The following is a 57,671-nucleotide window of genomic DNA, read 5'->3' on the forward strand; positions in this document are numbered from 1 at the left end:
TCAATCGCCTGAAAATAGGCATAATGATTTAGCTCCAAACTGTTGGTACAAAACGTTTGGGGAAGTCGTGGTTAGTGGGGCTTTGATAGAGCCTCGCTACCGCGCAACATCTTCCTTGATTTAAAGATTGCAGGTTCCGGCGGTTCTGTCAATGGTTCAGAATTTCTTATGTCGCGGTTCCCGATAGCTTCATTGTCTGGGAGTGCGATCGGGAATTCTGCGGGGATAAGGTGCGCTTATTCTTTTAAAATTCTCGCTACATCTTCGGTCGCAAGAAATTTATTTCTTTTGGTAATGAGTGCGTTAAGTTTTTTCGTGAGTTCGATCGGGTTGAGCGGTTCTGGATTTTTAGAATTTTGTTTCGGTCGGCTGGCAAGCTCAAATTCTAGCCGCTCAATTTGTTCGGCCGCCTCTGCGATTATTTCATCTTTGCCAGCGAGTCGGGAATTTAGCGCTGCGATTTCTTGATTCCTGCTGCGGATAATTGCATCACTTGCCTCAAGTTGCTGCTGCAAGGTTTCCTCTGCCTCTCGGCCGCTGGCAATGATAAAAGCTTGAGTGCTGATATCCGCCTGTGCGCTTGCCAGTTCCTCTTTAAGAGATTCGTTTTCTAGTTCTAGTCGTAAGTCCTGTAATCCAGTTTCGGCTGACCTGAGTGTTTCCGATATCGGTTGTTCACTCAGGTCCTCAATTTTCCCAGCCGTTCCTCAATGGTGGCAAACCTTGCCTCGATGTCGATCGTGTTCTCTGTCTTACTATGTCTTACGGTCTTATCAGACACTGGTAAGACAACAAATCCATCTGATAAAGCCTCAATGCCAGCCCGCACAATGTCGAGCAAAGTCTTGGTTCTGTCGCAGCCGTGTTTGGCGGTTTCAGAGGGGTAGCGTTCTTGTCCTAGCGCGTCGATCGCATCCAGCAATTCAGCAGGGCATCGAAAATTAAGCATTGTTTTTTCTGTCATTGTCTTACACTCTGTTTATCGTCTTACACCTATAGTAAGACACTATTGACAAAATGTAAGACATATAAAAACAAATCATCTTACAACACAGTCTTACGTTGTCTTACTTATTTGTCTTACGCTATTGAGACTCTTCTGATATGGGGTTATTTTTAGCTAGCGCTTCTAAATAATCATTCCGACTCATTCCCGCTTTCTCAGCCACAACAGCTAACCAATGCCAAGTATCATCCGTAAGATTGACTGACCGCACTTTACGGGGAACATCTGATTTAACCGCAAACTTGCCATCGGTGTTTCTAACTTTAGTCATTGCCGTTTCCATAAATAACGGTGATAAACAAAACTATCACCCTGTCACGGCGGAAGTACAGCGGTGTTAATTACGCGGTTTCAGCCGTCGCGGTATCTCAGATGGTACACAGAGTCTTGAAATCGGTCATAAAGCCTGACACTGCCTGCATTCCCTGCCTACCTATACAGCAGGATAGCTGCCAGATAGCTGCCAGATTGACCAATTTTGTGATCGGCGGCTAACTTAGAACGCTGCGTCATCCCATCGGATTTTCTTGGGCCATGCCAGCGCTTCTCTAAAGTTCCCGACTTCCTCTATCAGCATCCGGTATTGAGTGCCGTCTGTAACTGCTAGGAAGCTTGCCCGCACCCATTTACCCCAACGCGGTATCCATCCCATCTTACCTATGGGTATCGGCTGTAGTTCCGTCGGTTCCGTCGCGGGTTCTATGGGAGTTTCTATGGTAGAGGTTGTTGTCACACTAGGTGTTTTTACTATATCTATAGTCTGAGGTGTGACAAACTCGATTTTTGGAGCTAAATCGGGTGTTTTTTCGAGAGAAACCATATACTGTGCGGTTTTGAGGTGTACTGTGACATCAGCCTCAACCATTGCGACACCTTGCTGCTGGAATTCAAATAAAGCTAGCTCATCTCGTTTTTGCCAAGCTTCAAAAATCTCCGATCGCAATCCTTCGGGTTCTGCAATTTTGTTGCCAGCGCTATTGTAGATGCTCGCAGTTGCGACGCGGCCAAACTTATAAAATCTCACTCGCTCCTCACCGACACGTCGCTGTTCGCCACTCGCTGCTCTGCCAAGTTGAGAAACAAAAGCGCTGACAATCCCGATCGGATTCTCTAATGCTTTTTTGGGTGTAACTGTTATGCCAGTCAGAACTTTGATGTCGTCTTTGTATCTCAAGGCCTTAGCCGCGAACTCAAGAACCTCTGGCGACTTGTTGCTCCATTCTTTGTCAGGGTCGCAGAATTGCAAGGTGTTTAAAATCTCGTGAGCTTTGACCTTGCCAGAGAGTAAACGAATATCTTGCTGACAGATTTTTCCGTCCCCACGCTTGATGTGTCCGTCAATGTGTTTGCGGTCACGCATCATCAAGAAATCTTTATTATGAGTAAGCAGATATTCAAGATAAATTTTCCCGTGCCACCGATCCTGATCTAGCTGTCGCAGTTCTGGCGTAACTTCCGTTTTGTAAATTTCCTTCAGTCTGAATTTTTCTTCTTGATGCCGCTCGGTGTCGGTTTTTGTGCGCTGGTTTTCTAAAGCCTCAAATTCTTTGCGATCGATATCCTCAGCACTAGCTACTGCGACGGCTTCCTCAACTTGATTGAGAATTCTTAGCGCGCTAAGTTCCCCGGTAGTGCCAGCGTCATCATCACCGCAATCTTTGATGATGTGCCCTTCAGCCTCAAGCCCCTCGCGCACCGTTTCCCTAAAATCCCATATCGCCGCGTTAATCCGTGCTGCATATTTTGCCCAAAATCTCAGGACAACCGGATCGGACGCTGCATCAATATCAAAATCAAAATCTTTGAGTAGCCGTAAATTGTAGCGGACATCTTTCTCTGTCGAGTTCGCGACGGCTTTGTAGTTTGATTCACCATTGCCAACTTTTCCGACTGCAATTTGGCGGCACCAGATAAATCTCGGTACCGGTTCCCGTACCCTTGCCAGAGATTGACGAACCTCATTATCAGAGATTGCACCTTGGAAAATCCCGAAAACTGCGGTAAAGTGACCGCGTATCTCGACGCTAACTCCTGTTGCCAGCGACGGCGAACAAATCACAATATCGTAGTCCCCTAGTATTTTGTCGATTATTTCAGCGCACTGGAAAGCATCATGATCGGGATTGCTTACCGTCTCAGCATCAATTCTCAAGATTTTCTTACCAGGACAGCGCGATCGGAAATATTTCTCTAAATTCTTACTGCCATATTTGCTCTTAGCTTTTTGGGAGTCGGTGCTTACCCAGATTTTGCCGCCAATAGTCAACGTTGCGACTGCATCTTTGAGAAGGCCTGAAGGATTATCTTGAGTCTGAGCCTTGACGTATTGGGTGTCATAAAATTTGATTCTCCAAGGCTCAGACGGCTTGTAATGATTCACTGCAACCCACGGCTTGACATCGACACCGGAAAGTTCGCGAAAAAAATCAATGCTGTAATCACTTAGATCGGCATCTTGTAAAATCACCGTACCGCCCGTAGTCAAGACGGATTTTAATAAAATTTTCAGGGTGCTAAGGATTTGTTGACGATTCTCGCGACAAGTTGCAGAGTTTAGCCCGTGCCATACGATCTGTTCAGCCTCATCAAAAATAACTAGCGCGCCTTCCCATGCCAGAGGATCGAAGGCTGCTTGAGATGTTGGGTGCAAACTGTCGAGGCACAACCCAAAACCCATAGCTTTTCCTTCGAGTTTTCGATCGCCGTCGCTGTTCATTTCTTCAATCCACGGTATTTCGACCGCTTCACAAATTGCGCGCCCAAGTACGATCCGGTGAGTAAGTAACAAAACTTTTCGCCCGTCTGCGTGAGTTTTAGTGATCAGCTTTTTGAGCGCGTAGGTTTTTCCTGTGCCTTTTGGCGATTTGATGCAGATAAGGCCTGAGTCCGGGTACGGAATATCAAGATATCGCTGGTTGCACTCCCACGCGATCGGGTGAGTTAATGCCCAAGCTTTTTTCTTGTTTTCCTTGGCTAGCCACAAATAAAATTGCTTCTGAACTTCATCAATGATTCTAGCGGCACCAATAACCGCGTCAACATCACCGCCCGCGACGGCAAAATCATCAACGCCCTTATCGGGCCCCGGCAATAGTGCGATTTTGGCGATCGCTGTTTGCAAGCAATTTGCTGTAGCTCTGGCGGCTTTGAATTCTACAGACTGAAAATAATTGCCGGCGCGGTAGTCAAGAATAAAGGTGATGTCGCGTCCTGGCGTATCAAATTCTTGCAGGTCGTCATGTAGCTTATCGCCGATTCTTTTGCCGTCTGACTCGCGGTAAATTACCCGCCGGCCCATCCATATGCCATTTAGAGAAATCGCTGCATAACCGAGAAGCAGCAAACACCCTGCTTTTTTCTCACCCTCGGCATATTGAATAGGGATATTGTTGTCGCGTACCCATCCCCAAAATCCGATCGCGAGTTTGTATTGCCCAATTAAAACGGGATTCTCAGGGACGGCGACACCGTAGCGGTCGGCGATCGTCTGCCACATTTCCATTGTCGGCAATAGAAACGTCGGACGGCAAGCAATCTTGGTGTACCGTCCAGCCTTGTCGTAATACCCATTCGAGTTTAAATATTTACCCTTCTTGGCTAGCGGGCCACTGGTAGCTTTGACGCGACCGTGACACTCTAACGCCACGGACTCCATACAATCGTCAAGATTTGCGCGTACTTTCCCGGCTCTAACGCCCGTGCCACTTTGTGTCGCTGTGACTTTTGGGTTGAGAATCTCAAAAAGCACCTCACCCTTTACAGAGTGCCAGTTGCCCTTGAAGAAGGGGAGTTTAGTCTCAATGCTTATATGTGGCGGGCTAGAGGCAAGCAATTCTTGCAGGTGTTCGCTAATGAAAGCTTGATGCTCAGAAAAATTATTTGCCGTATCAAAGCTATTCATGATAGATTAAGACCAGATTATTCATGGTAGTGAGTAACTATCCGTCCTCTGGACGGGTTGTGGATTACAGAAAGCCGTTCTTTTAGGTCGCCAAACTTAAAAAGGGAACGGTTTTTTGCTGTCTGTACAGTTTTTCTGCACAGATTTAAATGTTTAAAGCCATTAAAGAATATAGGCGACAGGCTTCTGTCACCTAACCCCGGTCTGGATAAGGGTTGGCTAATACTTTAGGCAAACAGGGCTCCAAGACTCTCGACCACCTCTCTCCTGCTTTCCGTATGCACTCGCTCTACTTCCCTTTCTTTTGGCCGACAACTAAACAGGGGGTTTATTTTCAAACGAGTACGTGGTTCCATTCTAGAAGAAGTTGGGCAAAGTGGCGAGTCGGTAGCTTCCAAAAATAAATTACCAGAGGTGTTAGGTGCGATCTCGGAACACTTAAATGTTCCGCGACAACTTGTAACACCCGAAACACTTACCCAGAAACGCTTACAGGTGTACATGAGAGTTACCGATCATTTAAGTGGTCGATCACAACTTGTAACCCTCAAAATAGCCTCTAAAAACGACCAATAAAACTAATACGTTAACCCTCTCCGACTAAGCGTTTATACTCAGCCTCAGCAGCCTTGTATTTGTCTGAGCCACCCTTGGACACTCCCCAAATATCTAGGATAATTTTTGCCTTGCCGTACCCTTTGGCTTGCAGTTGCAGGATGCGCTCTCGGAGTTCGTCGTCTGCGTTCTCGACTAGCTGAACGTTCTCATTGTCGGCTTCTTCAGAATTCAGTGCTAGAGCGCGTTCTAGCAGTTCTCGGTTGCCATCGGATGCGATGAGTAGTTCTGCCTCGTTCCGTCGCTGCTGTTCGCTAACGTAAACCGATGTACTGATTTCGTCCACCAAGTCAGCGGCCACGGCGGCATCTTTCATAGCCTCGAATTCCTCAGCTTTGGCTAGTTTCAGGGCACAGCGTCGCGCTTCAAAACAGCAAGCGAAACCAGACACCAGGGCGATACCTTGCACAAAATTATGCAAAGGGATTTTTCGAGAAAAGATGAATGGCGGCGCTAACCAGAGGGTAAGCCCGGAGATAGACAGCACCGAAACCTTTAGGAGCGACATAGCATCACCCCCACACCAACTAAAGCCCCGATGGTGCTGGCAATCAGCCGGAAGCGCAACTGCAATAAGTTGATTTTGAGTATCGCCACAATGGCATCGTCTAGAATCCAAGCGCAGATGCTGATTATCAATTTGAGTGCAAATAATGCTTGCACAAATAGAAGTAGGGAAGAGTGAAGCGATGCCATCCAGCAAAGGAAACTGGAGGCAATCGCAGTCAGTAAAAAACTGTTACCTAGTGCGATCGCCTGGATCATTTGTCACCCCCGCCTAGCAGCTTGGACTTGATGGCTTCAATCCTTGCCGTAGCATTGCTTTCAGCCTTCTCAATCCCGAAACCTAGCCTGGCATAACCAGGGCGTAATCCGTGCAGGTGCTTAGCCAAACCCGCATCAGCACGTTTCTTTTTTAGCTCGAAATCGGCGACACCTTTCTCATATTTACGGTGTTCTTTATGGACTTTTGCGTCAGCCTCTTCAATCTTGACCATCGCGCCATAAGCTCGCTTGCTCTGCCGTGCACCATCTGTCTTTTCCTTCGCCAACTCCTTCATGGCGTCCGCTTCCTCAGATGTGAAGTAGCGTGGCGTGTCGCAGACTGGCATGGAACGGATGGAGTTGAACTTGCCGGGGTTTAGCGGCGTAATTACGCTGGCATCAGTTGGTGCAGAGAGTTTCTCATTTTTGCTGGTGATTGCTTCGGAAGCGCCGCCACCGAATAAGGTTGTCATTACTCCCATGATTATTTGGCTCCTATTTGAATGGTGATGCGGACGGGTCGGGGTATCAGATTGAGAGTTCTAGGCCACAAAGTCATCAGCAACACAAACAGTCCCACTGAAGCAAAAGTGAGTGTGACAAGTTGCCCAAAATCTACCCATTCAAAGAAGTCAATCTGATGAGGATTTTCCTGGGGAGCGGTCGCTACGATGTTGTCGGAGATTTCTGGTTTCGTTTCGTACTCTAGGTTGTGGGATTTTAAAAGTGATTCCCATGTAGAGGTTTTGGAGAGTTTTCCGAAGGTTCGAGCTTGGTCATTAGTGAGGTTGCAGGCATAGGCAAGCTCTTTCAAGCCCTCAATACGACGGCGACTGGCTAGGGGTTCACTCATGAATGAACCCCACAACCTTTAAGAATTGCGATCGACAAAGAAGTCAATCGCCTGAAAATAGGCATAATGATTTAGCTCCAAACTGTTGGTACAAAACGTTTGGGGAAGTCGTGGTTAGTGTGGTGTGCCAACACCGCTCTACCGCGCGTCGTCTTCCTTAGTTACTCACGATTGCAGGTTCACAGCCACTTGTCAATGGGTGCGACTGTAAAGTTTTGTTTCGGAAAAGTTGCCCGTAGAATCAACATACTAACAGCCTCACAGCGGACGCAGATGTTCCAAAATTTTGCCATCTAAATACTTAGAGTTAATCTCTTTCTCCGACGTATCACACCACCGCGCCACAACAGCGCACGGCACACCCTTAGCAACTTGTTCACTGATAAAAGTATCCCGACAAGAATACGGCGTAGTCCTTTTATAGTCCTGTTCTTGGTAGCGTATCCCGTCAGTAATCGGGTCAACCAACTTATCCCAAACTTGCTTACAGAAATTGTTGTAATTAATAGCACCCCCTTTAATAGGAGACGGAAACACCAGGCGACTGCTATCAGGCAAAGATTCAGGCTTGAGACTTGTCAGCAAACTGGTTAGCTCTTGATTGCAGAAAAACTTCCTTTGCTTATTGTTCTTGCTGCCCACAACCCTTGTCTCGACACCGCCCGGATGCTGAATGCTACCGTTGAACACAATGTGAGAAAAGTCTGAAGCAACATCACACCATCTCAACCCGATCGCCTCAGACGGGCGACACCCGGTTAAGAACCAAAAGTTAACTAACGGGTAGTAAAAACAAAGCTTTTGACCTGCGTATCCCCTACCATTCCAAGTTCCGCTATGACTCTTGAAAGCCTCTAATACTAGCTGTTTCTCTACCGCCGAAAAAGCATTAGGCTCTGGGTTTGTTTCCCAGTTGTGCTTAGGTAACTCAGTAGCCATCCCCTCAAACGGCGACATAGCAATGCCTTTGATAGCCTTAAACTTAATCCCCCATTTAACAGCAGCATTTAAATGGGTAATAATCCGTTTAGACATACTGCTAGTGGTGTTGTCTAGCAGCCACTGTCGCACCTGTAAAGCATTCTCTGCCGACACTGCCTGATAAGGGCAACGGTCAACGTAACTCTGAATACCCGTGACCAAGTAGTTAAAAGTTGTTTCCTTGACCGTGGGCTTTTTGTACTGCAAATATTTGACAAACAACTGGGAGAAAGTTATTTCCGGTTGGGGCTTGATGGTTTCGATGACAGTCAAGTGAGTTTGCGGTTTGTACTTGCTGAGTGTCGGGTCAAACCGCTCAAACTTGATATCGGATTCAATTAGCTGTGCTTTGGCCTCTGCCAGTTTCCAGTTTTCGGCAGTATCGGGCATCCCCAAAGATAAGTATTTTTGCTCTCCCCCATACAAATGTCTTGGCAGTTGCAGTCGCAGTCGGCCCTCGCGAGTCGCCACCACAACCGAACCGTGAGAAGCTTTGCCACCAGATTCAGGAATTTTAGCCATGTACTTTTACTCAAACTTGACCAACCAATTTTATCAGATTGACTACGGAATGACTACGGTAACACCAAAGCTAAAAGCGAATGTTTTTAGAATCTTTGCTGTGTAAAGCTTTGCCGTGATTCTGTTCGCAGCCTTCCAAGCTAACTATGCGGGTTCGATTCCCGCTGCCCGCTCTTTAAGTAAATTACCTCAAACCTACGATAAATCAACGGTTTGAGGTTTTTTATTGGCGGAAATACGGGAGTCAAGGGGTTGGATTGAGTATCAATTGAGTACAAATTGACTATCAAATGACCAAATTGACTAGAAATTGACAGAAATATTCAACCTCTAGTCATGTTGATCCCTTTTAGTTTCATTGATTGAATTAAAGAAACATCCTTAAATTAAGATTTGGACGTGGGATATGCCAGATCGCCTACCTTGCTGGTTCCTAGACCCAGACCCACTAATGCTTCCACAAATTTGACTGCTGCACTGACCCCATCAATAACTGGAATTCCTAATTCCTGACTCAATTGCATCGGTAAATCAGCCATACCACCACAGCCCAGCACGATCGCGCCACAATGGTCTTGTTCCAGCGCCAAACGGCATTCTTGCAAAATTGCAGTTTTCGCATGAGAGGTTTCTAAACTCAATACGCGTAAGTCGATCGCCCGAACCTTGCGACAAAACCGCGTCATCCCGTAATTATCAACCAGATGTTGAGCGATCGTCCTTGTCCGTCCCAGAGTTGTGACAACGGAAAATCCGGTTGAGACAAAACAGGCAGCGTGCATGGAGGCTTCGGCAATTCCCAACACAGGCCCTTTTGCCAACTCCCGTGCTGCCAGCAGTCCCGGATCGCCAAAGCAAGCAATCACATATCCATCCATGCCTTCTGCCTCTCCTTTGCGAATTTCATCCAGTACCCCAGCCACACTCAAGGCTTCCTCGTAATGTCCCTCGATCGCGGCAGGCCCAGACTTCGGATTGCAGGCAATAATCTCAGTTCTAGGACTGGCAACCGATCGGGCGACAGCACCGATTTTTTCAGTCATACTGGCTGTTGTGTTTGGGTTGATGACCTTGATTTTCATAGAACTAAAATTTCTTATACTGTTAATGGGCTTGAATTTTTACACCAGTTTTTGTATGTAAATATAGTAGACGATTTTTGTATACAACTCAAGATGATTGTACCATAAAAAAATTACCAGCCAGCTCTAAAAATCTGTCTCGTTACGGACGGGCTTGAACAGGCAGTCGCCTGGGATTTAATCAGCCAATGGCAGCCGTCTGATTTCAAAATAGGGTAGTCCTGCACAAGCGCAGGTTTTCCGCACGATTAATCCTTATACAGAAAGGGTTTCATCGAATTACACCATTAGTCTTGCAGGACTACCCAAAATAGATTTCACTTGATATGAAGCCCTTTGTTGAAGCAGGAAACAAACCGTTCTGAATTCTGGTTGAACGGTGAAACTTGAATAAGTTTAGCCAAGTTTTGTAGAGCAGAGTGAGGGAATTCTAGTGTTTAAGAGTTCGACCAGACTGTTTGGTTTTCTGAGTGACACGCGGGCATTTAAGGCTGCCTCAATTCCATCGAGATGGCGCATCGCAGCGGCAACGGCAGCTTCCTCATTACCCGATGCAATGTAGTCTAAAAGTTCACTGTGTTCATCTTTGGTGCAGATAGGCATACTTTTAACTTCATAAAAAAACGCCAATGAAGTTTGTGGCACTAACTCTTTCATAAACCGGGCGAGGAATTTATTCCGACACAGATCGGCAAGCTGCATATGGAACTGAGCCGATAACCGCGTTAACCGGGGAATATCTTGTGCTTCGCAAGCTTGCCGCTCTTCTGCAACCAGTTTTTTCAAAACGGCAATCTGTTTGCGGGTAATGGTCTTGGTGACATCCCGGACGATCTCTGCTTCTGTTAGCCGCCACGCTTGATAAATTTGTTTCGCCTCTTCCAATGACAGACTCGAAACAAATGCCCCCCGGTTGGGTTCCAACTTGACGAGGCGATCGTGCGCTAACCGTTGCAGCACCTGTCGCACGATCGTGCGACTCACACCATAGTGCTCTGCCAAAAGATTTTCGCCCAGTTTCGCTTCCGGTGGCAGCCGACGCTCCAGAATTGAATTGTAAAGCTCCGTGTAGATCAAGTCTTCGCTCGGTTTTGACTTGGATTGAGTGGGCGGCTGTGCAGCGGACATAGATAAATTGACCTTGGGCAGGAAATTTTTACAATCGCCGGATTAATTGGAGGGATACCTTTAGCCCCCCTAGATATATTAGACGCCAAAATTGACCACTTGTAATCTTCTCATTCTTATTCAACCGATACAAATCATTAAATATCTCCAATAACTCTTGTGGTGCAGGCATCCTGCCGACCCAAAACTTGCTTTTCTGAAAATATATGTTGAATTGTATCTGAATACACTTTTTTGAAATTGAATTTAGATTAGAAAAGTTGTATACAATTTTGGCAGACAATCTAAGATTTGTCTACTCTATCACAAATCCCAGTTCTAGGGGTTCTTTGAAGTGAATTCACCCTAACGAAAAACCGCCCAAAAGCATGGTGACAAGTACGTAGCAATTCTTAGTGAGGCACTTCACAGCAGAATCTACCAGTTTTCATGAAATCCATCCTTTTTCTATAGGAGCAACCATGACAATTGACACCGGAAGAAAAACGCTTGGAGTCAGCAGAACAGACTCATCTTCTGTCACCGATATTCAGCAGGCCTTGGCCGGGGCGGCTGCTGGGGTATCTCTGCGATCGATCTCCAAAAAATACGGTTCCGTGACAGCCGTTGAAAACATTACACTCGATATTCCCGCAGGCAAATACTGTTGTCTTTTGGGGCCGAGCGGTTGCGGTAAAACAACCGTTCTCAGAATGATCGCCGGACACGAAGACATTACCAGCGGCGATGTTCTGATCGGTGACCAGCGCGTCAATGATTTGCCAGCCGCTAAACGCAACACTTCCATGATGTTTCAGAGCTATGCTCTGTTTCCCCACAAAACCATTTGGGAAAATATTGAATTTGGTTTGAAAATGCGGAACGTGCCAGAGGCAGAACGTCGTGCCCGTGTGGGAGAACTCCTGGAAATTATCGGTCTGAGCCACACCGCCGATCGCAAACCAACCCAACTCAGCGGCGGACAGCAGCAGCGGATTGCCTTAGCGCGGGCGCTCGTCACCCGTCCCCAAGTGTTGATGCTAGACGAACCCCTCAGCGCATTGGATGAAAACCTGCGGGTGCGGATGCGAACGGAACTGCGCAAGATTCAAAAGCAGTTTGGCTTAACATTTATTCAAGTTACGCACCACGTAGAAGAAGCCTTTTCCCTTTCAGACATGGTGGTTGTCATGAGTCACGGTCGGCTGGATCAAGTTGCGACTCCCGATGAATTGTACGATCGTCCCGGCTCTCAGTTTGTTGCCAAGTTCATGGGCGACAACAACATCTTCAGCGGCAAAGTCAAAAATGTCATGAATGACGGTGAACTGGATGTGATTCAGCTAGAGATAGAGAATTTGGGAATCTTTTACTGCCGAGGCTATGCCAGCCCCGTTGGGACAGAAGCAGCTTGTTCAGTTCGTCCTGACTTGCTTCATGTAGAGCTTTACAACCCAGATATTCCAGTCAAATCAACGTTGGCAGGCAACCAGGTTGTCGCTCGAATCACTGCTGTAGAAATGACCGGATATGTGACACGAGTTTCGTTAATGGGTGAGGCAACTGGACAAGAACTGCTCTATAAAGCTCGCACAAATGACTGGAAGCGTAATTCCCTGAGCGAAGGGCAGTTGGTTGTCCTCAGTTGGTCAAAAGATGATTGCGTTTTTCTTCCTCATTAGAAATGCCTTCTGTAGATTCATTATTGCACCAGATAGTTAATCCTCTTCGCGGGTTGTTTTACAGACATTTTGTACATTTATTGTATTTTGTGAGCAGTAATCCCAATGTCAAAAATCGGTCGCCGTCAAGTAATTAGAACCGGACTCGCTGCTGGAGCAATGGTTGCAGCCGCAAGTTGCAGTCCCAAAAAAGAAGCCTCGACCGTCGCGGCACCCGGGGTCATTACCAATTCCTTTAAAGATGTCACCCTGCGGTTTATTGGCACTGGAGCAGCTCAAAGTAAAGAGATGAAAGCCCAAGCGGAAAAGGATTTGGGCTTCAAGATTCAACTGCGGGCATTGGGCACAGAAGAAAATAATCAGATCGCAATTACTCAGCCCAAACAGTACGACATTTTTGATGGGGAATATTTCAGTTTGCCCTTGGTGTTTCCATCAGGAAATCTGCAACCGATCGAGGTGAAGAAAATCAAAAACTGGGACAAAATCGTTCCCTACTTTACGACGGGTAAGTTCGCCGAAGGGGCAAAGGTGAACAGTTCCCAGGGGACGGCTCCCTTTAAGGTGATGTATGTCAAAGACAAAGATTCCAAGGAGTTTTCACCCACGCCTACGGATTGGGCGACTTTGATTCCGTTCCAATACAATGCTGATACCTTGGGCTACCGTCCCGATCTAACTGGCAAGAAAATTGAATCTTGGGCAGAATTGCTCGATCCGAAATATAAAGGCAAAACTGCACTGCTGGATATTCCGTCGATCGGGATTATGGATGCTGCGATGGTTTTAGAAGCAGCAGGCAGGATGAAATTTGGTGACAAGGGCAACATGACCAAAGAAGAACTCGACAAAGTAACCGAAATGCTGATCGATCTCAAGAAAAGCGGACAGTTTCGGGCATTTTGGAAAAACTTTGACGAGTCGGTCAACTTGATGTCATCGGGGGAAGTGGTGCTGCAATCGATGTGGTCGCCTGCGGTGACAGCGGTGAAATCGCGAGGGATTAAGTGCGTCTATGCTCCTCTCAAGGAAGGCTATCGCGGTTGGGGCGGTGGTATTGGGATTTCCAGAAATTTACAAGGTATTGCTCTCGATGCAGCCTACGAGTATCTCAACTGGATGCTGGATGGATGGATGGGCGGATTTTTAGGGCGTCAGGGCTATTACAGCGCGGCACCAGAAACTGCCCGCAAGTTTATGAAGCCGGAGGAGTGGGATTTCTGGTACGAAGGCAAACCAGCGGCGATCGACATTTTAGATCCCTTTGGCAAAAAGATTGAATCGAAGGGCGCACTCCGGGATGGCGGTTCTTTTCAGGAGCGTTTTGCCAACATTGCTTGCTGGAACTCGGTGATGCAGGAACAGACGTACTTGGTTCAGAAGTGGAACGAGTTTGTCGCGGCTTAAACCGCGAACAGTTGACAATTGACAATTGACAATTGACAGCGAAATAATGATAGTGAAAACTGTCGGTTGTCAACTTTCAACTATAAAAACTGTCCCAGCTCAGTTGACAATTGATAATTAGCAGGTGACATTTGACAGCGAAATAAAGATAGTGACAACTGTCGGCTGTCAACTGTAAGCTATAAAAAATGTCCCAGAGCAAGTGTCAATTGTCAACTATAAAAAACCTTTCTGCTTGGGCTAATTATGCCCGGTATTTGAGAATTATTTCACCATAGTTGAACGGCATGACAACCACTAAGAACCAGTCGGCTTCTTCACAACCAGTTCGCCCCAGTCGAGCTAAACCTTTCAACTGGAAAGCAATTGTGCCCTACCTGCTGGTATCGCCGCAAACCCTAGTTCTGCTCTTGTTTTTAGTATTGCCGATCGCAGCAATTATTATCGTCAGCTTTTGGAACTTCAACGGCTACTCAATGGTTCCCGGTTTTACACTGGCGAATTACATCACAGTCTTCACATCCAAAGTCACCCTCGCCACTTATCTCAATACCTTTAAGTTTGCAGCCGTTGTTTGGTTGATTTGTTTGCTGATCAGTTATCCGGTTGCCTATTTTCTGTCGTTTCACGTTAAAAGTTCCAAGTGGCAAACAATTCTGTTTCTGATTTGTACTGTGCCATTTCTGACATCGAATATTATTAGGATGATTTCGTGGATTCCATTCTTGGGAAGGGAAGGGTTGCTGAACCAAGCTTTGATGGGATTGCACCTCACAGATAAGCCGATTGAAATGTTTCTATTCTCCGACTTTTCGGTGATTTTGGCGATGGTGCATCTCTATAGCCTGTTTATGGTGGCACCGATTTTTAACAGCATGATGCGGATCGATCGCGCTCTGGTGTCTGCGGCTGAAGATGCCGGTGCTTCACCGTTTCAAATTCAGAAAGAAATTATTGTGCCGCTGTCGGCTTCGGGAATTGCGATCGGCACCATTTTTATCGTCACGCTAGTGATGGGAGAGTTTGCTACCGTGCGGCTGATGGGCGGCGGACAAGTCGCTTCAATGGGAAACTTGATTAAAAACCAGATTGGGAGTTTGCAATATCCCCTGGCTGCTGCAAATTCAGTGATTCTGCTGATTGTGACACTAATTATGGTGTTTGCTATTTTGCGCGTCGTCGATATTCGCAAGGAACTGTAGAGGAATCATGGAAAATAAAAAGCGCCCACTATCCTATTATCTCCTAGCCGGATTCTTTGGATTGTTTGTTTTGTTTCTGTACGGGCCAATGTCCGCAGTTTTTCTGCTGTCATTACAAGGCCCAGAAGGCAGTTTAACCTTTCCGATGAAAGGGTTTAGCTTGATGTGGATGCGATCGGTGTTTGAAGAACAACGAGTAGGCAATTTTACCGATGCCTTCTGGCGATCGCTCTCGTTAGGATTGATTGTCATGGTGTTGACAGTCATTTGCAGCATGATGGCAGGGATGGCATTTCGCCAGCGCTTCAAAGGATCGAATCTAATTTTTTACCTCACCATTTCTAGCTTGATCGTCCCCAGCATTTTGATTTCCCTAGGTATCGCAGTAGTATTTAACTTACTAGGCTGGGGAAACGCCTGGTATACTTCGGCATTAGGAGCACATCTAACTTGGACTATACCGTTTGCGTTCTTAATCATGCTGGGAATTTTTGGGCGGTTTAATCCAGCCTATGAGGAAGCCTCCCGCGATTTGGGCGCTAATGATGTCACGACATTCTGGCAGATTGTATTTCCCTTGATTGCTTCGAGTGTAGTTGGGGTGGCGTTGCTGAGTTTTACCTTATCCTACGATGAATTTACGCGCACTTCTCTGGCATCGGGCGACACCAATACCCTACCTCTAGAAATCTTTGGTATGACTACCAACGTCACATCCCCAGCGCTTTATGCTTTGGGTACGCTGACAACGATTTTCTCGTTTGCTTTGATTGCTTTGACTGTATTTGCAATTACTTACCTGTCAAATCGTCAGAACAAGCCAAAGCGGGAGTAGTTGTGCCATATTAGACCTGATTGCACTCATTCGCAAGCTATCTTGAAATTATCTGCGTTTATCTGTGTTTATCTGCCTGTTATCTGCGGTTGACGCCTCTACATCTGGGCTGGCGGTGGGCTGGGTGCAAGAATAATTGGTTAACATAGAGTGCCCTGATTTGGCAAGATTGGCGATCGCACTCAGCTTGAGTTATGACTGACTCGGAGTCGCATTACTCAAAAGGAGAACCCGTGAAATATTTTTCAGTAGTAATGTATTTGCTGCGAGAACGGCAACAGTTTCTCGAAGAAATTCGCGACGGTGTTAAGCTCAAATCTAAAATTTTTGGTTTGTTAATTTCTAGTACCATATTTTTTGGCATTTACGGAGCGATATTAGGTGCATCTAGTACGTGGTGGATGCAATGTCTGGTTTCAGCAATCAAGTTGCCAGCACTTTACTTGCTGACACTGATTATCTGCTTTCCCACACTGTACTTTTTTAATGTCATGTTTGGTTCAAAACGTACTTTTGAACAGTATTTGACATTGTTGATGACATCAATGGCGATGATTAGCGTTTTGCTGTTTGGATTTGCACCTGTCAGCCTATTTTTTCTGATCAGCAGTACCAATTACAATTTTTATTTGCTGTTGAATGTTGCAATCATGGCAATCACAGGATTTTTGGGGGTAAACTTCATTTATCAAGGAATGCACTTTCTGTCCGAACAAGATGCCGAAGGCAAAGACATCAGGCTCAATATTTTGCGCTTCTGGTTGGGACTGTATGCGTTTGTGGGCAGTCAGTTGGGATGGACGCTGAGACCGTTTTTTGGCGCACCGGGACAAGCTTTTCAACTGTTCCGAGGCCGAGACAGCAATTTTTATATGAGTCTGTGGGATTCAATTAGGTCTCTGGCAGGATTTTAATTCATGCCAATTTAAGGAGATTTGCAAGAGTGATACAAGCGGATTTGGATGAGTTGAGAATTCCTGAAAAGGAGTTGGAAGATTTGAGCGGAATAGCTTTGAGCGACGGTTTTTTAGGTAATTTTTATCGACCTGATACACTCCGGAACGGCAAAAAGCTTTTTGCTTTTTTGTTCCATGAGTTGCTAATATTTTGCGTGACGCTTGTTGTCTCGCTCCCTGTTGCTTTGCTGGTCAACAAACATGAAGTTAGTTCCGTTAGCGATGCTGAGATATTGCTTCGAGTTTTACAAATAACTTTAGGTTTATCGCTAGCGATTACTGTTGCTTGGAATGTCTATCAATGGGTGAAGGCAAAGCCTCTGGCAACGCTGGCGGGTCTGCTGGATGAAGTTGAGAAGTATCATGAGGTGATTCAGGCTTTAGATATTATCGATCGCCTAACGGCTGCTGGCAACTTACAAGCCAATTTAATTAATCGACAAGATGCAATTGCAGCATTGCAAATCACTAGAGAAAGTTTGGTTTGTGCTTTAAAAACAGAGAGGATTCTCCGGGAAAATCAGCAATTTATCGGCCGCCGTTACGAGTTATTTGCTAATATTGAAAGTAATTTGGCGGCTTTGATGGCGCTGGATGTGAGCGATCGGGCTAGTGAATACGGGCGGCTGCTAAATGAGGCTTTGGAGATTGGGATGAGCGTGCACAAAGAGGTAAGAAAGTTGCAAAATGGCAAATGATACGATTTTAGATTTTAGATGGGGAATGGCTGATGAATTAAAGGACGCACCGTGACCTCAGAAACCCGGTTTCTTCGTGTATTTCTCGTTCGCGTGCGAAAACTTTTCGTAGAAACCGGGTTTCTAGCCCCATCCGTAGACCTCAGAAACCCGGTTTCTTCGTGTATTTCTCGTTCGCGTGCGAAAACTTTTCGTAGAAACCGGGTTTCTAGCCCCATGCGTAAGTCCTGAATTTGACAATTTTAATCGTCAAAGATATCTAACTGTTGGCCCTCCGACTCTTGTTTACCCTCTTTTTTAACACCTTTCCGCAGCCCGATCGCAATTTTGCTATGTTTCTCAATCTGCTTCATCACCTGTCTCGCCCTGTCAATCACCGACGGCGGTAAACCAGCCAACCTCCCGGCTTCAATTCCGTAGGACTTGTCAGCACCTCCGGGGTGAACTTCGTGCAAAAATACAATTTGATCCGGCAATTCCTTCACCGTTACCTGATAGTTTGCCACATTATCCAAAATCGAAGCTAACTCATTCAACTCGTGATAGTGAGTCGCAAAAATCGTGCGCGCCCGAATCTCGCTGGCTAAATATTCTGCCACAGACCAAGCAATCGAAAGCCCGTCAAACGTCGCCGTTCCCCTACCAATTTCATCCAACAACACCAATGATTTCGGCGTGGCGTGATTGAGAATATTTGCAGTTTCGTTCATTTCCACCATAAACGTAGACTGACCGGTTGCTAAATCATCCACAGCGCCGACGCGGGTAAAAATGCGATCGCAAATTCCCAAAGTTGCAGCCTTCGCCGGGACAAAACTGCCCATCTGCGCCATTAACTGAATCAAACCCACCTGTCGCAAATAACAACTCTTCCCGCTAGCATTCGGCCCGGTTAAAATAATTAAATCTGGGCGACTTAGCGCTGCTTCCCGACCCAAAAAAGCCGAATTCGGGACAAAAAATCCCGGCGGTAAAGACTTTTCCACCACCGGATGACAACCTTCAATAATTTTAATTTCCCGGCTTTCAACCATAGTCGGGCGACAGTAATCTTGATAAACCGCTACTTCAGCCAAACCGCACAAAACATCCGCCGCAGCCACCGCGCGGGAAACGTTGCGAATAATTTCCGCGTGCTCTCCTACCTCCGATCGCAATTTCGCAAAAATATCGTACTCCAACTGATTCAAATCTTCGCGCGCCGTCAGAATTCGCACTTCCCTTTCTTTTAATTCTTCAGTGCTGTAGCGTTCTTCATTTGTAAGAGTTTGCTTGCGCGTGTAGTCGTTAGGCACTTGGTCAACTTTGGATTTGGTAATGCTGATGTAATAGCCGAAAGCTTTATTGTAGCCGACTTTTAAATTAGCAATTCCGGTGCGTTTCCGTTCGTTAGCTTCTAAATTTGCAATCCATTCTTGGTCTCCTGATGCAGTTTGGCGCATCTCATCAAGCATCGCATTGATGCCGGATCGAATCAAGCCTCCTTCTTTTAAATGAATCGGCGGTTCGTCAACTAAATAAGCGTGAATTTGAGTTGCTAATTCTTCTAAAATGGGCGGGACATTTTGCAGCGCTTTTAAATAGGGCGAAATCCCTTCACTGGCGATCGCCGCCAATTGAGGTAATTTTGACAGAGAATCGGCTAAAGCGACCAAATCTCGGGCGCTAGCGGTTCCAGAACCGGCGCGCCCTGTGAGTCTTTCGATGTCGTAAATTTGGCGCAGCAACTGCTGTAAATCTTGACGCAGCGGATTATTTTCTACTAATTCTTGAATCGTGTCGTGGCGGGCGCAAATGCCTTTAATGTTGAGCAAAGGTTGCAGCACCCAGCGGCGCAAAGCGCGGCCTCCCATGGCGGTGCTGGTTTTGTCTATCGCCCACAGCAGCGAACCGTGAAACACGCCATCTCTGACGGTTTGAGTAATTTCGAGATTGCGGCGGGTTTGGTAGTCGAGTGTCAGAAAATCGGTGAGAGTGTAAGTGTGCAATCTTTGCAAAGCAACTGATTTTTCTTTTTGAGTTTCTTCGAGATATTGCAGCAAACCGCCGGCGGCGCGCACTGCAAAGGAAAGGTGTCCGCATCCCATGCCTTCGAGCGATCGCACTTTGAATTTTTGCAGGATTCGCTGTTTTGCTTCGGACAAAGTAAACGGGATTTGCGATCGCAAAGAATAGCAAAACGAATTCGGCAAACAATCGGGTAAATGCTCAGATTTCTCTCCGGGCCTCAACATCGTCACCAAATCCGGCGCATTAGTCGGAATCAAGACTTCTGAAGGTTGCAATCGCAGCAATTCTAAGGTTAATTGTTCTAAACTTTCGGCTTGGGTAGTGACGAATTCTCCCGTCGAAATATCAGTATAAGCCAATCCCCAATGTTCCCCAGCGATTACGACTGCTGCTAAAAAGTTATTTTGTCGGGGCTTGAGCATTCCGTCATCTGTCAAGGTTCCGGGAGTGAGAATGCGGGTAATTTCGCGCTTGACTTGGCGGCCTTCGCGGGCGGCGATCGAGGCATCTTCAACTTGGTCGCAAACTACTACAGCATAGCCTTTTTCTACTAATTGAGAAGTATAGCGATCGAGGGCGTGGTGCGGCACTCCTGTCATCGGCACTCGACCGATTTCTTTGCCGCTTTCTTTGCTAGTGCAAACCAGTTCTAATTCCCGGGAAATAGTCACGGCATCTTGAAAAAAACACTCGAAAAAATCTCCGACTCGAAATAATAAAAGTGCGTGGGGATACTGTTCTTTCACTTCCACATACCGCTGCATCATCGGCGTCAGCTTGGTGAATTCTAGTAGGCGGTGGTCGGCATTGGGTATGTTGGCTTGACTGGGGTCTGTTGGGGTAGATGCAGTGTAAGGCATAAAAGGCGATCGATAAATTTTGATCTTTAACAACTTTAGCGCAAGCTCGGCTTTTAGCTATAACTAATGATACAATTTTTGACGATTAATCCTCCTCCAGCAGGGTGCGCGATTCTCAAGATGCGATCCCAGTTATATGGTTCGTAGTGCGGACTTCAGTCCGCAGTATAAGAGCGGACTGAAGTCCGCACTACGAGCCGCGCGTGCGGTTAATCGAGCTGACACGATATGACAGAGCAGCGACTGGCGATCGGCAAAAACAACCTCAGCCATCCCGCCGTTAGCTGTTAAGTGTTAAAAAAATAACGCGAAAGCTTCTGCAATTTAGTCTGACAATCTCTACTTCTTTGTAATTTAAAACAGCCGAAAGATAGATTTGTAAATTATACCTCGGATAGAGAGCTGCTAGATTTTTTATGCTTAAAATTAAAACATCCTGCCAATTGATTTAGCTGCGGAGTAAATTTAAGATTTAGAATCAAAAATCTGCTAGTAGTTAACTAGAGGAAAACGAAATAATGAAAGCTCTTTGCTGGCACGGAGCAAATGATGTGCGAGTTGATAATGTACCAGACCCAACAATTATCAATCCGCGCGATGCGATAGTGAAAATCACGTCTACAGCAATCTGCGGCTCAGATTTGCACCTCTACAACGGCTTCATCCCGACAATGCAATCGGGCGACATCATGGGCCACGAATTCATGGGGGAAGTAGTCGAACTCGGCAGCGAAGTCAAGAACTTAAAAAAAGGCGATCGCGTTGTCATTCCTTTTACTATTTCTTGCGGTAGTTGCTTTTTTTGCAATAAGGATTTGTGGTCTCTGTGCGATAACTCTAACCCGAATGCTGGGCTGGCTGAAAAAATGTTCGGTCATTCACCGGCGGGACTTTTTGGCTACTCGCATTTAACGGGCGGCTATGCAGGCGGTCAAGCCGAATACGTGCGGGTTCCGTTTGCAGATGTCGGCCCTTTGAAAATTCCTGACGGACTTTCTGACGAGCAAGTATTGTTCCTCACTGATATTTTTCCGACTGGTTATATGGCTGCCGAAAACTGCGACATTAAACCGGGGGATACTGTTGCTGTTTGGGGATGCGGGCCTGTCGGACAGTTTGCGATCAGAAGCGCGTTTATGTTGGGAGCCGATCGAGTAATTGCGATCGACAGGGTACCGGAACGCTTGCAAATGGCTGCCGCAGCTAAGGCTGAAATCATCAATTACGAAGAAATGGACGCCGGGGAAGCTGTCACCGAAATGACCGGCGGACGCGGGCCAGACGCCTGTATTGACGCGGTGGGAATGGAAGCCCACGGTACCGGTCTCGATGCTTTGTATGACAAAGCTAAGCAAGCTGTGCGCCTGGAGAGCGATCGGCCTACGGCCCTGCGACAAGTCATCCTCGCCTGTCGCAAAGGCGGTACGGTGTCAATTCCCGGCGTTTACGGCGGTTTTGTTGACAAAGTGCCTTTGGGTGCAGCTTTCAACAAAGGCTTGACCATGAAAATGGGACAGACGCACGTTCACCGCTATTTGCAGCCTTTGCTCGATCGCGTTCAAAAAGGCGAAATTGACCCATCATTCGTGATTACCCACCGCATGAAATTGGATGAAGCGCCCGAGGCTTACGAGATTTTCAAGAACAAAAAAGACAACTGCATCAAAGTTGTCCTCAAACCCTAACTCACGATTAATTCACAAGGAGAAACTATGCTTTTACAAGAAAAAGAATCCGGCGACTTGATAGAAATCATTGATATCGAGACTTTAGTCAGCCCAACAAAAACAGAGGTTGCGGGCAAAAGTCAAGCAGGTCAAGAGGAGCAAGAGCCGGCTACTTTTGAAAAGGATAAATTGGTGTTTCCGTCTGGGGAAGTTCTGCCCCGTTGCTGGACTGAGGAAAATTATAAAACTCAAGGTTCGTAGTAAGGACTTCAGTCCTTGATTGACTCATTCACTAATTCAGGACTGAAGTTTTTTCTACAAACTTAAGAACGGACTAAAGTCCTTACTACAAACCTCAGGTTCGTAGTGTGGACTTTAGTCCATGATTTTATAATTAATAAGTTAAGGACTGAAGTCCGAACGATCAAACCAAACTGAAAGACTAACGATTATATTTGCGGTAAAAATAAAAATGGCGATTAATTGTTAACTATTCGATCGACTTGATGCGCTTCTGTGATATCTGGAATATCTAGGCGATCGGCTAATTTGCGAATCACGGCTTCTGGTACGGGTGCGTTGCGGGAACTGTTGCGCCGCAATACTTCCTCCAAAGGAACTTCCAGGTAAACAATCCGAATTCGCGCTTGATAACCGGCAAAAAAATTAATTAATTGCTGGCGCATTTGTTTAGTAGTATTGGTAGCATTCCAGATAAAAGAACGCCCCACTCTCATATATTCCCGCGCTCTATTTTTGGCTTCCATTATTACATTGCCGGGAGTTTCATCGGGACGAACGTTCATCTCTTTTCGCAGCGCGTCCAGCGAAATTACCGGGCGATGGGGCAGATTTTCTTTAATCCAATAATCTTTACCGCTACCAGGCAATCCAGACATCAAAACTACTTCGCATCTAGTATCGTCAAATGCTTCGTAATCGGGATTTCCGTTATCTTTGCGGAAGTAGATAAATCGGCTGTGTGCTGAGGGGAATTGTCGCGGAGAATTCAAGCAGTTATTTTCTTGACAAAACTCCCGAAATAGTTGTATTTTATCCAGGATTTCTTGTCTGTCGCCGCACTCTCGCCCGCGCACGTCTGCTTCTGCTAACAGTGCGAGAAAATCGCAGCGCACAACTTGACTGGCTTTAATGACAGACTGCTGCGGGTTGGGTTTGTCCAGCAGCCAGATGGGTAAACTGCCGAATTGGACGATCGCCCCAACAGTCTCCCGAATGCTAAACTGCACAGGCGGCTCGAATTGAGACAAAATTTGTCTCACCATCCTCGCACCTTGACGGGCGTGACCTTTCGAGCTAATTCTGCCATTTTCTTCTATCTTGGTAAAAGCCGGTTTTGCGACATCGTGCAGCAAAGCCGCAGCAAAAAGCATCGAACGTTCTTGCACAGGAAGCTGTCGCCAATTCTGGGAAGAGATTAAGGCTTCGCAGACCATTTTGGTGTGAATTAACACATCTCCTTCAGCATGATAAATCGGGTCTTGCTGACATCCTTCTAAGTTTTGAATCCAATCGAAATGATTTTGAATGCTTTCCCAATCCAGGAACCAATCGGGCGGTTCGGGACAAAAGGGAAAAGTCCAAGTTGCGGATTGTGACAATAAAGTAGTCATGGTTTTACCTGTTTGTTAATAACGTATTTTCTTAGTCCGCGGAGGCGGACATCGTTTGTGTAGCAGCGGTTTCAACCGCCGAGTCTGATTTGTTAACATCCTCTATTCTTGAGTCCGCGGAGGCGGACATTGTTTGTATAGTCGCGGTTTCAACCGCCGACTCTCAACGGACTATTAGCAATTTTAACTAAAATTAAATAAATCAGCACCCGGACGCAAAACATTAGGTACAATCGGGCGATTCAGCCAATGTCCCTCCGCATTTTTAATAGCAGTTAAAAAGCTAGCGCGCACGTATTTGTAACGCGCCTTAACAATTCCATCTTCTTCGACTTTAATATACAAACCCTCCATAACATCGCTTTGATCGGTCTCTTTCAAACATCGCTCTTCATCTAATCCCACTTCCCGGCAGTACAAACGCAACCGATTCAAATGTCCGGGTTGAATAAAATTAGATTTATCCATCAACTGCATCATTTGTTTGGGCGATTTCAGCACTCCAGAAAACAGCACTTGAACTGACAATAACGGCAATCCTGAAAGCAGTTTTTTTCGAGATTCTGTACTCAAAAATTGACTTGTTTCTAAGTCCAGCACGTCGTATTCCATAAAATAGTGCGGCAAAAAATCATAAAAAACCGTGTGTTTGGCATACAGCCATTCGCCGTACAAAATATAACGATTTCCCAGCACTTCTCCCAGCACGCCGCTGAGACTGAAAGCCCACTGTTTGAATAAGTTAAAATGTTTTTCTCTCGGCCCGCCGGTGAGATAGTGGCCGCGGCTTTGCAGCAGCATTTGCCCGTCTGGGGCGAAGCTGATGCCCGTATTTGCGCCGTCTACCTTTTCTTCGATGATTAAAGGGCGATCGGCAATAGCGCTAAACGGCACGCTGTCGAGGTCTTCATCACCCGGCTGGAAACGCGAACCTTCGATGTGATAAGTTCTAGGATATTTCACAATTTCCACCATCAGCTTACCCATCCATTTAAAATTTTAAATTTTAGATTTTAGAGGCGATTCAATCCATTTAACCATTATAATTGAATTATCACAAAGGAGCATATATTTTGAAATCTCAAAATTTCCAGAACATATCATCAGCAATCGCTGGAATTCTATTAGTAGTCGCGCTACTCCTCGGCTTCAACTCTTTTGTTGTCATCAATCCGGGTGAAGCAGGGGTGGTCAGCGTTTTAGGAAAAGCCACAGATGGAGCATTGCTAGAGGGATTTCACTTCAGGCCCCCGCTGATATCCAAGGTAGATATATACGATGTAACAGTGCAAAAATTTGAAGTTCCAGCCCAGAGTGCTACTAAAGACCTTCAGGATTTAAATGCTAGTTTTGCCATCAATTTTCGCCTCGATCCTGCGAGAATAGTTGATGTCAGAAGAACTCAAGGAACATTGGAGAATATAGTTTCAAAGATTATTGCTCCTCAGACGCAAGAAGCGTTTAAAACAGCGGCTGCACTGAGAACGGCTGAACAATCTATCACTCAAAGAAGTGAACTGAAACGAGATTTTGATAGTGCACTTAAGGAAAGGTTATCAAAGTATGATGTAATCGTGCTTGATACAAGCGTTGTCAACATTCGATTCTCCACAGATTTTGCGAAAGCGGTGGAAGAGAAACAAGTTGCTGAACAGCGGGCGCAAAGGGCTGTTTATGTTGCTCAGGAAGCAGAACAACAGGCTCAAGCTGACATTAACCGCGCTCAAGGTAGGGCAGAAGCTCAAAGACTTTTGGCAGAAACTCTGAAGGCTCAAGGCGGCGATTTGGTGTTGCAAAAAGAGGCGATCGAAGCTTGGAGAAGCGGCGGCGCTCAGATGCCAAAAGTGCTGGTTATGGGCAGCGGTTCGAGTCGGGTTCCTTTCATTTTTAATATGAATGATATGCAGGAAGAACCCGATCGCAAAACAGTGACCAACAATTAAAATAGCAGTGAGGCCAAGCAACCCGGTTTCTCCGAAAATATTGACTTTGTAACGATAAATTTCGCCCGAAACCGGGTTTGCTCAGAAAGCCTGCACAAGTCCTATGAGAGTTGGCGGAGTATGCTACACTTCGGAAAGCCAAAATATAGCGACAGCTTAAAACCTGTCGCTATCAAAGCGAAGTCCGCAATTAACACGCAGACAGCACACTCATTTTAGAAAGCCAGGAGAAATTATGACCCGCGCTATTATGGAAACCAACAAAGGCACGATCAATTTGGAACTGTTCGATGCGGATGCGCCGAATACAGTGAAGAATTTTGTTGACTTGGCAGAAAAAGGTTTTTACGACGGACTATCGTTTCACCGAGTCATTCCTAACTTTATGGTTCAAGGTGGCTGTCCCCAAGGCACTGGAACAGGCGGCCCTGGATACAAAATTAAGTGTGAAATCAACTCGAACAAACATTTGGCAGGAACTTTATCGATGGCTCACGCAGGCCGCGATACAGGTGGTAGCCAATTCTTTATTTGCCATTCTCCGCAGTCTCATTTAGACGGAGTTCACACAACTTTTGGCAAAACTGAAGATATGTCTGTTGTCAATGCTATTAGCAAAGGCGACAAGATTATTTCGCTCAAGATTGAGCATTAATTTCCCGTAATTAGCCGCGTTTGTAGTAAGGACTTTAGTCCTTATTGCAAACAATAATTGTAATAATTAATAATTTTAAAATCACCAATTTATGACGGAAATCAATGATGCTGCTGTGGTGGCACAGTTAACTGAATTGTACTTAAAATATGAAAAAGCTCTTTGTACCAATGATATTGAAACTCTCGATAACTTGTTCTGGGATGCGCCGGAAGTGGTGCGGTTTGGGGTGACGGAGAATTTGTACGGGGGCGATGAGGTGAGGGCTTTTCGTCAAGGGCGTGAGGTTGTAAATCTCGATCGACAAATGTACAATCTAAAAGTCGTGACTTTCGGTGCAGACACAGCGGCTGTGACGCTGGAATTTCGGCGTGCGATGGATGGAGTCGTGCGGCTGGGGCGGCAAAGTCAGATGTGGCGGAAGTTTCCTCAAGGGTGGAAGATTGTTTCCGCTCACGTTTCTTTGTTGCCGGTGTAGGTGTGAAAGGTAAGGAAACAATAATTGTCTAAAGCAAGCGAACTTTTTTACTGAATCATTCATCTTCTACTGAAATGTCTAATAGTTCAATTTCCAGACTTTCTTCCTCATCTTCATAATTAAATTCCAATCTGCTCTGCTTAATAATTTCGCTCAATATATTGCTTAAATATCCTTGGGCAACAGCTTGTTCAAATCTTTCTATCAGAATAGGAACACTGATTATTTCTTCTATACATTCCATGTACTGCGACACTATAGCATTGATTGAATACTGCTTGCGAGCTTGTGCTTCAATCTTTGATTTAATTTCAATATCTGAATCTAAAGATTTAACTACAAATGTTATCGGATACCTTTCAATTTTATCAATGTCTAGGAAATATTTATTCACATCTACAGTTTCTGTCACTTGAAAAAAACGTCCGAGGGGTTTCATTACAAAGTCAATTCCCCCATCATTAGCATTTGTCCTACCTGTTTTAAACAGCTTTAAATTTTCTGGCTGGAGTCTGTCTAGTTCATAGCCCCAATAAATAACTAGGTCATTGTAGTAGTATTTTAAAATACTGTAGCTGACTATCTCAAATATTCTAGCATCTACAGTTGGCGCTACCATTTGTTTGATAAATTCTCTAACTTGATCCTCTGTCAATCTTTGAGCATCTTTACAAAGTTGAATAAACTTTTCAAAGCTATCTCTCTTAGCTTCAACGTAAGCATCAATTATGTGGATTACTGTTTCTGCTATATTGTGTTCATTCTCATTAATTTTAACTTTTAATAAATTTTCGTTAAACCAATACCTGTTATTTTTCGGATTTCTCAAAATTGGGATGAACCCACAAGTGGGAAAATATTTTTTAAATTCTTCATTCATCCTATGGTTCAACCCATGATTTTGAAGCTTTTGCCCGAATGGTAATTCACGCTGTCTCTTAAAAATATTTGTATAAACTGCACCTTCATAATTTGAATACATCCCTGTTAGATAAAAGTTTTTTACAAAATAGTCTTCAACTAAAACATAGATAGCGTATAAATTAGCAAAACTTCCTCTTGATTTTGAGCCTTTATTTGCAGATTTAGTCTTTATATTCAAATATAAAATTAGGTGGCTTTCAGTAAATATTTGCTCGCCCACCTCGCCAAATTTATCCTCTAAAATTTTCTTAATTATTTTTGTAAATTCATGTTCCATTTTAATCACACTTGTAAGTTTAGTGTTAGCTGCTTTGGCGAAAGTTCACCGGAGTTGAATTCAGACATCACATCCTCTTCACTATCATCCGGGGTAATTCCTAACCTCCGCAATCCTATTTGTAGATACTTTTCTTGTAATTCTATACCAATTGACTTTCTTTTAAGCTGCTTGGCAACAAATGATGTTGTAAAACTTCCCGAAAATATATCTAGTACAATGTCACCCTCATTACTACTTGCTTTGATAATTCTTTCTAACAACGATGTTGGTTTTTGGGTAGGATGCTCCTCATACTCAGGCATACGATATCTGACTCTCGGAAACTCCCAGACATTACCGGGAACTTTTTCAGAATTATATACTGATGGTGTAGACTTGCGGTAGTCAATTAGTTTTCTAACAGCTCCGGTTTTGGCTTCTACAAGGATATCTGAGGAATTAAATGTATAATTTCGTTTGTCTTTGACGCAATATAAAATTGGTTCGTACAGAGAACCGTAATATTTTTTTGCTTGTACGCCCGAACTGTCATAATACCACACTATTCGAGAAAGAACTGTTAGGCGATCGCGCAAATATAAATCAAAGTAGGGCATACTTTGAGTTGATGCCATCAGATACAAGCTGCCGTTATGCTTAAGCTTATTAACACATAAGTTCAACCAATTATAACTCCATTCTAAATAATCGCTTTCAAATTCCCACTTGTCTTGAAAACCATTGAAGTCTTTGCCAATATTATAGGGAGGATCGGCAAAAATTAGATCTATTGAGTTGTCTTTTATTTCACTAGAAAGCACTTCTAAGACATCTCCTAAAAAGAGCTTGTGTCCGTCAAGTTCAAAGATTTTCATTCAGCCTAACCTCTTCTCATTAATGTTGGCTTTTACGAAGTGTACTAAAATATGTTATCTAAATATTCAATACAATTCATACTTGAGCAAAGTACACGGAATCGACCCATTAAAAACCGGAATTCGTTTCGATGTTCTGAGTCCTACCTTTTTCGCTAACTCCTTATTTCCAGTCAAAATAAACGCATTCCAACCTTTAAAACGCTGTTTGAAAATATCGCCCAACATCTGGTACAAATCTCCCAATTCGCTAGCATCTCCCAGCCGCTCTCCGTAGGGAGGATTGCAAATCAGCACGCCTCTATCTGCTGGTGCTTCTAACTCGGATAACTCGGTACGAGCAAACTGAATCTTACCTGCAAGGCCTGCTTGCTGGGCGTTGGTGCGAGCTTGATCTAACATATCGGAATCGCGATCGCACCCGGCGATCATTTCTGGAAGCTCAGGCAATTCGCCGTTTTCAGCTTCCGCCCACAATGTATCCCACAAAGGCTCGTCAAAATCGCGCCAAGTCATAAATCCAAACTTTTCTCGAAACAGTCCCGGTGCAATATTCAAGGCTTTTAAACTCGCTTCCAAAGGCAAAGTTCCCGAACCGCACATCGGGTCTAAAAAAGGTAAATCCGGTGTCCATTCTGCCATGTCTAACAAGGCCGCAGCTAGGGTTTCTTTGAGCGGAGCCAGCCCCATTGCCGGTCGATATCCCCGCCTGTGCAAACTGCCGCCGGAACTGTCTAAACTCAAAATAGCGCGGTCTCGATGGATGTGAAGGTTAATTAGTAAATCGGGATTTTCGACATCAACACTCGAACGCTTGTTAAATTGGTGGCGCTGTTGGTCGGCGATCGCATTTTTGACCTGCAAAGCTGTAAAGTGGGTGTGATTTAACTTGTCGTTGCCACCGGTGCAGTTGACTGCTAATGTATTGTCAGCGTCTAAGTATTCGTCCCAAGGGATTTTCTGGACTTCGCGGTAGAGCTTATCTGAGTCGTAACACCGGAATTCGGCGATCGGCATTAGCACTCGAAAAATTGTTCTCGACCAAAGATTGACGCGGTACAATAAAGCGCGATCGCCCGCAAAGTAAACTCCTGTAAAATCGGGCTTGACATCCTGCGCCCCTAAACGTTCTAATTCTTGGGCGGCAATAGCTTCTAAACCGCGCGCAACTGTAGCAAAATATTGATTCATTGATAATTGGGAATTGGGAATTGGGGATTGGGAATTGGTTTTTCTCGATCGCCCTTAATCAGATAGTAGCTCGTTTTAATCCTAACTCTCACAAACAATACTCTACCTTAAGGTAGATGCCTCTGTTCAAAAAGACTGATACTTTTCAGATCAGTTTATCAATAAGCGATCGCCCGCTGACCGCTGTAGTTAAAAGGTCGATCGGTCTAAACCGCACTCGCTAAACCTCCAGAATCAAGCAGCGGAAGGGATTCACCCTTAATCCTCAACTAGGTTGGCAACTGCTGCGAAGTACGCTTGCAGCCCGCTTATTGAAAAGTATTATTAATTACTTGTGCAGTTTATTGACTTCATGTTAGGCTTCTAGTGAAAGTTGAGAATTCAAGCCCTAACGTCACAGTCAGGGAATATTTCAGCTAAATGGGTGTACTACAACAATTGGAGGCAATTATGTCAAAGGAAATCAACGGATCGGCTCTCAAACTGTCCCGCGCTAGCAAAATCCAAGTAGAAGTCAAGGAAATTGCCAAGCACGCCACAGCTAAAAACATCTCTTCTGTGCTCAATGTTGATGCCGATGGTAGCGATGTTACCAACGAGTAATTGCAGATTTTTCCGTTAGACTTCGCATCCCCCAAGCAAGAAGTAATAAATTTTACCCTTGTATGTCGGGAAGTGTGGAGTAATTGAGGGCAAGCGCAAAGCATTGTCCTCAATTATTCAATTGTTCAAAACTTATTGAGAAAGTTTATCGTTTATTTTTGTAATTTATGCGATCGCTCGCCAATCTACTCAAACCATACAACCTCAAAGATTTTCTAGATAACAACTGGACAAACAAAGCAGTTGTGATTAAGAGCGAAGGAAAAAAAGACTTTGCACACCTATTTTCCTGGGAAAAACTCAACTACCTGCTCAACTTTCACGAATTAAAATATCCCGAAATTCGCTTAGCAGTAGAAGGAAAAGTTCTCGACGAAAGCGAAAATGCTAATCTCATCAAATTATGCCAATCGGGAGCAACTTTAATAGTCAATCAAGTTCACAAACTAATCCCAGAAATAGCTGAATTTGCGGCTGAAGTAAAAGCAGATTTAGGCTATCCAAACCAAGTAAACGCCTACTGTTCCTGGCCGGAGAAACAGGGGTTTTCCTCCCACTACGACACCCACGAAGTTTTTATATTGCAAACAGACGGCATCAAGCAGTGGTATGTATTTGCCGACACAATTAAATACCCGCTGATCGACCAAAAATCCTCCACTTTTCCACCACCAGAAACCCCGCCGTATTTAACCTGCACTTTGCACCCCGGAGATGTCCTTTACATACCGCGCGGACATTGGCATTATGCAGTTGCTTCAGATGAACCGTCGCTGCATTTAACATTAGGAATTCATGGCAAAACAGGAATTGACCTTTTAGAATGGTTGGTTGGCGAATTGCGGCAGCAAGAAGAGTGGCGTAAAAGTTTACCGCTGCGAATAAATCCAGATTCGATAGATACAAGTGTAAATAATTTAATTGCTGAATTGCACCGCTACGCAAACAGTAAAAATCTTGGAGAAGAGTACAGCAGCTACCTAGATAGTTTAGCCAAACCTGTGGCGAAATACTCTCTCCCTTATCAAGCAGGCTTCAACATTTTTCCTTGTGGCATTCAAACTAAGTTTAGAATTCCCCAGTTTCAGCGGGTGAGGATTCGCGAATTGCCTGACGGGTGCGGATACAAAATCGTTGTTGGAAGCAAAGAAGTATCTCTCAAAGGAGTAACTGGTAAATTTATGGACAATTTATTCATTACAGAATTTTTTACAGGAGAGGATGTCATGGATTGGTTGCCGGATTATGATTGGGAAATAGATATAGTGCCGCTTTTGTCGAGGCTAGTGCTTGACGGAATTATTTTTGTTGGTTAAAACTAGAGAAAATGACTAGCTGTGATGAATGAGTCGTTAACAGAGCAGTTTATGATTACACATAATGAGGTAGAAAATGACAGATACTTTTTTTTGCGCTGATGCTTCTAAATGCGTTCAAGAGGATATTATTGGTAGCGCTACTAATTACCAAACCTATGTATTAATTGAATGCTGTTTGCCTTGGGAATCAGAAGCTTTTAATTCCAAACAAGTGTCCCAGAATCTCAGGGATTTGGTAGAGGAAGTAGAGTATTCAAAGCAAAAAATCAGATTTCTATTGATAAATAGTGACCAAACTAAATGTGCTGACAAGCGCAAAGTTTTGATTTATGACAACAAAAGTCAAGAACTTTTTGGCGGTTACGAAAAGTACGAATTTAATGCGAATAACATTGAAGAAGTAGCGGGAATTGTTAAAAGCTATTTGGCTGGAGGAACCCCGGATTGCGAAGTTGAAGATAACCCAAGTAGAGATATTTTGGTTTGTACTCACGGGAGTCATGATAGATGTTGCGCCAGATATGGCAATCCTTTTTATGCCCAAGCAACGGCTTTGATTTCGGAGTTAGAATTGAGTGATGTTCGTGTTTGGAAATCTAGTCACTTTGGCGGACATCGCCTTGCACCGACTGCGATTGATTTGCCTGACGGCAGATATTACGGAAATCTCGATCGCACTTCGTTCAAATCTATTCTAACGCGCACTGGCGATATTGAATGTTTGAATAAGGTTTATCGGGGTTGGGGGATTTTGCCGAACCAAATTCAGGTTTTGGAACGAGAATTTATTATCCGCTACGGGTGGGATTGGTTCAATTACAAAGTTGCAGGGCGCATTGTTGAGCAACATCCCGAAAATGATGGTTTCGTTGCTGAATTAACTTTTGAAAAAGTAGATGGCACATATACCTATCGGGCTGATTTAGTCAAAGATGAAACTAAAACAGTTCGGCTGAAAGGTTCCTGTGGTGCGAAGCAAGAGTCAGAGTTTGTCAAGTATCTTGTCAAGGATTCTTACTTTTACTCGAAAAAAGAGGAGTCAAAGTTTGTCATTTATCCGGGAATTCCGCAGCCGATATTGGTCGAGATAATGTGAGATTGCATCTAATGCTCACATAAGACGGCGGTTGAAACCGCGTCTACACAAACAATGTCCGCTTTCCCGCCGACTAAGAGAGACGGCGGTTGAAACCGCGTCTATACAAACGATGTCCGCTTTCCCGCCGACTAAAGAAAATAACGTAATTTCAACTGCCGTCTTCAACCCGCGGAGGTGGGTTTTGTCTGTATAGACGCGGTTTCAACCGCCGTCTTCAACTCCATGAATATGTGCGGGATTCCCAAGTGATTAAAGGGATTGTCTTGTTCGACAAATCCGAGGTTTTTGTAAAATTTAACGGCGTTAATGCGAGACATCAGTCTCAGTGTTGTAAAATTATTTTCCTTAGCTTGTGCGATCAATTTTTCCATCAGTTTAGTGCCGATTCCCTGGTTTTGAAATTCAGGAAGTACGGCAATATAAGAGATGCTGCCTAATTTTGGCGATAATTCTCGGAGTCTGCCCGATCCGATGATTGTGCGATCGCCCGTTGCTGCTATGATATGACAAGCACCGTTCTCGTGATTGTCTCTTTCGCTGCCTCTTTCCATGCCCAGGGGCGATCGCAAAACCAGCCACCGCTGATCAAACATATCTTCTAATTCTTGTTCGTTTTGAACTGGACGTATATCTATAATTGGCATTTTTGGAGTGAATTAATGTTTTATTTATAAAAGCAAGGGGTAGGGCGGGTTTACAAGTTAATTAGTTTTAGGTCAAGATGGTTGGTAAAACCCGCCCCTACAATTGGTGGTAAATGTGCCAGTTACAAGCTGTCAGTAATACTCGTGAAATTAAAAGCTTTCACGCGCACTCCGGGTACGACACTGCTACCGTAACGTTTTACCTCGGCAACTGCATCCACATCGCGCAACATATCAGGTAAAACTTGATTGAAACGGAAGTTTTTAATCGGGTAAACAATCTTACCATTCTCAATCCAGAAAGTACCGTCGCGAGTCATGCCCGTTACTTCCGATGTTTTCGGATTCACGTAGTTGACATACCAAGATCGACTGACGAAAATTCCGCGTTCAGTTTGAGCGATTAAATCTGCTATACTTTGATCGGAACCTGTCATCACCATCGGGTAATAAGCACCTTTCGCTTCTTTGCCTTTTTGTGCAGCCCAGTAGCGCGAATAAGATAAACTTTGAGGAATGCCATTTTTGATGATTTCCAAATAGTTATTGCTCAATCCGTCGCCGAAGAAATTATTCGATCGCAACAAAGGATGAGCCGGATCGCGCTGCACCTGCACTAACGGGCTGAAAAGTTGTTCCCCCGCGCGGTTTCCAGCGGGTTTTCCCTCCGCATCGGCGATCGACATAAACGATCGCCCCTCATCCGCCGCCCGCGCATCCATACCCCAAATTATCCACGGTAGCAAATCTGCAAACGCAGCACCATCAAAGATTACAGGATACACGCCGGGAGTGATTTCGCGGGGGTTGCGGGAGGCTTTCGCGCGATCGACAACTTGTGCTGCTAATTGAGATACTTGTAGTTGATTGATACCCCAAGCCGTGCTTTCCGTCCAGCTAGAACCGTCTCCAATGCGGGCTGTAAAGCCGAAATTCGCCTCTGTAGATTGGTTGTAGGCGCGGAGTCCGGTTGACGAGGCGATCGCGTATAGCGAAGCCTCAGCGCTCAATGTACCGGAAGCTTCCGCGCCTTCGCCAGATGCGATCGCACAGGCTTGTCGCACCATTTCCGCGCGCGCTAGAGGCGATACAGCGGCTGTTGCTTCATCAAACGCGGGCCCGGGTAGATCGTAGGTTTGAGGGGGCAGCAAGGGCATCCATTCGGGGTCTGCGGGGGCAATTCGGGCGAGTTCTTGCGATCGCTTGATGGTTTGGGCGATCGCATCTTCATCAAATTCTGTAACAGCAGCGGAGGCGCTTTTGTTGCCGAAATAGCTAGTAATGTTGAGGCTAAATACAGTCTTGCTAATATTTTGGCTGATTTGATTTTCCGAGAATCTCGAAAGAGATTCTTCGCCAGTAGAGAGACTGACAAATACTGCTTCTGCTGCCGATTGTTTAACTACATTTTCTAGTAAAGATAAGGCTTGGTCTTCACTTAAAATTGCGGGCGACGTTGTTAAAGTCATGATGGGAATTGGGAATTGGGAATTGGGAATTGGGAATTGGGAATTGGGCATTGGGAATTGGGAATTGGGAATTGGGCATTGGGCATGGGGCATGGGCATGAGCAATAGAGAATGCTTACTATCTCTAACAACAACCAACAAATAACAAATAACAACTAACAACTAACTAATGCCCTATGCCCTATGCCCCATGCCCCATGCCCTATTACCCAATTTGAATATCCCTGACGCGCACCGGCACGCAAGCGTGAGTCATCTGAGCAACCTGCATCGGTTCACCTTTTCCGCACATATTAGTACCGCACTGAACCCGTTCGGAAGCAGGCCCGATCGCATCTACTTGATTCCAGAAATCAGTGCTCATTGAATGATAGGTTACGTCCTTCAACATACCGACAACTTTACCTTTTTCCACCTTCCAAAAAGCATTACCACCGAATTGAAAATTGCGCCGCTGTTGGTCAATTGAAAAACTGCCAATACCATCAATTAAAATGCCATCTTCGGTATCAGCAATCATCTCATCCAAAGTAGCAGTATGACTGCCGCCATCCGGGCCTGGTTCCAATCCCAAATTAGGAATTCTCACCATCGGTACGCTCGACCAACTGTCAGCGCAAGCAGAACCGTTGCTGCTACCGCGTCCGAGGCGATAAGCTGTCTCTCTGTCAGTGAGATAATCAACTAAAATTCCATCCTTGACAACGTACCAATCTTGTGATTTTACACCCTCATCGTCGTAACCCATTGTACCGCGACCGTGGGGTTGAGTGCGATCGCACTTGAAGTTTACCCAAGGTGCAGCGTATTGCAGCTTATTTAACTTATCGGTAGTAGCAAAACTCGTGCCAGCAAAATTCGATTCGTAGCCGTAAACCCGGTCTAATTCTGTTGGGTGTCCGACGGATTCGTGGATTGTCAGAAATAAATTTGTCGGCTTGAGAATCAGGGATTTGCAAATACCAGCCGGGACTTTCGGCGCAGCGACTTTTTCAATTGCTTCGGCGGCTACTCTGGCGACTTGACTCAACAAATCGTCTGGATTAATATGTTCGTAACCGATGTTTAGGGGCGGGCGTTCGTAACTGCGACTTTGGGCATCGCCGCCCGCAATTGCCGTACAGCCAAAACCCGGATAGCTGCGGTAGATTGTTTGTTCGATTAGCGAGCCTTCTGTGGATGCAAAAACCTTGTCTTCGCGGTTGAATGTCAAAAAAGAATAAGCTTTTTTGATGCCTTGTGATTCGTGTGCTAGCAGGCGCTCGTTGATGGTTAATAAAAGTTCGGCTTTGTCAGCAACGGGGACAGAAAACGGGTCAATTGCGATCGCACTAATGTAGGTATCGACATATTTTTCGACGGGAACTAAGCGCACCGGTTCTTTTTGAGTCAAGCGGCTGCCTTTAGCGATTTCCACAGCCAAAGCGACGATTCTGGCAACCTCTGCGGGTGTTTTGTTGTGACTGGCGGCAAAGCCCCAAGCGCCGTCTAGCAGGACTCGCACGCCAAAACCGGAACTTACATTATCGGAGATATTGCTTAAAGATCGATCGCGCGCATACAAACTTTGCCTCCGGTAAGTGCAAAAACGGACATCACCGTATTCGCACCCAGATTTCCGAATCAAATCTACAGCCAAATTTGCCAACTCGTTAGCAGAAACTTTTGCGGTTAACAGTACCATAGTTATTCGTCGTTCGTCGTTGGTTATCAATCATTATAGCGCTACTGTCGAAATATTTTCCTAATCAACACGGCGATACCCAGCATTAACAAGCCAAATACTAAGCCAAATAGGAGACTCCAGAGAATTGCCTCAGCAGAGGGATGCAACGGGAGGGAAAAATCCGGTTGCCATTGAATCCGTGTCTCCTTGATCGGAGGATAGGCTGCGGAGAAGATTTGTCCGCCACCGATCGCAGTTCCGACAAAAAAGATGATATTCTCAAGTTGGCGATCGCGCTTTTTCTCCTCTTCTTCCTTTTGCCTGTACAATTGTATTTGTTCGCGATCGCGCTGACGTTCTCTTTCTTCCTTTTCGCGATCGAATTCCACCTGTTCGATTTCCACCATCCCGCGCACAGTCGATATCGACTGCTGGAACAAATCTTGACTAGCAATCAGATAATTCAAATCAATTTCAATTTGCCGCTGATACTTACCCTCAGCTAAATCTAGAAACCTCTGCCAAAAATCCAGATTATCACCTTCGATAGACAAACTTCTAATTCTTGTCAACATCTCAGCATAATTTTCAGCATTAATATCGATTGTATTTCTATCTTCCTGCAAATACCGTACTTGCTGAGCACAAGCCAACATTTTAGTCCGAATTTCAGCCAAAAAATCCTTCAATTTCTGCAATTTAACTTGTCTATCTTGTTCAGTTTCAATTTCACCAAATTCAGCAAGCTTCTTCTCTAACTCGCCGACAATTTGCTGTGCTTGGCGATACTTTTTTCGAGCTTCGCGATACACAAATACAATTTTAGCACGAGAACATAATAGATTTATCAAATAAGAATTAAATGTTGTGGTTGCGAATTGCAAAGTTTGGGAATTATCTTGCAACCATATTAGAATGTGACACCGTTTAGCTGCATCATCTTCTCGGCTGTCATACTCAAAAATCGGACTCCCGAATAATATCCCTTCCCCGCGAAACTCCGGTGAAGCTTGCTGTTGATTGTGGACAAAAGCTGTAACGCATTCATCAGCTAGCTTGCGGTAAGTATCATAAACTGCTGGTGCGGCGTACAACAATAAAGTTTGTCCGAGGGATGGTTTAATTGCGTTGGGCAACAAACAACCTTGGGGATTTAATTGATTTAAATCCACTACTTTCATTGTGACATTCTTATAATAAAATGTCAAATCTGCGGTGTAAGTATCATAAATTCGCAGAGGATAGATTGAACCAAAAAGTTTGGGCAAATCTGGCTGAGTAATTGGTTGTAAATCCAGAGTTTTGCCATCGAAAATCAGCAATTTGCCATTATTTGGATTTTCCTGTTCGCCCTTGGGATAATACTGTTTGTCTTTGTAACAAATTAGTTTATCTCTGAGGGATTTTAGTTGGTTGCTGTTAAATTGTGTGCCGACATTATCTGCTAAATTTTCCCACAGAGATTGAGCATTTTTGGCTACTACGTCATAGCCTTCATCGCCATCATTCCGCAGGTGGAAAGGATAGAGGGTAATGCTGGGATTTTTAATTTGCGGTGGTTCCTGCATAATCGAATTTGTAATATGTTTTTGCGAGAATCCAGAAACCGGGTTTTTTTACGAGAATATCGTATCACCACCGAAAAACCCTGAAAAACCCGGTTTCTTTGATGGTAATACATGGCCAGAAACTTCTTTAATCTTGGGTGGCCAGAAACCGGGTTTTTTCGATAATAATTGGTCACAGCCCGTGCTCTGGGAAAAAACCCGGTTTCCTTAATCTTGGGTATTTTTATGTCGATTCCGTGCCCAAAGTATCCGTCTCAACCACCACAGAATCCCCAGACAAACCCAATCGAATCTTATTTTCCTTCAACGTCTCATAAAACTCCCTCACGACTTCCTCCGGCGCATCACTATCAGTCCCGCCCGCACCCATTTGATAAATTTCATTCTCCAAATTCTCTTCAATTTGAGGCTTAGTTTCGCACCAATCCTTGATTCTTTCAGCTATAACATTCACATTATCCATCGCACCAATATCAATCGCTGCTAATTCTGCCACAAATTGCGGTTCCGATATTTTCAATAACTTACTAAAAGCCGCCACAATTTGTTCAGGTTTCGCATCATCGGGAAGTGACATTTTGAGACTCCTTAAATCTATTTTTTCAGTTGACAGCGGTAAAGTTTCGGTTTCGCCAATTAAGGTGAATGCAGCCCAAGCTATGGGACTCGGAAATCGAGCTTTTGTGGTTAGCATAGCACACCGCAAGGCCGCTGCTCGATTGTCGCCCCGTGCTAAATTTTGGTAGAATTCAGTCATTAGCAACTTGGCTGAAATCACTCCCATATTCCACAGGGAAACGATGATGCTGGGGACTCCGGCGAGGATGAAGCAGCGCGACAATCCGATGACTCCATCTCCGGTAATTTTACCGCGCCCGGTGCTGCACGCGCTCAATACTACAAGTTCCGAATCGAGTTTTAATTGCAGGATATCCACGGCATGAATTGCGCCGTCGTCATCTCCTGATGGTGCTAAAATTATCGCGCCCGGAATGCCGGAACCTTGGAAATCGTCGAGGAGTCCGTGGGCGGATAAATGGACGATGCGGGTGTTTAGCATTCTGTCTAAAATGGCTACTTTGGTGGCATTTTCGCCGCTAATTGCTTGGGTTCCTAATGTTGCGGCGATGGCTTCAGCGGCTTCTTTTGCCCTGGGAATTTGGCGGAGTTTGTAGGGCTTTTCTTTGAATTTGGCGGCGATGGTTGGATCGCCGACAATTAGGGCGGCTTGTCTCAATCCTCGCACTCGGTTTTGATGTTCGCGGGTGATTTCTAATACTTGGATGGATGGGCTGGTGAGGATGGTATGATTTTCGATTAAGTAGCGGTTGTTGCTATCTTGCAAGGCGGCGAATGGTACTAAAAATAAGTCGTAGTGGGGGATAAAGATGATGGGGGAATTGGCATCGGTGGGGAGTAAGTCGATGATGGGCTCGATCAGGATTTGATGGAGGAGTTGCAGTAGGGGAAAGCAGCCTGTTTCGTCTCGGTTGTACTGGGATTCTAGCTGAATTTTGTTGCCTGCGTCGTCGGTTTCTTCGGTGCCGATGGAGACGCGGGTTTTGAGGATGATTTGTTTGAGGGTTTGGTTTTGTTGGTTGAGGGGTTCGAGGTTGGCGGCGCGATGGGTGATGTTGCCGTTTGGTTGGATTACCCAAATGTAAATTTCTGGATTGACAATGGAATATTCAACTATTATGCAGTTTCTATCGCAGGCGATTTGTTGGATTTTGGCAATTGATAATCTATTTGTTTGGTCGTTGGCTGGGACATCATTTGTTAATAGGGTTTGTTGTAATAATTCGACGAAGGCGCGGGTGCGGGACATCTCGGATATTTCTAAGGCTTCAGCAAATTTAGATCGGACGACTAGGACTTCTTGTAGCAGGAGATAGCTCTTTTCTTGGGTTTCAAAGATTGAAGCTTTATGGTCGTTATTTACTAACTCGGAACGCAGAGTTTCACAATTTTGGACTGAAGCATAGAGTGCTGTTTCAGCTTCAACAAGTTGGTTGTCATTGAATAGACTGTTGCCCAATCCGTGGAGGGCACTAACTTCTCCTTTTCGATTTCCGATTTCCCGATGAATCTCTAAAGACTGTTGGTAAAATTCGATCGCCCTGTCGTATTGCCCTAGGAGTTGGTACGGAATGCCCAAATTGCCGAGGGAATTAGCTTCTCCTTCACGATCGCCGATTTCCCGTTTAATCTCTAAAGACTGTTGATGACATTCGATCGCCCTGTCATATTGCCCTAAGAATGCGTAAACATTACCTAAATTGGCAATAGAATGAGCTTCTCCTCTGCGATTTCCGATTTCCCGTTCAATCTCTAAAGACTGTTGCTGAAATTTTATCGCCTTAGATAACTGCCCTAGGGATTCGTAGTCAGCGCCCAAACTGCCGTGGGAAAAAGCTTCTCCTTGGCGATATCCAATTTCCCGTGAAATCTCTAAAGATTGTTGGTGAAATTCGATCGCCCTGTCGAATTGCCCTAGCGAATAGCAAGAATTGCCCAAATTGCCGAGGGAATGAACTTCTGTCACACGATCTCCGATATCCCGTGAGATATCTAAAGACTGTTGGTGAAATTTTATCGCCCTGTCATATTGTCCTAGGGAATTGTAAGCAATGCCTAAATTGCAAATGGTAAGAGCTTCTCCATCGCGATCTCGGATTTCGCATGAAATCTCTAAAGACTGTTCGAGAAAATAGATCGCCCTGTGGTATTGCCCTAAATAATTGTAAGCAATGCCCAAATTGCAAAGGGCAGCAGATTCTCCATTGCTATATCCAATTTCGCGTGAAATCTCTAAATACTGTTTGTGAAAATAGATAGCCGTGTGGAATCGCTGTAGGGATTGGAAAGCATCGCCCAAACCGTGGAGGCATAACGCTTCTCCATCGCGAAATCCGATTTTTTTATAGATAATTAATGCCCCTTCATAAGACTGCAAAGCTTCTCGAAATTGACTAATTTGATACTGGCCATTTCCTTGTTTTAACAGTCTGTCTGCCTCTAATACAGGTAAAAATTTCCGCAGTGCCCCGGCCATTTTTTTTAGCTGCTTAGCATTATTTAATTTCCCTTTTTTTCTGAAATGATTTGCCTTTTTCTGTACTTCCGCCAGCAAGCCATCATCCGCCAATTCCCAGTGAGTAGCTAATATCTCCGCTTCTTTGCCCTTGGGACAGTTTAGGATTTTATTTATCAGGTTGAGATAGGCTTGTTGGCGTTGTGAGCTCATCGCGATTTGGGATTTGGGATTGTTTGATCTATGCTGTGTCTGGTAACGCAGATCCGGAGGCTCTTTCTCTGAGATTTTGGGTGTGGCGAGAAACCGGGTTTTTTCGAGAATAGTTGATTACAGTCGGAGATTTGGGCAAAAACCCGGTTTCTGAGATTTTGGGTGTGGCGAGAAACCGGGTTTTTTCCAGAATAGTTGGTTAAAGTCAGAGATTTGGGCAAAAACCCGGTTTCTGAGATTTTGGGTGTGGCGAGAAACCGGGTTTTTTCGAGAATAGTTGATTACAGTCGATGATTTGGGCAAAAACCCGGTTTCTGAGATTTTGGGTGTGGCGAGAAACCGGGTTTTTTCCAGAATAGTTGATTACAGTCGGAGATTTGGGCAAAAACCCGGTTTCTGAGATTTTAGTTTAATCTCACTCCAATCCCTGCAAAACCGTAGTTAATATTTCCAAAAGAATGTCAATATGTTCCTTCTCAATAATCAACGGAGGCGACAAAGCAATAATATCACCAGTAGTCCGAACCAGCAACCCTTTTTCAAAGCACTGCAAGAAACAATCAAAAGCCCGTTTCCCCGGCTTCCCAGGGATAGATTCCAACTCAATCCCCGCCACAAGTCCCAAATTGCGAACATCAATTACATGGCGCACACCTTTTAAAGAATGAACGGCATTTTCCCAATAATCAGCCAACTTATCAGCCCGTTCAAACAGCCTTTCTTCCTCATAAATATCTAGCGTCGCCAAAGCAGCCGCACAGGCCACAGGATGCCCAGAATAAGTATAACCGTGAAAAAGCTCGATCGCATTTTCGGGAGCATTCATAAAAGTATCATAAATTCCCTCCTTCACAAACACCGCCCCCATCGGCACAGTACCGTTAGTTATCCCCTTCGCCGTCGCCACAATATCGGGAATTACCCCAAAATATTCCGTAGCAAAACTAGAACCCAGCCTGCCGAATCCAGTAATTACCTCATCAAAAATCAGCAGAATCCCGTACTTGTCACAAATCTCCCGCAGCCGCTGCAAATAACCTTGCGGCGGAATCAAAACCCCCGTAGAACCCGCCACAGGTTCGACAATTACCGCCGCAATATTAGACGCATCATGCAAAGCCACAATCCGTTCCAATTCATCCGCCAAATGCGCGCCCCATTTCGGTTGTTTGCGACTGAAAGCATTGTGTTCTAAATTATGAGTGTGAGGTAAATGATCAACTCCTGTCAACAAACTGCCAAACATTTTACGGTTTGTACCGATACCGCCGACAGAAATGCCACCAAAACCAACACCATGATAACCACGTTCCCTACCAATCAATCTTTGGCGAGTTCCTTCACCTCTAACTCGGTGATAAGCAATCGCAATTTTTAAGGCAGTTTCTACAGATTCAGAACCCGAATTAGTGAAGAAAACGCGATCGAAATTACCCGGAATCATCTTCACCAAACGTTCCGCTAATTCAAAAGCGCCGGGGTGTCCCATCTGAAAAGGTGGGGCATAATCTAGAGTCGATACTTGCTTGTGAATTGCCTCAATAATTTTCGGGCGGCAGTGTCCTGCATTCACGCACCAAAGCCCCGCAATTCCATCTAAAATTGAGCGGTTATCATCGGTTGTAAAGTGCATATCTTTTGCCGAAACCAAGATGCGCGGATTGGCCTTAAACTGTCGGTTCGACGTGAAAGGCATCCAATAAGCGTCCATATTTGTCATGTTTTTTTATCCTTTTATATTTATAGAAGACTTGGCGGTTGAAACCGCGTCTATACAAACGATGTCCGCCTCCGCGGACGGTCGAAAATAAGGTAATTTTAACCATACGGTGTTGAACCCGCGGAGGCGGGTTTTGTCTGTGTGGACGCGGTTTCAACCGCCGTCTCATCTTCAACCCGCGGAGGCGGGTTTTGTCTGTGTAGACGCGGTTTCAACCGCCGTCTCATCTTAATTCACGTTCGCATCTTAATTCACGATCGCATTTTAATTCACAATCGCATCTTAATTGACGATCGCGCTTTAATTGACTTAATTCTCGATCGCACCAACCGACTCATGCTGCAACAAACCAGTCAGCATCTTCACAGGCCTCTCCCCGTAGGGCCACGCGAAAGCATGACGGAAAGCCGCATCTTGACACGCTTGCAACTGCCGAAAATCAATGATATCCAAAGTTAACAAATTCTCGTACTCAAAAGGCAGCCGCACGTTATGCAATCCCGCGTTGTCGGTGCAAATAGCAATATCGACACCAGCCTCAAAACATCGATCGAATACAACCTTCAATTCCCGCATATCCTGCAACGTCCCCGTTTTGAGATAGGTAGTCGGGCAAACCTCCAAGCATTGACCCCTGCGCGCGACTTCTGGCAGCAGTTCGGGATATTTTAACGGAATTTGAATCCCGTGACCGATCCGCATCAGATAGGGCAGAAGTTCGGGATAACAGCCAGAGGTAGTTTCGTAGAGATGGCCGGTCGTCTTAATGCCGATCGACCTTGCGTACTGATATAATCCGACAAACTCATCCAGGCGATCGCCAATAGCAGCATCGCCGCCCGCAAGATCGATCGCACAAACATATTCTCCCATCTGCGCCGCCAAATCCACGATCGCCCGATTCACCTCATAGGGTAAGCGCGAGTGCATACACAAAATTTGGCTAGTAACAATCGGACAATCGCTAATTTGACTTGCCTTACCCACAACTTGTACAATTTCTGCCATCAAATCAATGCGTTTTGACTGATCCAAATGCTCTGGAGTCCGCAAATAAGGCGTATAGCGCAACTCCAAATAAGCCAGATTTTCAAACACATAAGCGCCCCGCATCAACCGATAGATGAAATAAGGCAAAGTCTCAACAGTTTGAACACTTTCTACCAGCGTGTGCAATTCCAGATACTCATCGAGAGTATTGCGCGGACGAGTGTAAAAATCCTCAAAAGCAGAGTATTGTTGAAATCTCTCTACCATTTCAGCATTGTGGCGATCGAAATAGCGCCACAGAATCCGAGGAACCACAGAACCGCCCAGATGGCGGTGCAACTCAGCGTGTAAAGTCATCTTGATGCCTCCAAGTAGATACCCGCCATAGCTTTACTCAGCTTGACAGTTTTAAATTCTGCCTTCTACATCTCTATCTCTAGCTTTCGGAAGTCCCCCGATCGTGCTGGGAGTCTTTGATTGAGAGCAATACAGCCTCAACGCTCTTAATTGTAACAAAAATATATTTGACATCCGAGACGGATTAGTACATAATCAGAGTTTGTGTCAACCTGAGCTGAACGCGAGAAACCCTTGGCTAACGTAGTTGTGATCGGCGCCCAGTGGGGCGATGAAGGAAAAGGAAAAATTACCGATTTGCTCAGCAAATCCGCAGATATCGTTGTCCGCTACCAAGGGGGCGTCAACGCCGGTCACACGGTAGTAGTCAACGGTCAGACTTTCAAGCTGCACTTGATTCCGTCCGGGATTCTCTACCCTGATAAAGAGTGTATCATCGGCTGCGGCACGGTCATTGACCCTAAAGTTTTAATTGAAGAATTAGATCAGCTAGAGGCACTGAATATTTCGACGGCCTCGCTGATGATTTCCCAGACTGCTCATGTGACGATGCCCTATCACCGATTAATTGATGTAGCATCGGAAGAGCAGCGGGGAAATTATAAAATCGGGACAACGGGACGCGGCATCGGCCCTACTTACGCCGACAAGTCGGAACGTACAGGCATTCGGATGCTCGACATGATGGACTTGGAAAGCTTCCGAGAACAACTAGAATGGACGATTCATCATAAGAATGTCATTCTCGAAAAACTCTATAATTTGCCGCCTCTGAATCCGCAAGATGTTTTTGATGAATATCAAGTTTATGCGGAACGTTTGCGGCCGCACGTAGTAGACAGTTCGCTCAAAATTTATGAGGGACTTCACACGCGGAAAAATATTCTGTTTGAAGGCGCGCAAGGCACTTTATTAGACTTAGATCACGGCACGTATCCTTATGTTACTTCCAGCAATCCCATCGCGGGCGGCGCTTGTGTGGGAACGGGAGTTGGGCCAACAGCGATCGATCGAGTCATTGGCGTCGCAAAAGCCTATACAACCCGCGTCGGAGAAGGCCCTTTCCCTACCGAAATGGTAGATGGAGTTGGCGCAATCTTGGGCGAGAGAGGTGCAGAATTCGGCACAACAACCGGCAGGAAACGCCGCTGCGGCTGGTTCGACGCGGTAATCGGCCGCTACGCAGTCCGCATCAACGGCCTTGACTGTCTGGCTGTCACCAAACTAGATGTTTTGGATGAATTAGAAGAAATAAAAGTTTGCGTTGCTTACGAAATTGACGGCGAGCGCTGTGTCGATTTCCCGAAAAGTTCTCGGATATTTGCTCGGTGCAAACCCATTTATGAAACCCTTCCCGGTTGGAAACAGTCTACGGAAGACTGCCGCAATTTGGAAGATTTGCCGCCGCAAGCATTGGATTATCTGAAGTTTTTGGCCGATTTGATGGAAGTGCCGATCGCCATTGTATCTCTCGGAGCCAGCCGCGACCAAACTATTATTGTCGAAGACCCGATTCACGGCCCGAAGCGGGGATTGTTGTCGGTTGATGGTACGCCAGCCTGATGTTGCCTTTAAAATACATTTTGGGTATCAACCAATCATACTCAAAGCTTTTGGCAGTCTCGCCACTACCTACTTAGTTTAAGGTTCCAGCAGATTTAGTGCACTTGACCCACGGCGAGGTCAAGTGTATCCTTATTTACAGGGAGTCAAGTAAATGACTGACGAAGATGAACTGATAGCACGGCTAGAAGTTCACAGAGATATGATTGGATGGCTTATAATGGAATTAAGCAAAGAAGGAATACAAGCCAAAAGAACAACCGGAAACAATCCCAAAGGTGATATTTTGATAGTCAACCAGCAAGATGTTCCACGAGTTAAACAGCTACTCCGCAATTTTCATATCGAATTAAATGGTTAATTTATCAAAACAATAAAAAGTATAAATAATCATGAATGAACCGCATATTGAAATCAAAGCCTGGAAAAACAAAAAAATAGATTCGACAAAAGCTAAGGAAATATGTCAAAAAGGAACTGTAATTGGAGTTATTACCACAGGGGGAATTACTAAACCAGCTAAGGTTGTATTCGACAAAGCAGATGTAGCTTGGGTCGAAAATTTTCCAGAGAGTAAGTTGTTGAATCAGGAAGGTCAGGAGGAAAGCTAATGTTAGACATGATTTTTTATGCCTTCAAAACTAATCAGCCACCGCACTATGTCGGAATGTCTGAAGACGTTTATGAGTGGTTGGCAAAATCAGAATTTTCCAAAATTGGCAAATCTGTCCCCAGAAATATTTTGATAGATGAAGAGGAGGAAAAGCTACCTTTAGTTGAGTTAGATCAAGATATTCGCCAGAAGTTTAGAAATTTTTTCCGCGATGCAATCATCTGCGAAAGCGATACCGTCCTTGCTAAGCTGGGTGATTCCCCTCTCAAAGAAGAATACCAAGCAGGAACGTACCGTCTGAGGAAATTGTTAGACTTGCTGAAGTGTGTAGAAAATGAAAATTATCGGTATCTTCAGCGAGTCGTTTAATTAAGTGCGATCGCAATATCACAATTCTGGTAAAATGTGAAAACAATCAACAGAAAGTCAGAAAATGGAACTCGCAGTAGAATGTCAAAAGCGGGCAGAAGGCAGCAAGCCTAACGCCCTCCGCCGCTCAGGAATGATTCCCGCCGTCCTCTACGGTCACAAAGGCTCTGAATCCATTTCCCTTACAATCAAAGCCAAAACAGTTGAACAGTTGCTCAAAAAGCACGTAGTCAACAATGCCCTAATTGACCTCAGCATTCCCGAACTCTCTTGGAGCGGAAAAACCTTGCTCCGAGAAGTTCAAGTTCATCCTTGGAAAGGCTTTCCTTACCACCTGAGCTTTTTCTCCGTGGCGACTCAAGACAGCCTCGAAGTTGAACTGTCGCTGCGTTTTGTCGGCGAAGCTGTCGGCGTCAAGTTAGAAGGCGGCATCTTGGATACCGTGCTGACGCAAATCGCAGTTAAGTGCAAACCTGACAGCATTCCTGAAGCAATTGAAGTAGATATTTCTAATTTAAAAGTAGGGGATGCGCTGCACATTCACGAATTAGTTTTGCCTGCGGGAGTGGTAGCTCTCGGCGAACCAGAGCAGGTTGTGGTTACTGTGTTGGGAATTCAAGCAGGTTCTGAAGCCACAGACTCAGAAGAAGAAGCAGCAGCAGCAGCAGCAGCTTGATTAGTAATTGCTAATAGTTGTTAACTAATTGTTGAAAAAATGGCGATCGCTTTGTCCCAAAATGGCGATCGTTTTTTGCTAAATAAGGCTATTCTAGTTTTGGTGCGATCGCACTTACTCTACTCAGCCTTGAATCTGCTGTCGCACCCATTGACGAAAATCAATCTCTGCGGCAACTTCATCAATGAAAGCCACTTCTAGAAACCGAAATAAATCCGTTTTTTCAATAATCGGAAAAGTCGGAGATCGATCGCACTCGACATAAGCCCCATCGACTAATTGCAGAATCCGCCATACCCGCCCGTTAAACCGCCAAAACTCAGGCACGCCCATACTCGCATAGAGTGTATTTTTATTGAGATCCGTATGGGTAATATCCACTTCCACGACTAAATCGGGGGCTGGATCGAGATCTAAATTAACTGGGCGATCGGCAACTAAGGCATAATTCTGAATATAATATCCATTGTCTGGTTCGGCGCTCTTGAGTAAGTCTTCGCGATCGAGCGTAGTCGATCCCATCGTCTTCATTTTCATCCCCATCTCAACGATCAGAATTGAGATAAATCTTTCAATCAAGCGAGCAGAGCGTTCGTGTCCTTCGAGGCCTCTGGTAATTTCTAACACTCCGTTATCGTAGGTAAACCGGGCGCGGGTGCGATCCGACAGCAAACTTTGAATTTGCTTGAAGGCGCGCCAATCGAGATCGCGAAAGGTGAGGCGCTTTTCTCCGACAAGTTGAGGTGGTGGCTCTAACAACATCAGAATTACCGCAATTTGAGGATCGGACGTACGGTTGAAACCGCTTCTACACAAACGATGTCCGAGCAAGGGAGGGACTAAGAGAGGATAACGTAATTTTAACCGCCCACTCTTCAACTCCTCGCTCGATCGGGTGCAAGCTTGTATAGACGCGGTTTGGAACCGCCCAGTCTTCTGAACCGTATTATAATATATTTCTTCAACAAGTCTTGTGGTGTAGGCATCCTGAGTGCGATCGATCGATTTTGATACTACTCGTTCTGCTCTTCAACCCGCGCACCATCCGGGTTTTGTTTGTATAGACGCGGTTTCAACCGCCCGGTTTCAACCGCTGAGTTTCTCCCCAGCACCCAGAGTCAAAAAAATTAATAATTAGGGGAACAACCCTGCTATTGTTAGTGTCAAACCCGACTATAATTGTGAAACGCTTTAACTACCCTATTTAATTGCTGCCTCGGTCGCCACCGCCTATATATGCCATCAACAGTCAGTACAGAATCAACAGCGGTTCAATTTAACCAACAGGGAGAAACGTATTTATCCCAAGGGAAATTAGAAGAAGCGATCGCCTCCTGCGAGCAAGCTTTGAAGATTCACCCCAATTTTGCCCCGGCTTACAAGACTTTGGGCAACGCGCTACAAGCTCAAGGCAGGATGGAAGAGGCGCGGCACTGGTACGCTAAAGCTATTGAAATAGAACCGAATTTTGCGGAAGTATACGCGAATTTGGGCAGTATTTACGCGCAACAGGAAAAATGGTCGGAGGCGATCGAGTTTTACCAAAAGGCGATCGCGATTAAACCGAATTTCGCGGGAGTATACCGCAATTTGGCAAAAGTATTCGGACAAATTGGCAAACCGGCAGAAGCTCAGGAATGCTGGTATCGCGCATTCTCTTTGGAACCGGAAAAAGTATCGCCTGCGGAACACTTGAATCTGGGCGATGCTTTGTTCCGACAAGAAAAATTCCCGGAGGCGATCGCCTGTTATCAGCGCACAATTAAGTTAGATCCTAATTTGGCGACTGCTTACCAAAATTTGGGCGAAGCGCTCAAAAAACAAGGGAAGTTAGAGGAAGCGACAGCATATTATCGCAAAGCTATTGAACTGAACGCAGCTAATGCGAGAAACGGCAGCGAGGGCCAGCAAACTTTGGCGGGTGCAAACGGGACAAACGGTGCAGTTAAGCAACAGCCAGCCGCCACCGCAGTTAAGCCAACCGTACAGCAGCCAGTCAAGCCGCCAGTTAATTCGACAATTAATATAGAAGATCCAGAAGCCTACAAAATACTCGCAGAAGGCTATTTTGCTCAGGGAAAATTGGAACAGGCAATTTCTGCTTGCAAAAAAGCTCTACAAATTAAGCCGGAAGCGCCACTTTACAAAATGCTGGGCAACGCCCTGCAAGCTGGCGGCAAAATTGATGAAGCTAAAACTTGCTATGTTAGAGCAATAGAAATTAACCCGAATTTTGCTGAAGCTTACGCTAATTATGGCAGCATTTGCGCGCAGCAGGAACAGTGGCAGCAAGCGGTTTCTGCTTACGAAAAGGCGATCGCCCTGAAACCGGATTTTGCCGGTGCTTTCCGCAATTTTGCGAAATTGTTGACGCAGCTAGGGAAGCATGAGGAGGCATCTCAGGCTTGGTATCGAGCATTTGCGATCGATCCGAAGTCTGGTACCGCTGAGGAACACGAGAATTTAGCCAAAACTTTGATCGAGCAAGGTAAGGTTGAGCAAGGAATTGATTGTTATCGGCGCGCGATCGAGTTGAATCCAAATGCTGGCGCAGCTTATCACGAATTGGGCGAACTTCTGAAGGGTCAAGAACAGTGGGAAGCGGCGGTAGATGCTTACACCAATGCGATTAGAACTAATCCCGAACTTTCTTGGTCGCACAACAATTTAGCTGAGTCGCTGGTGAAGTTGGAACGCTGGGAGGAAGCTGTAAATGCCTACCGGAAGGCGATCGAATTAAATCCTGATTTTAGCTGGTCTCACAACAATTTAGCAGATGTGTTGCTGAAGTTGGAACGCTGGGATGAAGCGGTTGTGGCTTACAGCAAAGCAACTGAATTAAATCCTGATTTTAGTTGGTCTCACAACTATTTAGCCGACGCGCTGATTAAGCTGGAACGCTGGGATGAGGCGATTTCGGCTTACCAAAGGTCGATCGAACTTAATGCCGATCATTTCTGGGCGCACAACAATTTAGCAGAAGCGCTGGTGAATTTGGAACGCTGGGATGAGGCGGTGATTGCGTATCGCCGCGCTAACGAACTGAATCCGAATTTCTTCTGGTCGCACAGCAAGTTGGGCGACGTGCTGCTAGAACTGGAAAGGTGGGACGAGGCGATCGAGGTTTACCGGCGCGCGGCCGAGTTGAATCGCGATTTTGCGTGGACTTATTACAACATGGGGACGGCTTTTGAGAAGCTGGAACGGTGGGATGAGTCGATCGCCGCTTACCGCTGTGCTGTCGAAATTCAGCCGGATTTGCCGTGGATTTCGCAAAAGTTGGCTGATGCTTTGAGGATGCGATCGCAGTGGGATTTGCAGGAGGCGATGCGTTTGTACCGGCGGGCGATTCATGAGAAGCCTGATGATGTGCAGTTGTATCACAAGGCGCTGGAGATTGCACCGAATGATGCTGACCTTTATGTGGGGTTGGCTGATGCTTTGGTACGCCACAATTGGCCTGATGGGGCGATCGTCTTTTATCAGATGGCGTTGCAGGTAAATCCCGAATGCGGTGAGGCGCACTTGCAGTTGGGGCTGATGTTAGCACAAAAGAATGATTTGAATGGGGCGATCGCTTGTTACCGGCGCGCTATTGACGTTCAACCGCAAGATTACAAGTCTTATCAAATGTTAGGAGATGCTTTGGCCACACAGGGTCAGCGGGAAGAGGCGATCGCCTGTTACCGCCGCGCCACTGAACTAAATCCAGATTACCCGTATACATACAACAATTTAGGTGATATGCTGCGACATCAAGGAAAGTGGGAAGAGGCGATCGCAGCTTACCGCCGTGCCATTGAATTAAAGCCTGATTTCTCTTGGTTCCACTATAATTTAGGGGAAGTCTTGACTAAAAAAGGGCAAATAGATGAAGCAAGTGCTTGTTACCGTCGCGCCCTAGAATTAGAACCCAAGATTTTCTAATTGACCCTCTAATTTTCTATGTATTTCGCTGGTCAACCTAAGATCAGAAATACTATTTCCATGAATAAAAGCCGATCACTATTGAAGGAGCATTCATGACCCCTGAAGCAGCCCAACGTTTAGAATCAAGTATCCAAAAGACTTTATCCACTCACGCTAAAACCGACAAAAGTTTTCTGTGGATGGCGTATTGGGTCATCTTCGATCGTGAAGCAGACCCGGATGGACTAGAATGTTGGTTAAACGATATCAAGGGTGGTTTGAATAGAGCTGATGTCATCAAAAAAATGGTTGAGTCTGAGGAATTTCAAAGACGCCTTCCAGGTGGAGGCAACGGAAATCAAAGCCTTCACAGACTTCACAGTGCCAGAATGACAATGGTGAAAACACTACTTCCATCGGCTAAAACTGTTTTGGATTTGGGAGGTTATTCTGCCTCCGATAAAAAAGGTGCTTTATTGCAACTAGGCTATTCTCATCTACCCGAAAAGCTCTATATATTAGACTTTCATCCTGACCAAATGATGTTTCCCGGGCCGGAGTGGCCAAAACACGTTAGCCACCAAGGTTGTGAAATTGAATATGTCTATGGCAGTATGAATGATTTAGATTCATTTGATGAAAAGTTTTTTGACTTGATTTGGTCTGGAGAATCAATAGAACACATCACCCCTGAAGAGGCTGAAGTAGTATTTTCTAAAGCATACAAATTATTAAAACCAGGTGGGAAACTAGCACTAGATACCCCAAATAGGCGAGCCACAAAGCTACAATGTCCTGATACGTATATCCATCCCGAACACAAGCTCGAATACTATTATGATGATTTGTGCAAGCTCTTAGAGAAGCATAATTTCAAAATCATTGACAGCAAGGGAATTATCGATTTATCGACATCAATTGAAAAATCTAGCATGGAACATTTTTACCATGAATTTATGAACAGTCAACTCATAAATGATAATCCCGATAAATCCTATTGTTTCTACATTTGCTGTATGCGAGCAGAGGATTGTTAGGGCTGTTGATAAGTGCAGCCCTGTTTTTGTTTTGCCTGAAGGTTTGGTCTTTAAAATTTCGATCGCTCTAATTCCCTTTGAGCTTGGAGAGCCGCTTGTTTCCAAGCTTGAGCTTGGGATTCATACCAGCTTTTCTCTTCTATTGTCCTGGTAATATATTCCAGGCGATGTCTAATTTTTTGACCGATAACCTCTGGACTGAATAAAGACCTAATCTCCTTAGCAGCTCTGGCTCCTACTTGCTGTGCTTGCGGATAGTTCTGAAAAACATACTGCATTAAGGAACCAGCCCGATCGATATCCGGCTCAGCCCAGATACTACCTTTTGGGTAAAGTCCGTAAGCTTCAGTAGTGGCCACTAAATCGTATTTCACCAAAAAACTATTGCCGACATTCATAAAATCCGTATTCGATGAATAGGCGGTAGCAATGACGGGCTTGCCGTAATACATCGCCTCCGCCATAGTCAAACCAAAACCCTCAGCCCGATGCAGCGATACGTAGCAGTTACAATTATCTACTAAGGCATGAACCTCTTCCTTGCTCAAATGCCCTTCGATAAATTGAATAGACGGCCAGTCTTCTGCCAGTGCTTTTAGTTGCTCATACTGATTTTGATAAGCTGGATGAGGTCTAAACTTAATAATCAACAAAACATCTTCATTAGACTTTCCAAAAGCTTTTTTAAACGCCTCAATTGTGGCAAAAGGATTTTTGCGCTCAAAGCCGCTACCCATGTCGAACATGAACAGAAAAATAAATTTATCTTTGGGCAATCCTAAAGCTTCTCTGCCCAATGTGTTGGGCGGTAAATAAATGCTAGGGGGTAACTTAACAACAGGAAGAGGCGAGACATCAGAAATAGTTTCAGCAGTGTAATTGCTGTAAGTCCAAACCTCATCAAATCGCTTAAACGCCCCCATGAAAAAATCTGGAAATACGGGGAGTTCCCAAATCCAAAAACCAATATTATAGCGGTTATGAAAAAAATCAGGATCGATACAATTCAAGAGTGACTCATGAGGGTTGGTATGGACGATATTAACGGGATAAGAGTGAGCGCTGGAAAAACTTGTATATGTATCATCTAAGTTTCGTTGCGAATCTTCTTTCAAATCCTTGATTGTGAAAGGAATGTTAGCAGCTTCTAGGGCTCTGATAGTGCCTCGCACCCCTCCGCCAAGACCAAACTCTCCACTTACATGACCGATAATATTAACTCCAAAGTTAGACTTGGGATTATTCAACATAGCTGAGTTATTTTCCTGATAATAAGTATTTTCGGTAAATTCAACTTTTCAAGTATTAACGAGCCTTTGATGTTGTGCTAGCTCAGATTGAACTTGCTGTGCTGTCTGCCTCCAAACTTGGATTTCTGACTGCACCCCAGCCGTCTCTTGCTGAAGCTGATGGATGCGGGTTGACCAATTTGTAGATTGGCTAATTCTGTTTCTAATGATTTGCAATCTATTTTTGATTTTGATGCCTTGAAGTTGAGGGCTCAGTAAAGACTTTATTTCCTCAGCGGCTCTAGATCCTACTTGTTGTGCTTCCTGCGGATTCTCAAAAACGTACCGCATTAACGATGCTGCATGATCGATATCGGGATCGGCCCAGTAATTTCCTTTAAAGTAAGGGCCATAATCTTCGGTCAGCGTCACGATGTCATATTTTACTGGAAAACTATTGCCGACATTCATAAATTCCATATTAGATGAGTAGGCAGTCGCGATTACGGGTTTGCCGTAGTACATCGCTTCCGCCATTGTCAGACCAAATCCTTCTGCCCGATGCAGGGAAACATAGCAGTCGCAATTGGCAACTAAAGCATGAAGTTCATCTCTCTTTAAATGCCCGTCAATAAAGTGAACTGGCCAGCCTGCTGCTTGCGCTTTGAGTCGATCGCGTTCTTCGGGAAAAAAGCTGCCGTTAGAAAACTTTAGCACCAGTAAAACATCCTGGTTTGATTGAGCAAAAGCTCGCTTAAATGCCTCCAGGGTCGCAAAGGGATTTTTGCGCCCTACGGTACTGTGAAAGTCAAACATGAACAGAAAAATACATTTGTTTTCGGGTAATCCCAATGCTTCTCGATCGAACGATGGTGTGGGAAGGTCGAGGCTGGACATCATCTTAATCACGGGTACGGGCGATACGGGCGCGATCGCCTCGGCGCAGTAATTGCTATAAGTCCATATCTCGTCAAATAAAGAAAAAGCGTACAGCCACCCTGGAGGAAATATCGGCAGTTCCCAAGCCCAGAAGCCAATATTGTATCGACCTTTAAAGCATTCGCGATCGATCATGTTGAAAACAATCGGTTCCGGCAGAGTGTGGATCAGGTTAATGGCATAGGGATTTTGCTCGGAAAAACTTGTGTAGCTGTTGTCTAAGTTTCGATGCCAATCTACCTTAATATCTTTCAGTGCAAAGGGAATGCCAGCAGCTTCAATCGCTCTGAGAGTGGCTCTCGATCCTTCTCCCAGGCCGTATTCACCGCTGAGGTGTCCGATAAAGTTGATACCGAAATTAGAATCAGGCGTTTGATTTAACATAGTAAGTCTTCTACTTAATAAACATTGAGAATTAAGGCTTGACAATTCAGCGCTGTTGCAGTGGAAAATGCGAGTGTTTTGCTAAATCTTGCTGTACCTGCAATGCTGTCTGCCTCCAAGCTTGAGCTTGACGAGCCAATAAATCTCTTTCTATCTGAAGCTCGTGGAAACGACTTGACAAGTGGGACTGATTGATATTCCCCATGATAAATTCAAGGCGATTTTTTATTTTTATACCCACTGTTTGAGGACCCAGCAAAGCTCTAATTTCCAGAGCAGCTTTAGCTCCTACTTGCCGTGCTTCCCGAGGGTTTTCAAAAGTGTACTTCATCGCAGAGGCAGCATGGTCAATATCTGCCTGGGCCCAGACACTGCCTTTGGGGTAAGCTCCATAATCTTCAGTAGTTGTCACGAGATCGTATTTAACCGGAAAACTATTGCCAACATTCATAAATTCCATATTAGATGAATAGGCTGTCGCTATTACGGGTTTCCCATAGTACATAGCTTCAGACATTGTTAAACCAAAGCCCTCAGCCCGATGTAGAGATACATAACAGTCACAACTATTAACCAGAGCGTGAATTTCTGCTTTTGGCAAATGCCCGTCTATAAATTGAATCGATGACCAGCCTTCTGTCAATTGGGCGAGCTGCTCTCGGAGGTGCGGGAAATAATGGGTATTGGCAAACTTGAGCACGAGTAAAACATCTTGATTGGATTTTCCAAAAGCTTGTTTAAACGCCTCAACGGTGGCAAAAGGATTTTTTCTTTCAAAGGAACTCGCAAAGTCAAACATGAACAGAAAAATAAACTTATCTTTGGGTAAGTTTAGGTTTTCTCTTGTCAGGGAAGGCTTAGGAAAAGCGAGGCTCACAGGAATTTTTAGCACGGGCACCCGGGAAACAGCCGAAAATGCTTCCGCACAAAAATTGCTTGGCGTCCAAATTTCATCAAATAAATCAAAGGCCCACTGCCACTCCTTCGGAAATACGGGCAGTTCCCACAACCAGACACCTATATTGTATTTGCCTTTGAAATATTCAGAACCAATGCCCGGAAAGTATCCTGCTAACATCTGCTCGACCCAATTGGGGTTGGTCTGGATAATGTTAATGGGATAGGGATTGTCGTTGGCAAATTTTTTGTATGTGGAATCTGAGTTAGGTTGCCCGCCTACCTTTAAATCGGTCAGAGCAAAGGGAATTTTAGCTGCTTCCATTGCTCTGAGAGTTCCTCTGGCGGCTTCTGCTAGCCCAAAGTCACCGGTTATGTGACCGGCAAGATTTACACCCAAAGAATTTTTTAATGTATTATTTAACATTTGCCTTGCTGTTTGCTGAGTGGAAATCTCTGAATAGGATTTAACAATCATTTAGTCTATGAAGCCTTCTTGATGAGCAGCCCCAAGGATGTTGTGACATATTGCTCTAACTGAAGCTTTAAGTGTATCCCCGACCAGGGCGGTACGTCTATGTGACGGTCAAATGGCCCGCTTCCAGGGTTGTAGTTGAGGACAATTTCGTGACCCTGATTTAGCAACTCTGCCCCCAGCCGATCGATGTCCTGCCGTCGAAACAGTACAGTCTGTTGGTTGTCGATCGTCGCATCATTAGACAAAACGTTGAATTCAGTTGTGTGTACTGCTATTCCGCCCGGACGCAGGCACTTAAGGCTGTTTTTGACGAATTCCAGCCCCAGCTCGATCGAGCCGACGTGTTCGAGAGCGCAAGAGGAATAGACAAAATCGAAGCCGACCAAATCCGCATCTATCTTGTTCATGTCTGCCACGCGGTAAATAACATGGGAGGCGAAGCGTGCGGCGGGGCAGATGCCGCGATCGTTAAGCGCCTCCAGCGTTGCTGCATATTCACCGCTACCGGCCCATCCTTGCTTTGTCGCTTCGTCTATATCTAGATCTGTGGCGACGATATCGCAGCCACGAGCGGCCATTACTGCTACTAACGGTTCCTTGCCAACGCCGAAACCCAGTCCGCGCCTGCTGGGTGACATCATGCCCGTCTCGGACAGACACTGAAGGATATAGGCGTATTCCCAGAGTTTGCGGTGGAATATCGGCTCGTGCGGCAGACGAGTTTCCTCACACCAATAGTAGAAGGCATCCGATCGGCACTGAGCCTCGGTGGCCATTTGCGAAACGG

50 protein-coding genes (1 of these 50 running past the window's edge) are annotated in these 57,671 nt (G+C 45.2%); 21 read left to right on the plus strand and 29 right to left on the minus strand.

The window, feature by feature from the left end; translation table 11 throughout:
• Nucleotides 1–236: 236 nt before the first annotated feature.
• The 11 genes from QUB68_RS10465 to QUB68_RS10515 all read right to left on the minus strand — a co-directional run bounded on the left by QUB68_RS10465 (nucleotide 237) and on the right by QUB68_RS10515 (nucleotide 10,853).
• On the minus strand, nucleotides 237–515 hold the full coding sequence (locus QUB68_RS10465) for a hypothetical protein (protein ID WP_332991967.1): 279 nt from the start codon (nucleotides 513–515) through the stop codon (nucleotides 237–239).
• A gap of 164 nt (nucleotides 516–679) precedes the next feature.
• Nucleotides 680–964 carry a hypothetical protein gene (locus tag QUB68_RS10470; protein ID WP_332991969.1) on the minus strand — a complete coding sequence of 95 codons (285 nt, stop codon included), beginning with the start codon at nucleotides 962–964 and terminating at the stop codon, nucleotides 680–682.
• A 121-nt stretch (nucleotides 965–1,085) separates the two neighbouring features.
• Nucleotides 1,086–1,277, minus strand: coding sequence for a hypothetical protein (locus QUB68_RS10475; protein WP_332991970.1), 192 nt, complete (start codon nucleotides 1,275–1,277; stop codon nucleotides 1,086–1,088).
• A 225-nt stretch (nucleotides 1,278–1,502) separates the two neighbouring features.
• Entirely contained in the window at nucleotides 1,503–4,907 is a 3,405-nt protein-coding gene (locus QUB68_RS10480; RefSeq protein WP_332991972.1) for a plasmid replication protein, CyRepA1 family, read from the minus strand.
• 586 nt (nucleotides 4,908–5,493) lie between these two features.
• Entirely contained in the window at nucleotides 5,494–6,030 is a 537-nt protein-coding gene (locus QUB68_RS10485; RefSeq protein ID WP_332991974.1) for a hypothetical protein, read from the minus strand.
• Nucleotides 6,018–6,218, minus strand: a complete 201-nt coding sequence (locus QUB68_RS10490) for a hypothetical protein (protein WP_332991976.1) — start codon at nucleotides 6,216–6,218, stop codon at nucleotides 6,018–6,020. Before QUB68_RS10490 ends, QUB68_RS10485 begins: the two co-directional genes overlap by 13 nt.
• Nucleotides 6,219–6,283: 65 nt before the next feature.
• On the minus strand, nucleotides 6,284–6,769 hold the full coding sequence (locus QUB68_RS10495) for a hypothetical protein (protein WP_332991978.1): 486 nt from the start codon (nucleotides 6,767–6,769) through the stop codon (nucleotides 6,284–6,286).
• Between the two features lie 2 nt (nucleotides 6,770–6,771).
• Complete coding sequence (locus QUB68_RS10500) at nucleotides 6,772–7,140, minus strand: hypothetical protein (protein WP_332991980.1); 369 nt, start codon at nucleotides 7,138–7,140, stop codon at nucleotides 6,772–6,774.
• Nucleotides 7,141–7,398: 258 nt separating this feature from the next.
• Nucleotides 7,399–8,643: an Arm DNA-binding domain-containing protein gene (locus QUB68_RS10505; RefSeq protein WP_332991981.1), complete on the minus strand. Its 1,245-nt coding sequence runs from the start codon at nucleotides 8,641–8,643 to the stop codon at nucleotides 7,399–7,401.
• A gap of 386 nt (nucleotides 8,644–9,029) precedes the next feature.
• Entirely contained in the window at nucleotides 9,030–9,725 is a 696-nt protein-coding gene (locus QUB68_RS10510) for an aspartate/glutamate racemase family protein (protein ID WP_332991983.1), read from the minus strand.
• A 396-nt stretch (nucleotides 9,726–10,121) separates the two neighbouring features.
• On the minus strand, nucleotides 10,122–10,853 hold the full coding sequence (locus QUB68_RS10515) for a GntR family transcriptional regulator (RefSeq protein ID WP_332991984.1): 732 nt from the start codon (nucleotides 10,851–10,853) through the stop codon (nucleotides 10,122–10,124).
• 461 nt (nucleotides 10,854–11,314) lie between these two features.
• Between QUB68_RS10515 and QUB68_RS10520 the strand changes: the two genes are divergently transcribed.
• The 6 genes from QUB68_RS10520 to QUB68_RS10545 all read left to right on the plus strand — a co-directional run bounded on the left by QUB68_RS10520 (nucleotide 11,315) and on the right by QUB68_RS10545 (nucleotide 17,612).
• A complete protein-coding gene (locus QUB68_RS10520) occupies nucleotides 11,315–12,514 on the plus strand; it encodes an ABC transporter ATP-binding protein (RefSeq protein ID WP_332991986.1) in 1,200 nt (399 codons plus the stop codon).
• Nucleotides 12,515–12,619: 105 nt separating this feature from the next.
• Nucleotides 12,620–13,921, plus strand: coding sequence for an ABC transporter substrate-binding protein (locus QUB68_RS10525; RefSeq protein WP_332991988.1), 1,302 nt, complete (start codon nucleotides 12,620–12,622; stop codon nucleotides 13,919–13,921).
• Between the two features lie 287 nt (nucleotides 13,922–14,208).
• Entirely contained in the window at nucleotides 14,209–15,123 is a 915-nt protein-coding gene (locus tag QUB68_RS10530) for an ABC transporter permease (RefSeq protein ID WP_332991990.1), read from the plus strand.
• 7 nt (nucleotides 15,124–15,130) lie between these two features.
• Nucleotides 15,131–15,958: an ABC transporter permease gene (locus tag QUB68_RS10535; RefSeq protein ID WP_332991992.1), complete on the plus strand. Its 828-nt coding sequence runs from the start codon at nucleotides 15,131–15,133 to the stop codon at nucleotides 15,956–15,958.
• Nucleotides 15,959–16,191: 233 nt separating this feature from the next.
• Nucleotides 16,192–16,872: an actin-binding WH2 domain-containing protein gene (locus tag QUB68_RS10540; RefSeq protein ID WP_332991995.1), complete on the plus strand. Its 681-nt coding sequence runs from the start codon at nucleotides 16,192–16,194 to the stop codon at nucleotides 16,870–16,872.
• 29 nt (nucleotides 16,873–16,901) lie between these two features.
• A complete protein-coding gene (locus QUB68_RS10545) occupies nucleotides 16,902–17,612 on the plus strand; it encodes a hypothetical protein (RefSeq protein WP_332991996.1) in 711 nt (236 codons plus the stop codon).
• Between the two features lie 242 nt (nucleotides 17,613–17,854).
• On the opposite strand, the gene mutS is transcribed toward QUB68_RS10545, so the two are convergent.
• On the minus strand, nucleotides 17,855–20,482 hold the full coding sequence (gene mutS, locus QUB68_RS10550) for a DNA mismatch repair protein MutS (protein ID WP_332992654.1): 2,628 nt from the start codon (nucleotides 20,480–20,482) through the stop codon (nucleotides 17,855–17,857).
• Between the two features lie 518 nt (nucleotides 20,483–21,000).
• Between mutS and QUB68_RS10555 the strand changes: the two genes are divergently transcribed.
• Together QUB68_RS10555 and QUB68_RS10560 are read left to right on the plus strand one after the other, a co-directional pair.
• A complete protein-coding gene (locus QUB68_RS10555; RefSeq protein WP_332991997.1) occupies nucleotides 21,001–22,167 on the plus strand; it encodes a zinc-dependent alcohol dehydrogenase in 1,167 nt (388 codons plus the stop codon).
• Between the two features lie 27 nt (nucleotides 22,168–22,194).
• The gene (locus tag QUB68_RS10560; protein WP_332991999.1) at nucleotides 22,195–22,410 is read left to right on the plus strand and encodes an acetyltransferase; all 216 of its coding nucleotides are present in this window, start codon (nucleotides 22,195–22,197) and stop codon (nucleotides 22,408–22,410) included.
• 218 nt (nucleotides 22,411–22,628) lie between these two features.
• Here QUB68_RS10560 and QUB68_RS10565 read toward each other — a convergent pair whose 3' ends face one another.
• Together QUB68_RS10565 and QUB68_RS10570 are read right to left on the minus strand one after the other, a co-directional pair.
• On the minus strand, nucleotides 22,629–23,783 hold the full coding sequence (locus QUB68_RS10565) for an AAA family ATPase (RefSeq protein ID WP_332992001.1): 1,155 nt from the start codon (nucleotides 23,781–23,783) through the stop codon (nucleotides 22,629–22,631).
• A 183-nt stretch (nucleotides 23,784–23,966) separates the two neighbouring features.
• Nucleotides 23,967–24,770: an RNA ligase family protein gene (locus QUB68_RS10570; protein WP_332992003.1), complete on the minus strand. Its 804-nt coding sequence runs from the start codon at nucleotides 24,768–24,770 to the stop codon at nucleotides 23,967–23,969.
• An 86-nt stretch (nucleotides 24,771–24,856) separates the two neighbouring features.
• Here QUB68_RS10570 and QUB68_RS10575 point away from each other — a divergent pair, with 86 nt between their 5' ends.
• The 3 genes from QUB68_RS10575 to hpxZ all read left to right on the plus strand — a co-directional run bounded on the left by QUB68_RS10575 (nucleotide 24,857) and on the right by hpxZ (nucleotide 26,859).
• Nucleotides 24,857–25,726: a prohibitin family protein gene (locus tag QUB68_RS10575; RefSeq protein ID WP_332992005.1), complete on the plus strand. Its 870-nt coding sequence runs from the start codon at nucleotides 24,857–24,859 to the stop codon at nucleotides 25,724–25,726.
• A 235-nt stretch (nucleotides 25,727–25,961) separates the two neighbouring features.
• Nucleotides 25,962–26,381 (plus strand): peptidylprolyl isomerase, encoded by a 420-nt coding sequence (locus QUB68_RS10580; protein WP_332992007.1) that lies wholly within the window; start codon nucleotides 25,962–25,964, stop codon nucleotides 26,379–26,381.
• A gap of 91 nt (nucleotides 26,382–26,472) precedes the next feature.
• Nucleotides 26,473–26,859 carry an oxalurate catabolism protein HpxZ gene (gene hpxZ, locus QUB68_RS10585; protein ID WP_332992009.1) on the plus strand — a complete coding sequence of 129 codons (387 nt, stop codon included), beginning with the start codon at nucleotides 26,473–26,475 and terminating at the stop codon, nucleotides 26,857–26,859.
• Between the two features lie 55 nt (nucleotides 26,860–26,914).
• Here the strand turns inward: hpxZ and QUB68_RS10590 are convergent, their stop codons facing one another.
• From QUB68_RS10590 to QUB68_RS10600, 3 genes are all read right to left on the minus strand, one after another.
• Nucleotides 26,915–28,060, minus strand: coding sequence for a restriction endonuclease (locus tag QUB68_RS10590; protein ID WP_332992010.1), 1,146 nt, complete (start codon nucleotides 28,058–28,060; stop codon nucleotides 26,915–26,917).
• A 5-nt stretch (nucleotides 28,061–28,065) separates the two neighbouring features.
• Complete coding sequence (gene yhdJ, locus QUB68_RS10595) at nucleotides 28,066–28,917, minus strand: adenine-specific DNA-methyltransferase (protein WP_332992011.1); 852 nt, start codon at nucleotides 28,915–28,917, stop codon at nucleotides 28,066–28,068.
• Between the two features lie 66 nt (nucleotides 28,918–28,983).
• Entirely contained in the window at nucleotides 28,984–30,108 is a 1,125-nt protein-coding gene (locus tag QUB68_RS10600; RefSeq protein WP_332992013.1) for a THUMP domain-containing class I SAM-dependent RNA methyltransferase, read from the minus strand.
• 450 nt (nucleotides 30,109–30,558) lie between these two features.
• Between QUB68_RS10600 and QUB68_RS10605 the strand changes: the two genes are divergently transcribed.
• The 3 genes from QUB68_RS10605 to QUB68_RS10615 all read left to right on the plus strand — a co-directional run bounded on the left by QUB68_RS10605 (nucleotide 30,559) and on the right by QUB68_RS10615 (nucleotide 33,126).
• Entirely contained in the window at nucleotides 30,559–30,711 is a 153-nt protein-coding gene (locus tag QUB68_RS10605; RefSeq protein WP_332992015.1) for a hypothetical protein, read from the plus strand.
• A gap of 167 nt (nucleotides 30,712–30,878) precedes the next feature.
• Nucleotides 30,879–32,027 carry a cupin domain-containing protein gene (locus tag QUB68_RS10610; protein WP_332992016.1) on the plus strand — a complete coding sequence of 383 codons (1,149 nt, stop codon included), beginning with the start codon at nucleotides 30,879–30,881 and terminating at the stop codon, nucleotides 32,025–32,027.
• Between the two features lie 76 nt (nucleotides 32,028–32,103).
• A complete protein-coding gene (locus QUB68_RS10615; RefSeq protein ID WP_332992018.1) occupies nucleotides 32,104–33,126 on the plus strand; it encodes a sucrase ferredoxin in 1,023 nt (340 codons plus the stop codon).
• A gap of 164 nt (nucleotides 33,127–33,290) precedes the next feature.
• Here QUB68_RS10615 and QUB68_RS10620 read toward each other — a convergent pair whose 3' ends face one another.
• From QUB68_RS10620 to QUB68_RS10650, 7 genes are all read right to left on the minus strand, one after another.
• Nucleotides 33,291–33,773 carry a GNAT family N-acetyltransferase gene (locus QUB68_RS10620; RefSeq protein ID WP_332992020.1) on the minus strand — a complete coding sequence of 161 codons (483 nt, stop codon included), beginning with the start codon at nucleotides 33,771–33,773 and terminating at the stop codon, nucleotides 33,291–33,293.
• Nucleotides 33,774–33,895: 122 nt separating this feature from the next.
• On the minus strand, nucleotides 33,896–35,293 hold the full coding sequence (locus QUB68_RS10625; protein ID WP_332992022.1) for a TldD/PmbA family protein: 1,398 nt from the start codon (nucleotides 35,291–35,293) through the stop codon (nucleotides 33,896–33,898).
• A 154-nt stretch (nucleotides 35,294–35,447) separates the two neighbouring features.
• On the minus strand, nucleotides 35,448–36,926 hold the full coding sequence (locus tag QUB68_RS10630; protein ID WP_332992024.1) for a TldD/PmbA family protein: 1,479 nt from the start codon (nucleotides 36,924–36,926) through the stop codon (nucleotides 35,448–35,450).
• Between the two features lie 41 nt (nucleotides 36,927–36,967).
• The gene (locus QUB68_RS10635; protein ID WP_332992027.1) at nucleotides 36,968–38,476 is read right to left on the minus strand and encodes a hypothetical protein; all 1,509 of its coding nucleotides are present in this window, start codon (nucleotides 38,474–38,476) and stop codon (nucleotides 36,968–36,970) included.
• A gap of 223 nt (nucleotides 38,477–38,699) precedes the next feature.
• Nucleotides 38,700–41,723, minus strand: a complete 3,024-nt coding sequence (locus QUB68_RS10640; RefSeq protein ID WP_332992028.1) for a CHAT domain-containing protein — start codon at nucleotides 41,721–41,723, stop codon at nucleotides 38,700–38,702.
• A gap of 415 nt (nucleotides 41,724–42,138) precedes the next feature.
• Nucleotides 42,139–43,443: an aspartate aminotransferase family protein gene (locus tag QUB68_RS10645; protein WP_332992030.1), complete on the minus strand. Its 1,305-nt coding sequence runs from the start codon at nucleotides 43,441–43,443 to the stop codon at nucleotides 42,139–42,141.
• A 309-nt stretch (nucleotides 43,444–43,752) separates the two neighbouring features.
• Complete coding sequence (locus QUB68_RS10650; RefSeq protein WP_332992032.1) at nucleotides 43,753–44,790, minus strand: adenosine deaminase; 1,038 nt, start codon at nucleotides 44,788–44,790, stop codon at nucleotides 43,753–43,755.
• Nucleotides 44,791–45,024: 234 nt separating this feature from the next.
• Between QUB68_RS10650 and QUB68_RS10655 the strand changes: the two genes are divergently transcribed.
• From QUB68_RS10655 to QUB68_RS10675, 5 genes are all read left to right on the plus strand, one after another.
• Nucleotides 45,025–46,353 (plus strand): adenylosuccinate synthase, encoded by a 1,329-nt coding sequence (locus QUB68_RS10655; RefSeq protein WP_332992034.1) that lies wholly within the window; start codon nucleotides 45,025–45,027, stop codon nucleotides 46,351–46,353.
• 154 nt (nucleotides 46,354–46,507) lie between these two features.
• Nucleotides 46,508–46,714 (plus strand): hypothetical protein, encoded by a 207-nt coding sequence (locus tag QUB68_RS10660; RefSeq protein ID WP_332992036.1) that lies wholly within the window; start codon nucleotides 46,508–46,510, stop codon nucleotides 46,712–46,714.
• 31 nt (nucleotides 46,715–46,745) lie between these two features.
• Nucleotides 46,746–46,964: a hypothetical protein gene (locus QUB68_RS10665; protein ID WP_293252384.1), complete on the plus strand. Its 219-nt coding sequence runs from the start codon at nucleotides 46,746–46,748 to the stop codon at nucleotides 46,962–46,964.
• Nucleotides 46,964–47,335: a hypothetical protein gene (locus QUB68_RS10670; protein WP_332992038.1), complete on the plus strand. Its 372-nt coding sequence runs from the start codon at nucleotides 46,964–46,966 to the stop codon at nucleotides 47,333–47,335. The genes QUB68_RS10665 and QUB68_RS10670 overlap by 1 nt, the downstream gene beginning before the upstream one ends.
• 64 nt (nucleotides 47,336–47,399) lie before the next feature.
• The gene (locus QUB68_RS10675) at nucleotides 47,400–48,011 is read left to right on the plus strand and encodes a 50S ribosomal protein L25/general stress protein Ctc (RefSeq protein ID WP_332992040.1); all 612 of its coding nucleotides are present in this window, start codon (nucleotides 47,400–47,402) and stop codon (nucleotides 48,009–48,011) included.
• 123 nt (nucleotides 48,012–48,134) lie between these two features.
• Here QUB68_RS10675 and QUB68_RS10680 read toward each other — a convergent pair whose 3' ends face one another.
• Entirely contained in the window at nucleotides 48,135–48,773 is a 639-nt protein-coding gene (locus tag QUB68_RS10680; protein WP_332992042.1) for a Uma2 family endonuclease, read from the minus strand.
• Nucleotides 48,774–49,247: 474 nt separating this feature from the next.
• Between QUB68_RS10680 and QUB68_RS10685 the strand changes: the two genes are divergently transcribed.
• Complete coding sequence (locus QUB68_RS10685) at nucleotides 49,248–51,938, plus strand: tetratricopeptide repeat protein (RefSeq protein ID WP_332992044.1); 2,691 nt, start codon at nucleotides 49,248–49,250, stop codon at nucleotides 51,936–51,938.
• A gap of 95 nt (nucleotides 51,939–52,033) precedes the next feature.
• On the plus strand, nucleotides 52,034–52,957 hold the full coding sequence (locus QUB68_RS10690; RefSeq protein WP_332992046.1) for a DUF4214 domain-containing protein: 924 nt from the start codon (nucleotides 52,034–52,036) through the stop codon (nucleotides 52,955–52,957).
• Between the two features lie 50 nt (nucleotides 52,958–53,007).
• Here the strand turns inward: QUB68_RS10690 and QUB68_RS10695 are convergent, their stop codons facing one another.
• The 4 genes in view from QUB68_RS10695 to QUB68_RS10710 are tightly spaced (at most 56 nt apart) and all read right to left on the minus strand, a layout consistent with a single transcriptional unit that may run on beyond the window.
• Nucleotides 53,008–54,207, minus strand: a complete 1,200-nt coding sequence (locus QUB68_RS10695; RefSeq protein ID WP_332992048.1) for a glycosyltransferase family 4 protein — start codon at nucleotides 54,205–54,207, stop codon at nucleotides 53,008–53,010.
• A 48-nt stretch (nucleotides 54,208–54,255) separates the two neighbouring features.
• Nucleotides 54,256–55,509: a glycosyltransferase gene (locus QUB68_RS10700; RefSeq protein WP_332992049.1), complete on the minus strand. Its 1,254-nt coding sequence runs from the start codon at nucleotides 55,507–55,509 to the stop codon at nucleotides 54,256–54,258.
• A gap of 46 nt (nucleotides 55,510–55,555) precedes the next feature.
• On the minus strand, nucleotides 55,556–56,833 hold the full coding sequence (locus QUB68_RS10705) for a glycosyltransferase family 4 protein (RefSeq protein ID WP_332992050.1): 1,278 nt from the start codon (nucleotides 56,831–56,833) through the stop codon (nucleotides 55,556–55,558).
• Between the two features lie 56 nt (nucleotides 56,834–56,889).
• Nucleotides 56,890–57,671 carry the 3' portion of a class I SAM-dependent methyltransferase gene (locus QUB68_RS10710; protein WP_332992051.1) on the minus strand. 82 nt of this gene lie beyond the right edge of the window, so 782 of the gene's 864 nt are visible here — the last part of the coding sequence; its start codon lies beyond the right edge, outside the window — the gene reads right to left on this strand; its stop codon occupies nucleotides 56,890–56,892.

The organism is Microcoleus sp. A006_D1, from assembly GCF_036702805.1.
GTDB lineage: Bacteria > Cyanobacteriota > Cyanobacteriia > Cyanobacteriales > Microcoleaceae > Microcoleus.

Excerpts from the sequence above, each read along its gene's own strand:
- QUB68_RS10505 (WP_332991981.1), bottom strand. The coding sequence starts at position 8,643 with ATGGCTAAAATTCCTGAATCTGGTGGCAAAGCTTCTCACGGTTCGGTT.
- QUB68_RS10560 (WP_332991999.1), top strand. The coding sequence starts at position 22,195 with ATGCTTTTACAAGAAAAAGAATCCGGCGACTTGATAGAAATCATTGAT.
- QUB68_RS10670 (WP_332992038.1), top strand. The coding sequence starts at position 46,964 with ATGTTAGACATGATTTTTTATGCCTTCAAAACTAATCAGCCACCGCAC.
- QUB68_RS10695 (WP_332992048.1), bottom strand. The coding sequence starts at position 54,207 with ATGTTGAATAATCCCAAGTCTAACTTTGGAGTTAATATTATCGGTCAT.
- QUB68_RS10475 (WP_332991970.1), bottom strand. The coding sequence starts at position 1,277 with ATGACTAAAGTTAGAAACACCGATGGCAAGTTTGCGGTTAAATCAGAT.
- QUB68_RS10470 (WP_332991969.1), bottom strand. The coding sequence starts at position 964 with ATGACAGAAAAAACAATGCTTAATTTTCGATGCCCTGCTGAATTGCTG.
- QUB68_RS10520 (WP_332991986.1), top strand. The coding sequence starts at position 11,315 with ATGACAATTGACACCGGAAGAAAAACGCTTGGAGTCAGCAGAACAGAC.
- QUB68_RS10480 (WP_332991972.1), bottom strand. The coding sequence starts at position 4,907 with ATGAATAGCTTTGATACGGCAAATAATTTTTCTGAGCATCAAGCTTTC.
- QUB68_RS10690 (WP_332992046.1), top strand. The coding sequence starts at position 52,034 with ATGACCCCTGAAGCAGCCCAACGTTTAGAATCAAGTATCCAAAAGACT.
- QUB68_RS10680 (WP_332992042.1), bottom strand. The coding sequence starts at position 48,773 with ATGTTGTTAGAGCCACCACCTCAACTTGTCGGAGAAAAGCGCCTCACC.
- QUB68_RS10490 (WP_332991976.1), bottom strand. The coding sequence starts at position 6,218 with ATGGCATCGCTTCACTCTTCCCTACTTCTATTTGTGCAAGCATTATTT.
- QUB68_RS10620 (WP_332992020.1), bottom strand. The coding sequence starts at position 33,773 with ATGCCAATTATAGATATACGTCCAGTTCAAAACGAACAAGAATTAGAA.
- QUB68_RS10645 (WP_332992030.1), bottom strand. The coding sequence starts at position 43,443 with ATGACAAATATGGACGCTTATTGGATGCCTTTCACGTCGAACCGACAG.
- QUB68_RS10570 (WP_332992003.1), bottom strand. The coding sequence starts at position 24,770 with ATGGGTAAGCTGATGGTGGAAATTGTGAAATATCCTAGAACTTATCAC.
- QUB68_RS10660 (WP_332992036.1), top strand. The coding sequence starts at position 46,508 with ATGACTGACGAAGATGAACTGATAGCACGGCTAGAAGTTCACAGAGAT.
- QUB68_RS10650 (WP_332992032.1), bottom strand. The coding sequence starts at position 44,790 with ATGACTTTACACGCTGAGTTGCACCGCCATCTGGGCGGTTCTGTGGTT.
- hpxZ (WP_332992009.1), top strand. The coding sequence starts at position 26,473 with ATGACGGAAATCAATGATGCTGCTGTGGTGGCACAGTTAACTGAATTG.
- QUB68_RS10625 (WP_332992022.1), bottom strand. The coding sequence starts at position 35,293 with ATGCCCAATTCCCAATTCCCAATTCCCAATTCCCAATTCCCAATTCCC.
- QUB68_RS10580 (WP_332992007.1), top strand. The coding sequence starts at position 25,962 with ATGACCCGCGCTATTATGGAAACCAACAAAGGCACGATCAATTTGGAA.
- QUB68_RS10675 (WP_332992040.1), top strand. The coding sequence starts at position 47,400 with ATGGAACTCGCAGTAGAATGTCAAAAGCGGGCAGAAGGCAGCAAGCCT.
- QUB68_RS10700 (WP_332992049.1), bottom strand. The coding sequence starts at position 55,509 with ATGTTAAATCAAACGCCTGATTCTAATTTCGGTATCAACTTTATCGGA.
- QUB68_RS10705 (WP_332992050.1), bottom strand. The coding sequence starts at position 56,833 with ATGTTAAATAATACATTAAAAAATTCTTTGGGTGTAAATCTTGCCGGT.
- QUB68_RS10615 (WP_332992018.1), top strand. The coding sequence starts at position 32,104 with ATGACAGATACTTTTTTTTGCGCTGATGCTTCTAAATGCGTTCAAGAG.
- QUB68_RS10610 (WP_332992016.1), top strand. The coding sequence starts at position 30,879 with ATGCGATCGCTCGCCAATCTACTCAAACCATACAACCTCAAAGATTTT.
- QUB68_RS10495 (WP_332991978.1), bottom strand. The coding sequence starts at position 6,769 with ATGGGAGTAATGACAACCTTATTCGGTGGCGGCGCTTCCGAAGCAATC.
- QUB68_RS10600 (WP_332992013.1), bottom strand. The coding sequence starts at position 30,108 with ATGAATCAATATTTTGCTACAGTTGCGCGCGGTTTAGAAGCTATTGCC.
- QUB68_RS10590 (WP_332992010.1), bottom strand. The coding sequence starts at position 28,060 with ATGGAACATGAATTTACAAAAATAATTAAGAAAATTTTAGAGGATAAA.
- QUB68_RS10605 (WP_332992015.1), top strand. The coding sequence starts at position 30,559 with ATGTCAAAGGAAATCAACGGATCGGCTCTCAAACTGTCCCGCGCTAGC.
- mutS (WP_332992654.1), bottom strand. The coding sequence starts at position 20,482 with ATGCCTTACACTGCATCTACCCCAACAGACCCCAGTCAAGCCAACATA.
- QUB68_RS10485 (WP_332991974.1), bottom strand. The coding sequence starts at position 6,030 with ATGTCGCTCCTAAAGGTTTCGGTGCTGTCTATCTCCGGGCTTACCCTC.
- QUB68_RS10685 (WP_332992044.1), top strand. The coding sequence starts at position 49,248 with ATGCCATCAACAGTCAGTACAGAATCAACAGCGGTTCAATTTAACCAA.
- QUB68_RS10525 (WP_332991988.1), top strand. The coding sequence starts at position 12,620 with ATGTCAAAAATCGGTCGCCGTCAAGTAATTAGAACCGGACTCGCTGCT.
- QUB68_RS10565 (WP_332992001.1), bottom strand. The coding sequence starts at position 23,783 with ATGACTACTTTATTGTCACAATCCGCAACTTGGACTTTTCCCTTTTGT.
- QUB68_RS10635 (WP_332992027.1), bottom strand. The coding sequence starts at position 38,476 with ATGCAGGAACCACCGCAAATTAAAAATCCCAGCATTACCCTCTATCCT.
- QUB68_RS10500 (WP_332991980.1), bottom strand. The coding sequence starts at position 7,140 with ATGAGTGAACCCCTAGCCAGTCGCCGTCGTATTGAGGGCTTGAAAGAG.
- QUB68_RS10630 (WP_332992024.1), bottom strand. The coding sequence starts at position 36,926 with ATGGTACTGTTAACCGCAAAAGTTTCTGCTAACGAGTTGGCAAATTTG.
- QUB68_RS10640 (WP_332992028.1), bottom strand. The coding sequence starts at position 41,723 with ATGAGCTCACAACGCCAACAAGCCTATCTCAACCTGATAAATAAAATC.
- QUB68_RS10555 (WP_332991997.1), top strand. The coding sequence starts at position 21,001 with ATGAAAGCTCTTTGCTGGCACGGAGCAAATGATGTGCGAGTTGATAAT.
- yhdJ (WP_332992011.1), bottom strand. The coding sequence starts at position 28,917 with ATGAAAATCTTTGAACTTGACGGACACAAGCTCTTTTTAGGAGATGTC.
- QUB68_RS10515 (WP_332991984.1), bottom strand. The coding sequence starts at position 10,853 with ATGTCCGCTGCACAGCCGCCCACTCAATCCAAGTCAAAACCGAGCGAA.
- QUB68_RS10510 (WP_332991983.1), bottom strand. The coding sequence starts at position 9,725 with ATGAAAATCAAGGTCATCAACCCAAACACAACAGCCAGTATGACTGAA.
- QUB68_RS10665 (WP_293252384.1), top strand. The coding sequence starts at position 46,746 with ATGAATGAACCGCATATTGAAATCAAAGCCTGGAAAAACAAAAAAATA.
- QUB68_RS10535 (WP_332991992.1), top strand. The coding sequence starts at position 15,131 with ATGGAAAATAAAAAGCGCCCACTATCCTATTATCTCCTAGCCGGATTC.
- QUB68_RS10530 (WP_332991990.1), top strand. The coding sequence starts at position 14,209 with ATGACAACCACTAAGAACCAGTCGGCTTCTTCACAACCAGTTCGCCCC.